Below are 56352 nucleotides of genomic sequence, written 5' to 3' on the forward strand. Positions count from 1 at the left end.
CGGCGCGCAGCGCGGCGACGCGGTCCAGCAGCAGCCGCGCCGGGCCCGGCTGGCCCGGCCAGCACCAGGACCGCCCGGCGGCGTCGGCGGCAGCGGCGGCGGTCGACGGCCACAGCCCGGGGTCCTCCGAGGCCAGCCGGACCGGGACCTCGTCGATCCACAGCCGGCCCAGCACCCGTTCGGCGGCCTGGCGGACCGCGCCGCGCGCGGTGATGGTCGTCGGTCCCGAGACGACCGCGGTGAAGCTCGTCACTACCGGATCACTACGCCTTACCCGTACGCCTTACCCGTGTCCTCCGGGCCCGCGGCCCCCGAGGGGTCGGTCGCGGTGACGGCGCGCACCGCCTCGGCCAGCCGCTCCACGCCCGCGGCGGGGTCGCGCAGGTGCAGCCGCACCACCGGCAGGCCGCGGCGGCGCAGCGCCCGCTCCTCGGCCAGCCCGCGCGCGGTCCGCAGCCGGCCCAGCCCGTAGGAGCGGCCCGGCACCGGCAGGTCGGCGAGCGCGTCGCCCGGCGCGGGGTCCCCGGTCACGATCAGGAACGCGCCGGTGCCCGGCCCGTCCTTGTGGACCGGACCGGTCGCGTGCAGGTGGCCGGGGCCGTGCCCGTAGCCCACCGGACGCAGCGCGCCGCGCGCCAGCGCGGGCGCCAGGTAACGGCCGGAGAACTCCCCGGACAGGTAGGTCTCCACCGACAGGTAGCCGGTGCCCGGCACGCGGTCCAGCAGCGCCGCCACCACCGCCTCCAGCCCGATGTCGGTGCGGAACGGCAGCGCGGTGTGGATCTCGATGTCGCCGTCCACCAGCACCGGGTCGCCGCCGGGCAGCCGGCCCCCGGCGGCGGCGCGCAGCAGCGCCGCCGCGTCGTCCTCGGCCTCCTGCACCGAGGTGCCGCCCGGCTCGAACGGGTTGACGCCCAGCAGCCACCCGGCCACCGCCGTCGCGTACTCCCACAGCAGGAACTGCGCGCCCAGCGGCGCCCACACCGAGGTGTCGGCGTCCTCGGAGGTCGCCGCGCGCGGGTTGAGGGCGATGCCGTGCGCGTCGGGGCAGTCGCGGGGGACGCCCGGCGGCTCGAACGCCAGCACGCCCCGGCCGCGCTTGCCGGTGCCGACCGCCAGCAGCTGCGCGATCCACGCCGTCAGCGCGCCCGACCCGCCTGGCTCGCGCAGCACCACCTTGTCGCGGGCCAGCCCGCCCTCGCCCTGCTGGGCCGAGCCGCCCAGGATCGCGCCCAGCAGCAGGCCGGGGTTGTCGTCGTTGCCCGCCAGCGCGGGCGCCAGCGCGGCGGCCTCGTCCAGCAGGCGGTGCGCGTCGGCCCCGGCCAGCACCGCCGGGACCAGCCCGTAGGCCGACAGCGCCCCGAAGTGGCCGGGCAGGTAGGGGTCGGTGAGCCCGATGCGGTAGCCGCACTGGCGGGCGAAGTCGTGCAGCGGGCTGCCGTGGTCGGTGATGACCAGGAACCGGCCCGCGATCTCGCGGTCCGACAGGCCGTGGTCGCGGAACGCGGCGGCGAACACGCGCCGGTAGGCGTCGCCCTCCAGCGACACCCCGGCCTTGCTGGACAGCACCACCAGCGTGCGGTCCAGGCGTTCCAGCGCCGTCGCCAGCGCGGCGGTGTCGCCGCCGTCCAGCACGGTCAGCGCGCCGCCGGAGGCCGCGCCGCCCGGCGGGCCGCCCGGTGACCCGCCCAGGGAGCCGCCCGGGGATCCGCCGGTCAGGGCGGGGGCGTGCGCGGCGTGGGCCTCCATGACGGCCTGGGCGGCGTAGGTCTCGGCGCCCACCCCGATCAGCACGATGTGGTCCAGTCCGGAGTAGCGGGCCTCGGCGACCAGCCCGTCGATCTGGTCCAGCAGCCCGCGCGACGCCGTGGGCAGGTCGAGCCAGCCCAGGCGGCTGTGGTCGACCGAGCGCCGCCCCCACAGGCGGGGGTCCTTGGCCGCCAGCGCGGCCGGCACGCCACAGTCCACCAGGTAGTCACGCGCCTGGAGCGCGGCGTGCAGCACCTCACCGCGCGTCAGTACGTCGAATCCGGACACCGTCTCCTCCCGCCCCTATCGTTTCAGGAGACAACCGGCATTCGCGACCATCTCCCCGATCTTCGGGGCGGAATTTGTGAACAAGTGATGTTTCGTTACGGCTGCGGACATATCTCCGGACCTGACCCCGGACCTGACCCCGGACATGGTGGGGCCGCCGCGGTCGTCCGACCACGGCGGCCCGAAGGTCCGGATCAGGTGAGCGCCGAACGCAGCTGCTCGACGCCCGCGGCCCGGTCGCGCAGGTGCAGCCGCACCGCCGGGCGGCCCCGCGCCCGCAGCGCCCGCAGGTCGCCGAACGCCTGCGCGAGCTGGAGCTGCCCCAGCGTGTAGGGGCGGCCCGGCACCGGCAGGTCGGTCGTCGTCTCACCGGTGATCTGCAGGAACGCCCCGTTCTGGCGGCCTCCCTTGTGGTACTGCCCGGTCGTGTGCAGCAGGCGCGGCCCCCACCCGAAGGTGACCGGCGGCGGCTGCCTGCGCAGCCGCGCGGCGCGGGCCGCCAGCAGCGCCCGCGCCTCCGCCGCGCCCGCGTCCCCGACCGGGTCCAGGTAGGCCATGACGGCCAGGTAGCCGTGCTCGGGCACGCGCTCGACCAGCCGGTCCATCGCGTCCGACAGGCTCTGGACGCCCCGGAACAGCTCCGCGGGGCCGTGCACCTCCACCGCGTCGTCGACCACGGCGGGCGCGCCGTGGATGACCGTGGGCGCCTCGCCCTCGGCCGACCGCAGCAGCGCGGCGGTGTTGTCCTCGCTCTCGCGCACCTCGGGCTGGTCGAACGGGTTGACCCCCAGCACCCGCCCGGCGACCGCGACCGCGTACTGCCACAGCAGGAACTGCGCGCCCAGCGGCCCCGCCACGCTCACCCCGGCCTCGCGCGCCGGGCCGGGCTCGTCGGGACGGCTGCCCAGGATGACCCGCCGCATGTCGCCGGTCAGCGCGAACCCGGGCGCGGCCACCCCCTCCACGATCACCGGCAGGATGCCCTTGCCGTCCTTGCCGGTGGACTCGGCGACCACCTGCTCCACCCAGTCGGCCAGGCCCGGCAGCCCCGAGCCCTGGTCGGCCAGCACCAGCTTGTCGCGGCCTCCCAGGGCCGAGGCGCCCAGCGCCGCGCCCAGGGCCAGCGCCGGGTTGTCGTAGGGCTGCTGGAGCGTCGGGAGCAGCGCCGCCGCCGCGTCCAGCAGCAGCGTCACATCCGCTCCCGCCAGCGCGGCCGGGGCCAGCCCGAACGCGCTGAGCGCCGCGAACCGCCCGCCGACGTCCGGCGCGCCGGGCACCACCGGGTACCCGGCCTTCTCGGCGAGGTCGGCCGCCGGCGTTCCCAGGTCGGCGAGCACGACGAAGCGCCGCGCCAGCTCTCGGTCGGGCACGCCCGCCGCGCGGAAGGTCTCCTCGAAGACCCGGCGCAGCGCGTCGGTCCCGACCGTCTCCTCCTTGACCGACAGCACCACCAGCGTCCGGTCCGGGTGGTCGGCCAGTACCGCCGCCACCCGGTGCGGGTCGGTGGTGTCCAGCACCGTCAGCGGAGCACCGGCACTCCGCGCCACGGCCTCGGCGGCCACCGTCGAGCCGTCGGTCCCGGCCAGCACGACCCGGTCCAGGCCCGCCCCCCGGGCCCGGCCGGTCAGCTCGGCCAGCCGCCCCACCAGGGGGCGGGACGACTCCGGCAGCCGCAGCCAGCCCAGCCGCCGCGCCGCCTCCGGCGCGGCGTCCGGGCCCCACAGCTTGGCGTTCCCGCTCGCCAGGGAACGCGGCACGCCGTCGGAGACGAGGCGGTTCAGGACCGCCTCGCTCTCGTCGACGACGACGCCGCGAATGGTGACCGATGTCCCCCCGGCGGTCACCACCGATGTCACGCGGTGGACCCCTGACCGCCCGCCTTGGCCTTCAGCTCGTCGGCCAGCGTGCCGAGCAGGGAGTTCCAGGACGTCTCGAACTTCTCGACGCCCTCCTCCTCCAGCACCCGCACCACGTCGTCGTAGTCCACGCCGACGTCCTTGAGCGCCCGCATGTGCGCGCGGGCCTCGTCGTAGGCGCCCGTGACCGTGTCGCCGCGCACCTCGCCCTTCTCGGCCTCGGCGTCCAGGGTCGCCTCGGGCATGGTGTTGACGGTGCCGGGGGCGACCAGCTCGTCCACGTACAGGGTGGCCGGCAGGTCCGGGTCCTTCACGCCGGTGGACGCCCACAGCGGGCGCTGCGGGCGCGCGTTGGCGGCCTTGAGCGCCTTCCAGCGGTCGGAGGCGAACTTCTCCTCGTACAGCGCGTAGGCCAGCCGGGCGTTGGCGACGCCCGCCTTGGACCGCAGCTCCCTGGCCTCCTCCGAACCGATCTTGTCGAGGCGCTTGTCGATCTCGGTGTCCACGCGGGACACGAAGAACGACGCCACCGACGCGATCTTGGAGATGTCCAGGCCGTTCTCCCTGGCCCTCTCCAGACCGGTGAAGAACGCGTCGATCACCTTGCCGTAGCGCTCCAGCGAGAAGATCAGCGTCACGTTCACGCTGATGCCCTCGGCCAGCGCGTTGGTGATCGCGGGCAGGCCCCGCTCGGTCGCCGGGATCTTGATGAACAGGTTGGGCCGGTCCACCATCCACCACAGCGCCCGCGCCTCGGCGACGGTCTTGATCTCGTCGTGGGCCAGCCGCGGGTCGACCTCGATCGACACGCGGCCGTCCAGGCCCTCGGTGCGGTCGTACACCGGGCGCAGCACGTCGCAGCCCCAGCGGATGTCGTAGGTGGTGATCGCGCGGACCGCCTCCTCGACGTCGACGCCGCGGACCGCCAGGTCACGCACCTGCTCGTCGTAGGCGTCGCCCTGGCCCAGCGCCTTCTCGAAGATCGTGGGGTTGGAGGTGACCCCCACCACGTTCCTCTCCTTGACCAGCTTCTCCAGGTTGCCCGAGCGCAGCCGTTCCCGGCTGATGTCGTCCAGCCAGATCGACACGCCCTCGTCCGAGAGCCTCTTCAACGTCTCGCTCATCGCTTCCTCCTCCTCGGCGGATGTCGGGTCGGTCACCGGTCAGTTGCCGGTGGTGGTACCACGACCGGCGCCCGCCACACCCGCCTTGATCAGGCTGGACTTGGCCGCCGCGACCACGCGCTCGGCGGTCAGGCCGAACTGCTGGTACAGCGTCTTGTAGTCGGCCGAGGCACCGAAGTGCTCCAGGCCGACCGACTCGCCGGCGTCGCCGACGTAGATCCGCCAGCCCAGCGCCACGCCGGCCTCGACCGACACGCGGGCCTTCACCGACGGCGGCAGGACCTGCTGCCGGTAGGCGTCGTCCTGCTCCTCGAACCACTCCACGCACGGCATCGACACCACGCGGGTGGGGGTGCCCTCGGCCTCCAGGACCTCGCGGGCCGCCAGGGCGATCTGCACCTCGCTGCCGGTCCCGATGATGATCACCTCGGGCTGGCCGTTGGACGCGTCGGCCAGCACGTAGCCGCCCTTGGCGACGCCGTCGGCCGCGGCGATGCCGTTGCCGCGCTCGAACGTGGGCACCTTCTGCCGGGTCAGGCACAGGCCCGCCGGGCGGTCGGTGTGCTCCAGCACGGTCCGCCACGCCACGGCGGTCTCGTTGGCGTCGGCCGGGCGGACCACGTCCAGGCCCGGGATCGCGCGCAGCGCCCACAGGTGCTCGACCGGCTGGTGGGTCGGGCCGTCCTCGCCCAGGCCGATCGAGTCGTGCGTCCACACGTAGGTGACCGGCAGCCTCATCAGCGCCGCCAGCCGCACCGCCGGGCGCATGTAGTCGCTGAACACCAGGAACGTGCCGCCGTAGGGCCGGGTGCCGCCGTGCAGCGCGATGCCGTTGAGGATCGCGCCCATGGCGTGCTCGCGGATGCCGAAGTGCAGCGTCCGGCCGTAGGGGCCGCCGGGGAACTCCTTGGTCTGGAACTCCTCGGGGACGAAGGACGGCTCGCCCTTCATCGTGGTGTTGTTGGACTCGGCCAGGTCCGCCGAGCCGCCCCACAGCTCCGGCAGCACCGGGGCCAGGGCGTTGAGGACCTGCCCGGACGCGGCGCGGGTCGCCAGGTCCTTGCCCGCCTCGAACTCCGGCAGCGCCTTGGCCCAGCCCTCGGGCAGCGTGCGCGTGGCGATGCGGTCGAAGTCGGCGGCGCGGTCGGCGTTGGCCTCGCGCCAGGACTGGAAGGCCTTGTCCCACTCGGCGTGCGCGGCGCGGCCCCGCTCCACGACCTTGCGGGCGTGCTCCAGCACCTCGGCGGGCACGTGGAACGTCTCGGCCGGGTCCAGCCCCAGGATCTGCTTGGTGGCCGCGACCTCGTCGGCGCCCAGCGCCGAGCCGTGGATCTTGCCGGTGTTCTTCTTGTTGGGCGCGGGCCAGCCGATGATGGTGCGCAGCGCGATGAACGACGGCCGCGAGGTCTCGTTGCGGGCGGCCTCCATCGCGGCGGCCAGCGCGGCGACGTTCTCCTCGTACTCGCCGCCCTCGGTCCAGTCCACCGAGTGGACGTCCCAGCCGTAGGCCTCGTAGCGGGCCCGCACGTCCTCCGACAGGGCGATCTGCGTGTCGTCCTCGATGGAGATGTGGTTGTCGTCGTACAGGACGACCAGGTTGCCCAGCCGCTGGTGGCCCGCGATCGCGCTGGCCTCGTGGCTGATGCCCTCCTCGATGTCGCCGTCGGACACGAACGCCCAGACCGTGTGGTCGAACGGCGAGGCGCCCGGCGCGGCGTCGGGGTCGAACAGGCCGCGCTCGCGGCGCGCCGCCATCGCCATGCCGACCGCGTTGGCCAGACCCTGGCCGAGCGGGCCGGTGGTGGTCTCCACGCCCGCGGTGTGCCCGTGCTCGGGGTGCCCCGGCGTGCGGCTGTCCCACTTGCGCAGCGACTTCAGGTCGTCCAGCGACAGCGGGTAGCCCGACAGGTAGAGCTGGATGTACAGGGTCAGGCTGGAGTGACCGCAGGACAGGACGAAACGGTCCCGGCCCGCCCAGTTCGGGTCGGTCGGGTCGTGCTTCAGGAACCGCTGGAAAAGCAGGTACGCCGCCGGAGCCAGGCTCATCGCGGTGCCGGGGTGGCCCGAGCCCGCCTCTTCGACCGCGTCCATGGCGAGGGCGCGGACCACGTCCACCGCCCGCCGGTCCTGGTCGGACCACTCAAACGTGCTGTTGTCCCCACTCACGGAACGCCAGGCTCCTCTCGAACCGCTCTATCGCAATGTCTGCCCCGGCCGTCGCCGGGCCCCACTGGTGGCAACTCCGCCGACGCCGGGTGTCTTCCCTGAGATGTCCGGATTCCCCGTCGTCCCCGGCCACCACGCGCGGCCGGGACGGCGGTCACCGTCGAACACCCCCGGAACGGCCGTACCCGCCGGGACCCGGCGAAGATCGTGCCGTGCCCGTTCCGAGCCTATCGGACCGGCGGCCGCCGCCATCGACGCCGAGGCGGCGCCGAGATGGCGCCGAGGTGGCCCCGACGCGAGGTCGGCGCGGCACCGGCCGTGCGTCGACGCGACGCCGGCGTACGGCCGACGCGCACAGGGACCCCTGCCCGATCGCCGCGGGGCTAACCCCTCGCGCGGGTGAGCCCGCGGGGGGAACGCGGCCACCCCTCCGGCGGGATCCGGCGCGATCCCGCCGATCCGGCCGTGACCAGGCCGAAACGGCGCGTCCGGTGCCCCGGTGCTCGACCCCGGCGGGGGGCGGACTACAGTGATTGCGCGGTTGACAACAACGGCCGCTCGTCGTTTCGCAAGCCGAACCCGCACCGCAGGACGGTGCGGGTGAATCGCGGGGGCACCGCCAGGTGATCGCGATTACTCATGCCTAGTTGGACGTGGACCCGATTGTGACGGTGCTCAGTAACAAGCTCGCGGTCGAGCTCGACGACCAGGTGCCGGGGGCGCCTGTGGCCGCGCTCGAACCGGCGGCGGCCAGCCGGTCGATCGGCGCGAGCGTGCGCGCCTATGTGGCGCTGACCAAGCCGCGCGTGATCGAACTGCTCCTGATCACCACCATCCCGGTGATGTTCCTGGCCGCGGGGGGTGTGCCCCCGCTGTCCACCGTGCTGCTGACGTTCGCGTTCGGCTGGATGTCGGCCGGGGCGGCCAACGCGATCAACTGCTACATCGACCGCGACATCGACGCCAAGATGCGCCGCACCCGGCGCCGCCCGCTGGCCCGCGCGCAGGTCACCCCGGCCCGCGCGCTGGTGTTCGGGATCACCCTGGCGGTGGTGTCCACGGTCGGCTTCGCCCTGGCGGTCAACCTCGTGTCGGCCGCGATGTCGCTGTTCGCGATCCTGTTCTACATCTTCGTGTACTCGCTGCTGCTCAAGCGGCGCACCTCGCAGAACATCGTGTGGGGCGGCATCGCCGGGTGCATGCCGGTGCTGATCGGCTGGGCCGCGATCACCGGCGGGCTGGACTGGGCGCCGCTGGTGCTGTTCGGCGTGGTGTTCCTGTGGACCCCGCCGCACACCTGGACGCTGGCGATGCGGTACCGCGAGGACTACGCGGCGGTCAAGGTGCCGATGCTGCCGGTGGTCGCCTCCGAGACGCGCGTCATCGTCGAGTCGCTGGTCTACACCTACGCCACCGTCGCCTGCTCGCTGGCGCTGTGGCCGGTGGCCGGGATGGGCCCGGTCTACGGGGTCTCCGCGCTGGTGCTCGGCGCGGTGTTCCTGGCCGAGGGGCACCGCCTGCTGCACGCCGTCCGCACCGGGCTCACCGGTGTCCACCTGCGGCCGATGCGGTTCTTCCACCTGTCCAACGTGTACCTGGCGCTGCTGTTCACCGCCGTCGCGGTGGACCCGCTGCTGTACTGACGTCCCCTCTCGCCGGTCGCGGCCGTCCCGGAACTCGCGGGGCGGCCGCACCGGTGTGAGCGCGGTCACCCCCGGACGGTTACGCTCGCGACATGGCAGTAGATCCCAAGGCGGTGCTGGAGGGGCGCATCCCGGGCCGGCCTCCGATCGCCCTCGTCCTCGGACTCCTCGGTTGCTCGCTGTGCGCGGTGGTCGCCCTCGGCATCGACGCGCTGTACGGCGGCTCGGGCTTCTGGGTGGGGCTGCTGCTGGCGTTCCTGCCGATCCCGCTGCTGGTCGCGCTGGTGCTGGCGCTGGACCGGATGGAGCCCGAGCCGCCCCGCACGCTGCTGCTGTCGTTCATGTGGGGCGCGGGCGTGGCGGTGCTGGGCGCGCTGGTCCTCAACACCCTCGGGATGCTGTACGTCACCGTGCCCATCTTCGGGGAGGGCAAGGGGCACTTCGTCAGCGCCACCTTCGGCGCGCCGCTGATCGAGGAGACGCTCAAGGGCGCGGCGCTGTTCGGGCTGCTGTGGTTCCGCCGCAACGAGATCGACGGGTTCGTCGACGGGCTCATCTACGCGGCGCTGGTCGGCCTCGGCTTCGCGATGATGGAGAACGTCACCTACTACATGCGGGCCTACGAGGAGGGCGGGGCGCAGCAGTTGCAGGCGGTGTTCGTGCTGCGCGGCCTGATCGCCCCGCTCAGCCATCCGCTGTTCACCTCCATGACCGGCCTCGGCGTCGCCTACGCCGCCACCCACCGGCGCGGCCAGTGGGCCGCCCCGCTGCTGGGGCTGGCCGCCGCGATGGTGCTGCACGGCCTGTGGAACGGCTCCACCACCCTCGGCGCGGGCGGCCTGCTGGTGGTGTACGCGCTGGACTTCTGCCTGCTGCTGGCGCTGCTGGTCGTGGTCTGGGTGGAGCGCCGCCACAACGTCCACCGCATCGAGGCGTACCTGCCGATGTACGCCTCCACCGGCCTGGTCACGCCGCAGGACGTGCGGATGCTGCGCACCATCCCCACCCGCCGCGCGGCGCGCCGCTGGGCCCGGCTGGTCGGCGGGCACGCCGCCGCCCGCGCCATGGGCGACTACCAGCTGGCCGCGACCGAGCTGGCGCTGCTGCACAAGCGCGCCGAACGCGGCGTGGCCGAGCCGCACTGGTTCGTCCAGCGCCGTGACGCGCTGCTGGGCCTGATGGCGCTGGCGCGGCAGACGTTCCTGCGCGTTCCGCAGCAGCGCCCCAGCCCCCCGCCCTGGGCCCCGCCCGGCCTGTCGGGCTTCTCGCAGCCGCCGCCGGACCGCCCCTACCGGGGCTGAGCGACGCGCCTGCGCGGGGGCCGGGTCACGGCGGCCGGAGACCGCCCATACGATTGATGACCGTGGCAACGCGAACCGAGCCGGTCTCCGGCGCACCCACCTCCCGCAACCCGCTGACCAGGGCACGGGACGCCGTGTGGCACCCCACCCCGGCGTCGTTCCGGCTGCTGGCGCTGCTGGGTGTGATCGGCAACGCGGGGATCGTCGCGACCGGTGGCGCGGTCCGCGTCACCAAGTCCGGCCTGGGCTGCCCGACCTGGCCCAAGTGCACCGGCGACAGCCTGGTGCCCACGCACAGCCCCGAGCATCCGGCGATCAACATGGCGATCGAGTTCGGCAACCGGATGCTCACCTTCGCCGTGCTGGCGGTCGGCCTGGCGGTGTTCGTCGCCGCGCTGCGCCTGCGCCCGCGCCGCCGGGACCTGGTGCGGCTGGCCTTCGCCCAGCCGATGAGCGTGGTCGCCCAGGCCGTCATCGGCGGCATCGTCGTGCTCACCAAGCTGCACCCGGCCTCGGTGGGCCTGCACTTCCTGGTCTCCCCGGTCCTGCTGATCTTCTGCGTGGCGCTGTGGGTCCGCGCGGGGGAGGGCGACGACGCCCCCCGCCCGCTGGTCCCGGCGGGCCTGCGCCGCCTCACCTGGGCCCTGCTGGCCGCCTCCGGCGCGGTCATGGTCGCCGGGACGGTCGTCACCGGCACCGGCCCGCACGCGGGCGACGACAGCAAGGGCGTGCAGCGCTGGGGCTTCAACATCGAGGACGTCACCCGCTTCCACAGCGTCCTCGCCTGGATCACCGTCGCGCTGACGGTCCTGGCGCTGGCCTGGGCGTACCGCTCCAAGGCCCCGGCGCCGGTCCGCCGCCGCGCCGTGGAGCTGTTCGCCCTGGAGATGGCCCAGGGCCTGGTCGGCTACATCCAGTACTTCACCAACGTCCCCGCGCCGCTGGTGGTGCTGCACATGCTCGGCTCGGTCCTGATGTGGATCGCCGCCCTGCGCCTGCTGCTGTCGATGCGCGACCGCGGCCCCCTGGCCGCGACCGCCCCCACCCCGTCCCCGACCGACACCCCGGCCCCCCAGCCCGCCTGAGCCCTGCCGGGGTCAGGGCTTCTTGGCCAGGAAGGCGCGGAGGCGGTCCAGGGGCCAGGTGTTGATCACGTCGTCGGGGGTGAGCCAGCCGCGCTGGGCGGTGCCGACGCCGTAGCGGAGGTTCCGGAAGTGCGCCACGGCGTGGGCGTCGGTGTCGATGGAGAACTTCACGCCGTACCGCAGGGCGCGGCGGATCAGGTCGGCGGGCAGGTCGAGGCGGTCGGGGAAGCAGTCGATCTCCATGGCGGTGCCGGTGCGGGCGGCGGCCGCGAAGACCTCGTCCCAGTCGGCGTCCACCGGGGCGCGGCGGCCGATGCTGCGGGCCGTGGGGTGGCCGATCACGTGGACGTGCGGGTTCTCGCAGGCGGTGACGAACCGCCGGGTCATCGCCGCCCGGTCCTGGGTGAAGTGCGAGTGGACCGACGCCACCAGCACGTCGAAGCCCGCCAGGAAGTCGGCGTCCCAGTCCACGCCGCCGTCGGGGTCGATGTTCAGCTCGGCGCCGTGCAGGATCGTCAGGTCCGGATACTCCTTCTGGAGCTCGCGGATCCGCTCGCGCTGGGCGAGGATCTTCTCGTCGGTCATGCGCTGCATGACCAGGTTCGGGGCGTGGTCGGTGATCGCGTAGTACTCCAGGCCGCGGTCGGCGGCGGCCGCGACCATCCGCTCCAGCGGGGCGGTGCCGTCGGTCAGGTCGGTGTGGGTGTGCAGGTCGCCCCGGATGTCCTCGGCGGTGACCAGGCGCGGCAGCCGGTCCTCGCGGGCGGCCTCGATCTCGCCGCCGTCCTCGCGGAGCGTCGGCGGGATCCAGGGCAGGCCGAGGCGCTCGTAGACCTCCTCCTCGGTCTCGGAGACGACCAGCTCGCCGGAGTCGTTGTCGAACAGGCCGTACTCCGACAGCTTCAGGCCCTGGCGGACCGCGATCTCGCGGGTGCGGATGTTGTGGGCCTGGGACCCGGTGAAGTACTGGAGCGCGGCGCCCCACGCCTCCGGCGGGACCACGCGCAGATCCACCTGGAGGCCCGTGGTGGTGCGGACGGAGGTCTTCTTGTCACCGCCCGCGATGACCTCGCCCACCAGGGGCAGCGCCGTGAACGCCTCCATCAGCGGGCGCGGGTCGTCGGAGGCGGCCAGCACGTCCACGTCGCCGATCGTCTCGCGCATCCGGCGCAGCGACCCCGCGTGGGTGATCTTCCGGCAGCCCGGGACGTCCCGCAGCGCCGCCACGATCTCGTCGGCCAGCTCGGCGGCCACGTCGACCAGGACCCGCTCCCCGGCCTGCCGCATCAGCTCGATGCCGTGCCGGATGTTGTCCTCGGACTTGGCCCCGAAGCCCTTCAGCCCGCGCAGCCGCCCCCGCTCCACGGCCTCCGACAGCTCCGCCACCGAGGAGACGCCGAGCTCCTGGTAGAGGATCAGGGCCTTCTTGGGGCCGAGGGTCGGGATCGCCGTCAGCGCGCGGACCCCGGCGGGGATCTGCGCGCGCAGCTCCTCCACCTGCCGGATCGTGCCGGTGGCGTTGTAGTCGGCGAGCTTCTTGGCGATCGCCTCGCCCACGGTGGGGATCTTCTTGAGCCCGGCCAGGCTCAGCGTGGAGATGTCCTCGGGGTGGCCGGCGACCGCCCGGGCCGCCTTCTCGTACGCCCTGATCTTGAACGCGTCGCCGCCCGTGATGGACAGCAGGTCCGCCAGTTCCTGGATGAGGGCCGCCGCCTCGTCGTTCGCCCGTGCCATGGGGCAAGCCTACGAGGCGGCACCGACACTCTTGATCAGCGCGGTCAGCGCAGCGGGGCGACCGGGCCGTCGGGGCGGTCGTAGCGGCCCTCGACGACCTCCTCCACGATCCCCTGGACCTCGTCCTCGGACAGGAGGCGGAAGCCGTCGGCGTCCACCACCGCGATCGTCGGGTAGATCCGGCGGGTCCGGTCGGGGCCGCCGGTCGCCGAGTCGTCGTCGGCGGCGTCGTACAGGGCGTGCACGCAGACCGCCGCGGCCTCGCGCTCGGTGAGGTCGTCGCGGTAGAGCTTCTTCAACGCGCCGTTCGCCCACGGCGAGCCCGACCCGTCGGCGTGGAAGCGGCGCACCTCCTGCGGCGCGCCGGTGATGTCGTAGCCGTAGATCCGGCCGGCGCCCTCGTCCGGGTCGTAGCCCGCCAGCATCGGCACCACGGCGAGGCCCTGCAGCGCCGCGCCCAGGTTGGCCTGCACGACCGCGCCGAGGCGGCGGGCCTTGCCGGGCAGCGACAGCGGCGCGGACTCCATCTTCTCGTAGTGCTCCAGCTCGACCTGGAACAGCCGGACCATCTCCATCGCCAGCCCGACCGTCCCGGCGAACGCGACCGCCGAGTACTCGTCGCCGCGGGCGACCTTGTCCAGCTCCCGGTAGGCGATCCGGTTGCCCTGGGTGGCGCGCCGGTCCCCGGCCATCATGACCCCGCCCGGGTAGGTCAGCGCCAGGATGGTGGTGCCGTGCGGCAGCTCCATCGTCAGCTCGCGCTCGGGGAGGCGGTTGACGGGCAGCAGGTCCGGCGAGTGGACGCGCAGGAAGTCCACGAACGACGGCGCGCCCGCCTCGAAGTACTCGGGCGGCAGCCCCTGGTCCTCGAACGTTCCGGTCACGGCGCGTCCCCTCCCCGCATCGTCCACTGGCCCTGGTCTCGCAACGCGTTCGATCCTTCCACGCCCGAAGGTGCGGTCGCCACCTCGCACCGCGCCCGGCGCCGCGGAGGCCCGGTCACACCTCGGGGGCCCCGGGCGGCTGCTTGGCGCTGAGCGTCACCCCGGCGCAGGCGACCATGACGCACACGACCGCGACCCACTGGCGGCCCGACAGCACCTCGTTCAGCAGCAGGAGGCCGATCAGCGCGGCCACGGCGGGCTCCAGGCTCATCAGGATGCCGAACACGCGGGCGGGCATGCGCCGCAGCGCCTCCATCTCCAGCGAGTAGGGGATCACCGACGACAGCAGGCCGATGCCCAGGCCGAGCAGCAGGACCTGGGGGTCCAGCAGCCCGGCCCCGCCGCCGGCCACGCCCACCGGCAGCAGCACCACCCCGGCGACCAGGCTGGCCAGCGCCAGGCCGGTGGAGCCGGAGAAGCTCTTGCCGGTCGCGGCGGTCAGCAGGATGTAGGCGGCCCAGCCGACCCCGGCCAGCGCCGCCAGGCCGACGCCGACCAGGTCCAGGTCGCCGCCGCCCCGGGCCAGCATCAGCACCCCGGCGCCCGCCAGCGCCGCCCACGCCAGGTCGCGGGGGCGGCGCGAACCGATGATCGACACCGCCAGGGGGCCGAGGAACTCGATCGTCACCGCGACGCCCAGCGGGATCCGGGAGAACGACAGGTAGATGGACAGGTTCATGCCCGCCAGGACCACGCCCAGCCCGGCCGCCACCGCCAGCGAGCGCGGCGAGTGGTCGCGCAGCACCGTCCGCAGCGCCCGGCGGGCGATGAACGCCAGCACGATCGCCGAGGTCAGCAGCCGCAGCGTCACCACGCCGGTGGGCGGCAGCCGGTCGAACAGGTGCTTGGCGACGCCCGCGCCGAGCTGCACCGACAGGATGCCGAGCAGGATCAGCGCCGGGGGCGGCACCGACCCCAGCGACAGGGTGACGGCGCGGCGCGGCCGCCCCGCGTCACCGAACGAACCGGGGGCCTGAGCGAGGGCCAAGGGTCACTCCCACCTGAAGAAGCGGGCGGCCAGCACCAGTCCGGCGACCGCCCAGACGGCCAGCACCAGCAGCGGCTTGCCGGGCAGGGCCGCGCCGTGCTGGAGGACCTGCCGCAGCCCGTCGGCCAGCGCCGAGATCGGCAGCAGCTCCAGGGCGGAGCGTACCGGGGCGGGAAACTTGTCCAAAGGGAATATCACGCCGCCGACCGCCAGCAGCAGGACGTAGACCAGGTTGGCGGCGGCCAGGGTCGCCTCGGCGCGCAGCGTCCCGGCCATCAGCAGCCCGAACCCGCTGAACGCGGCCGTCCCGGCCAGCAGCAGCGCCAGCACCGACAGCGGGTCGCCGTGCGGGCTCCAGCCGAGCGCCAGCGCCACCGCGCAGATCACCACGGCCTGCAACGCCTCCACCAGCACGACCGTGAGGGTCTTGGCGAGGATCAGGCCGGACCGCGGCAGGGGGGTGGCTCCCAGACGCTTGAGCACCCCGTAGCGGCGCTCGAAGCCGGTGCCGATGGCCTGCCCGGTGAACGCGGTGGACATCACGGCCAGGGCCAGCACGCCCGGGGCGAGGAAGTCCACGCGCTTCCCGGGCCCGAGGTCCAGCAGCGAGGTCGCCGAGAACAGGGTGAGCAGCACCACCGGAATGATGAGCGTCAGGAGCAGCTGCTCGCCGTTGCGCAGCAGCGCCACCAGCTCGTACCGGGTCTGCGCCGCGATCATCTTCGCCGGCGGCGCCGCGCCCGGGGCGGGGGTCAGGTCCAGCCGGGGGGCGGGGGAGGAGGCGGTCACGAGCGAAGCTCCCGTCCGGTGAGTTCCAGGAAGACGTCCTCCAGGGTGCGCCGCTCGATCCGCAGGTCCTCGGTGAGCACGCCGTGCGAGGCGCACCAGGCGGTGACGGTGGCCAGCAGCTCGGGCCGCACGTCGCCCTCGACCAGGTAGTGCCCGGCCGGGGACTCCTTGGCGGCGCTGCCCGCCGGGAGCGCGGCCAGCAGCTCGTCCAGGCCGAGGCCGGGCCGGGCGCGGAAGCGCAGCTGGCGTTCGGCGCCGGTGAGCTCGGCGGGGGAGCCCTCGGCCACCACCCGGCCGTGATCGACGATCACGACGTGGTCGGCGAGCCGTTCGGCCTCCTCCATGTGGTGGGTGGTGAGCACCACCGACACCCCGGCGGCGCGCAGCTCCTCCACCAGCTCCCAGGTGGCGTGCCGGGCCTGCGGGTCCAGCCCGGTGGTCGGCTCGTCCAGGAACACCAGCTCGGGCCGCCCGACGAGGGCGACGGCCAGCGACAGCCGCTGCTGCTGCCCGCCCGACAGCCGCCGGAACGGCGTGCGCGCGTGCTCGGCCAGCCCGAGCCGGTCCAGCAGCGCCGCCGGGTCCAGCGGACGGGCGTGCAGGGAGGCCACCAGCCTCAGGAACTCGCCCGCCCGGGCGGTGCCGGGCACGCCGCCCGACTGCGGCATGACGCCGACCCTGGGCTTCAGCGCGCGGGCGTCGGCGACCGGGTCGAGGCCGAGCACGCGGACGGTGCCGCCGTCGGCGCGCCGGAAGCCCTCGCAGATCTCGATCGTGGTGGTCTTGCCCGCCCCGTTGGGGCCGAGCAGCGCGGTCACCCGTTCCCGCCCGGCGGTCAGCGACAGCCCGTCCACGGCGGTGGTCGCTCCGTAACGCTTGACCAACGCGTCGAGTGCGACGGCGCTGTCCTCGGGGGGTGTCATGGAGTCGAGTTTAGGCCGGGGTGGCGGGGGATCAGCGCAGACCCTCCCCGCAGGCCCCGGGTGGGGCGCCCCGGCCCCCGGCGGCCGGTGTTCGGCCGGCGCCCGCCCGGCCGCATGGCAAGGATCCGGTCAAGAAACTGGACAGTCAGCATCAAATCGGTTAAACCGTTTCCGCACGAGTCGTCGAGCGCGGGGGGACCGATGGCGCTGTCGCGGGCCGAGAGGCGGACCCTGGACGAGATCGCCCGGCGGGTCGCCGCCGAGGACCCCGAGTACGCCCGCCGCCTGTCGGCGTTCGGGGGCCACGAGGCCGGCGCGCTCGGCCTGCCCGCGCGCCGCTCCCTGCTGCCGGTCGTGCTGGTCGGCGTGCTGCTGGCGGTCTCCTTCGCCGCCTTCGCGGTCGCGACCGCGCGCCGGGACGGCGGGGAGCCGGCCCGCCGCGCCCCGCACGTGCTGCTGCGCCCCTGACCCCGCAGGACCCGGACCGGGCGGTGGACCCCTCGGGTCCACCGCCTTTTTCGCGTCGCCGAATAATCCCGGAAGCAAATTCCCGCCAAGTGCGCGCCAAGTCCCCGCCAGGCGCGAAGGAAAGGCGAAAACTATTCGGGCGAACTTCGCGAATCGGTGCGGCGCGGTCGTCGGTGGATCAAGTTTCGGCGGAAAGCCGCAGGGGAATTCCCTGCATGTCGCGCGCCGCTCGGCGATGCTTCACGGGCTTCACACTCGGTCGGGGGGACGAGAATGGGAAGGCCTCACACGGTGCCCCGGCACGCCAAGGGCCGGACGCGGACGGGCGATCCGCGTCCCCGGGCCGACACCGACCTGGGCGCCGCGGGGAAACTGGGGCTCCCCCAGTCCACCGCCCTGGTGGTGGGCAACATCGTGGGCACCGGCATCTTCCTGCTGCCGGCCTCGCTCGCGGCGATCGGCACCATCAGCTTCCCGGTGATGGTCGGCACCACCCTCGGCGCCATCGCGCTGGCGCTGGTCTTCGGGAAACTGGGCGCGCGCATTCCGACGTCCGGCGGCCCCTACGCCTACGCCCGCAACGCGTTCGGCGAATTCATGGGTTTCTGGAGCGCCTGGTCGTTCTGGCTGACCGCCTGGGGCGGCAACGCGGGAATCGCGGTCGCCTGGGTCGGCTACGTCAACCATTTCCTGCACTGGGACAGCACCGCCGGGAAAACGGCCATCGGCCTGGTCGGCGTCTGGATTCCCGTGCTGATCAACCTCACCGGCGTGCGGAACATCGGGCTGTTCCAGACCGTCACCACCGTGCTGAAGTTCGTGCCGCTCATCTTCGTCGCCATCGTCGGCCTGTTCTTCGTCCGGTCCGAGAACTTCGGCCCGTTCAACGCCACCGGCGGCTCGGCCTGGAGCGCCGTCGCCCTCGCCCTCGGCCTCATCCTGTTCATCTACTCCGGCATGGAGTCGGTGACGATCGTCGCCGAGCGCGTCAAGGACCCCGCGAAGAACGTCGGCCGGGCCAGCGTCTCCGGCGTGCTCGCCTGCGGGATCCTGTACATCCTCGCCACCGTGGCGGTCTTCGGCACGGTGCCGCACGGCGAGCTGGCCAGGTCCACCGCCCCGTTCGCCGACTCGCTGAACAACATGTTCGGCGGGACCTGGACCGGCCACGCCATGGCCGTCTGCGCGATCATCTCCGGCATCGGCGCCCTCAACGGCTGGACCATGCTCGTCGCCGAGATGCCGATGGCCGCCGCCCGCGACGGCCTGTTCCCCGCCGCCTTCGCCCGCCTGTCCCGGCGGGGGGCGCCGGTCACCGGGATCCTGGTCGGCGCGGTGCTGACCACGCTGATGCTGGTGTTCGCCTACCTGTCGGAGAACACCTTCAACACGATCCTGCTGTTCGCGTCCTTCACCACCGCGATCCCGTACTTCTTCTCCGCCGCCGCCCAGCTGTTCTGGCTGGTCACCGGGGGCCGCACGGTCAGCCGGGCGCGGATGGCCAAGGACCTGACGGTGGCGGTCGTCGCCCTGGTCTTCTCCTTCGCCATCGTCTACGCCTCCGGCGAGCAGGCCGTCATGCTCGGCATCCTCGCGATGCTGGTCGGCGTCCCGGTCTTCATCTGGGCCAAGGCCAGGCGCGGCGAGTACGGCAGCCGCGACCGGCAGCCCGCCCTGCCCGCCGGACCCGGCGGCTGAGACGCCCGCGCCGCCCGGCCGCCGCCCCGCCCACCGCCGCCCCGCCCACCGCCGCACCACCCACTGCCCTACGAGGAGGTAGGCCATGTCCTTCCATGTCGACTCCGAGGTCGGCCGACTGCGCCAGGTCCTGCTGCACAGGCCGGAGCTGTCCCTGAAGCGGCTCACCCCGTCCAACGCCGCCGACCTGCTGTTCGACGACGTGCTGTGGGTGCAGCGGGCCGGGGAGGAGCACGAGGAGTTCCAGCGGGTCCTGCGCGACCGCGGCGTGCGGGTCCACCTGCTGCTGGACCTGCTGCGCGAGACCATCGAGATCCCCGAGGCCAAGAAGCACATCCTCGACCACGCGGTCGACCCCAAGTGGTTCGGCCCGCTGGCCACCGACGCGATCCGCAACGCCTTCGACGCCATGCAGCGCGAGGAGCTGGGGTCGTTCCTGATCGGCGGCATCACCAAGCGCGAGCTGCTGGAGCGCATGGAGGAGCCCAAGTCGATCGCCTTCCACTCCCTCGGCCTCGACGACTTCGTCCTGCCGCCGCTGCCCAACCACCTGTTCACCCGGGACACCTCCTGCTGGATCTACGACGGGGTGTCGGTCAACGCCATGCGCAAGAAGGCCCGCATGCGCGAGACCGTGAACTACGAGGCCGTCTACCGGTGGCACCCGCTGTTCGCCGACGGCTACGACGCCCCCGACTCCGGCGGCTTCAACGTCTGGAACCAGGGCACCGCCATGGCCCCCGCCACCATCGAGGGCGGCGACGTGCTCGTCATCGGCAAGGGCGCGGTGCTGGTCGGCATGAGCGAGCGCACCCAGCCCCAGGCGGTGGAGATGCTGGCCAAGTCGCTGTTCGCGCAGGGCTCGGCCCGGCGGATCGTGGCGCTGCGGATGCCGCAGAAGCGCGCGTTCATGCACCTGGACACCGTGATGACCATGGTCGACCACGGCACGTTCACCAAGTACGCCGGCATGGGCATGCTCCCGTCGTTCACCGTCGAGCCCGGCGACAACGAGAAGGAGCTGAAGCTCACCGACCACGCCCCCGAGGACATGCACCGGGCGATCGCGGCGGCCCTGGACCTGGACGACATCAGGGTCCTCACCGCCACCCAGGACGTGTTCGCCGCCGAGCGCGAGCAGTGGGACGACGGCTCCAACGTGCTGGCCGTCGAGCCCGGCGTCGTCATCGCCTACGAGCGCAACACCACCACCAACAACCACCTGCGCGCCAACGGCGTCGAGGTGCTGACCATCCGGGGCAGCGAGCTCGGCCGCGGCCGCGGCGGGCCCCGCTGCATGAGCTGCCCGCTGGAGCGGGACGCCTGACCGGCCGCCCCGGACCGGCGCCCGCGACGACTTCCAAGGAGACGAGACGACCATGGCGTTCAACCTGCGCGGCCGCAGCTTCCTCAAGGAGCTGGACTTCACCCCCAGGGAGTTCCGCTTCCTGATCGACCTGGCCGCGGACCTGAAGCGCGCCAAGTACACCGGCACCGAGCGGCAGCACCTGCGGGGCAGGAACATCGCCCTGATCTTCGAGAAGACCTCCACCCGCACCCGCTGCGCGTTCGAGGTCGCCGCCCACGACCAGGGCGCCCACGTCACCTACCTCGACCCCGGCGGCTCGCAGATCGGCCACAAGGAGTCGATGAAGGACACCGCGCGCGTGCTGGGCCGCATGTTCGACGGCATCGAGTACCGGGGCTCCGAGCAGCGGCTGGTGGAGGAGCTGGCCGAGCACGCGGGCGTGCCGGTCTGGAACGGCCTGACCGACGAGTGGCACCCCACCCAGATGCTCGCCGACGCGCTCACCATGCGCGAGCACCGCGACCGCCCGTTCAACCAGATCACGTTCGCCTACCTCGGCGACGCCCGCAACAACATGGGCCACTCCTACGTGGCGATGGGCGCGCTGCTCGGCATGAACGTGCGGATCGTGGCGCCGAGATCGCTGTGGCCCGACGCGGACATGGTCGTCAAGCCCGCCCGGGAGGTCGCCCACCGGACCGGCGCGACCATCACCATCACCGAGGACGTCACCGAGGGCGTCCAGGGGGCCGACTTCGTGCTCACCGACGTGTGGGTCTCCATGGGGGAGCCCAAGGAGGTCTGGGACGAGCGCATCCGCCTGCTGCGGCCCTACCAGGTCAACGCCGACGTCATGAAGGCCACCGGCAACCCGGACGCGAAGTTCATGCACTGCCTGCCGGCGTTCCACGACCGCCACACCGCCGTCGGCGAGGACATCTACCAGAAGACCGGCATGGAGGCCCTGGAGGTCACCGACGAGGTCTTCGAGTCCGACGCCTCGATCGTCTTCGACGAGGCCGAGAACCGCGTGCACACCATCAAGGCCGTCATGGTCGCCACGCTCGGCTGAGCGCGCGCACGGCGACACGAACCGGGGGGACGAGACACATGCGCGTCGTAGTGGCGCTCGGCGGCAACGCGCTGATGCGGCGCGGCGAACGGCCCGACGCCCTCACCCAGCGGACCAACGTGGCGACGGCCGTCAAGTCGCTGGCGCCGCTGGCCGAACGGCACGAACTGATCATCACGCACGGCAACGGCCCGCAGGTCGGGGTGCTGGCCCTGGAGAGCGTCAACGACCCCAACCTGTCCCGGCCCTACCCGCTGGACACCATCGGCGCCGAGACCCAGGGCATGATCGGGTACTGGATGCTCCAGGCCCTGCAGAACGCCCTGCCCGGCCGCCAGGTCATGGCGATGATCAACCAGACGCTGGTGTCGGCGGTGGACCCGGCCTTCGACGAGCCGACCAAGTTCGTCGGCCAGGTCTACACCCGGGAGGAGGCCGAGAAGTACGCCCGGGAGTACGGCTGGACCGTCAAGCCCGACGGCGACCACTGGCGGCGGGTGGTGCCCTCGCCCGCGCCGCAGCGGGTCATCGAGACCCGGCTGATCCGCACGCTGGTCCGCAACGGCACCGTCGTGGTCTGCGCGGGCGGCGGCGGCGTCCCCGTCGTCCGCAACGACCGGGGGCAGCTGGAGGGCGTCGAGGCGGTGATCGACAAGGACCTGACCGCGTCGATGCTGGCCGAGACCCTGGAGGCGGACGCCTTCCTCATCCTCACCGACGTGCCGCGCGTGATGCGGCACTTCGGCACCCCGCAGCAGGAGGAGATCTTCCACACCACGCCCTGGGAGCTGCGCTCGGAGGACTTCCCGGCCGGGTCGATGGGCCCCAAGGTCGAGGCGGTGGCCGGGTTCGTGGAGCGCACCGGCGACATGGCCGCGATCGGGCGGCTGGACCAGTGCCACCGGATCCTGGAGGGCGAGGCCGGCACGATCGTCACCCCGAACGCGACCTGGCCGCTGGCCAGCACTCTGTGATCTTCCTCCGAATCCTCACTGACCTGCGTCATCGGGACGGAAGCGGGTAGGCGGTGCTGGGAAACTGGGAACGCCGACCGGCGCGCGGACCCGCAGGGCCTCCGCCCGCCGGTCGCCGCCGTCTCCGGCGGAGCCCAGGGACCCGCCACAACCGAACCCACCAACGGAAACGGGGTAACAGCCGTGCAGGCAGGCTCGTCATCGGTGTCACTGCTGCAAAGCCTGACCCGGAGGAAACCGGCCGAGCGGATCGCCGCCGAGGGCGGTCACGGCGAGGGCGGCGAGCTGAAGCGGACGATGGGCCTGCTCCAGCTCACGCTGTTCAGCGTCGGCGCCACCCTGGGCACCGGCATCTTCTTCGTGCTGGGCGAGGCGGTCCCGGTGGCGGGGCCGGCGGCCGTGCTGGGCTTCGTGCTGGCCGCGGTCACCGCCCTGTTCTCAGCGCTGTCCTACGCCGAGCTGGCCGGGACCATCCCGGTGTCGGGCTCGTCCTACTCCTACGCCTACGCCACCATGGGCGAGCTGGTCGCCTGGGTCTGCGGCTGGTGCCTGCTGCTGGAGTACGCGGTGTCGGTGTCGGCGGTCGCCTCCAGCTGGGGCGGCTACCTCAACAGCTTCCTGGAGTCGGCGTTCGGCTCCCGGCTGCCCGCCGCGATCAGCGCCTCGCCGGGCAGCGAGGGCGGCATGGTCAACCTGCCCGCCGTCCTGATCGTCTTCCTGGTCACCCTGCTGCTGCTGCGCGGCGCGTCCGAGTCGGCCACCGCCAACACGATCATGGTGTTCCTGAAGGTCGCGGTGCTGGCGTTCTTCTGCGTGATCGCCTTCACCGCGTTCCGCACCGGCAACTTCGCCGACTTCGCGCCGATGGGCGCGGCCGGGATCGCCGCCGCCGGATCGAAGGTGTTCTTCTCCTACATCGGCTTCGACGCCGCCTCCACCGCCGGGGAGGAGGCCAAGAACCCCAAGCGGGACCTGCCGCTGGCGATCCTGCTGTCGCTGGCCATCGTCACCGCCGTCTACGTCGTCGTCGGCCTGGCGGCGGTCGGCGCGCTGGCCTGGCGGGAGTTCGACTCCGAGACCTCCCTGGCCGACGTGCTGAACGCCGCCACCGGCGGCACCACCTGGCCCGCGCTGGTCCTGTCGTTCGGCGTGGTGATCTCCATGGGCACCGTGGTGCTGACGGTGCTGTATGGGCAGACCCGCATCCTGTTCGCCATGTCCCGCGACGGCCTGGTGCCCCGGGTGTTCCAGAGGGTCAGCCGCGGCTCGGTCCCGGTCGCCAACACCGTCATCGTGTCGACGTTCGTGGCGCTGCTGGCGGCCGTCGTCCCGCTGGGCCAGCTCGCCGAGGCCACCAGCATCGGCACCCTGTTCGCGTTCGCGCTGGTCAACGTCGGCGTCATCGTGCTGCGCCGCACCAGCCCCGACCTCGAACGCAGCTTCCGCGTCCCGCTGTTCCCGCTCACCCCGGTCCTCGGCGTGCTGTTCTGCATCGGCCTCATGGTGGGCCTGGACGGCATCACCTGGGTCGTCTTCCTCATCTGGACGGCGTTCGGGCTCGCCGTCTACTTCGCCTACGGCCGCCGCCACTCCGTGCTGGGGCGGACCGCGTCCACCGCCAAGGAGGTGTCATGAGCGACCTGCGCGTCCTCGTCGGCTACTCGCCCGACGACCGCGGCGACGACGCCCTCGCGCTGGCGAGCCTCGTCGCGCGCGCCGCGAAGGTGCCGCTGACCGTCGCCAACGTCCACCCGCCCGCCTGGCCCTCGCGCGGCCCCGGCGCCGTGGACACCGAGTGGGTGGCCTACCTGCGCGAGCAGTCCGCCGCCGCGCTCCGGCAGGCGGAGGAGCGGATCGCCGGGCTGAAGGTCCCCGGGAAGGACGTCGAGTTCCGGATGCACGCCCACCGGGGCAGCGGGCGCGGCCTGATCGACGTGGCGAGGCAGGTCGAGGCCGACCTGATCGTCATCGGCTCCGCGCCGCGCGGACGCCGCGACCGCATCGCCATCGGCAGCACCGCCGACCAGCTGCTGCACGGCTCGCCGGTGCCGGTCATGCTCGCCCCGCGCGGCTACGCCGACAGCGCGCCCGGCGCGTTCGAACGGCTCACCGTCGCCTACTGGCGCCGCCGCGACGTCGAGGCGCCGCTCCAGGTGGCGGCCCGCATCGCCACCTCGCTGGGGCTACCGGTGCGGCTGGTCACCCTGGTGCTGCGCCCGCCGGGCCTGCCCGCCCGCTTCCTCGGCGCCGACGACGTCGTGCAGCGCCAGTACGAGCAGGCCGAGAAGGATCTGGCGCACGCCGCCGGGCTGCTCGCCCCGCACATGGAGGTGACCACCGAGGCCGTGCAGGGCGCCGGGATCGCCAAGACCCTCGGCACCGTCGACATGCGGCCCGGCGAGGTGCTGGCGCTGATGTCCAGCCACCAGGGCCCGCTGCGCAAGGTGTTCCTGGGCGAGAGCTCCGGCAAGATCCTGCGCGCCGCGCCCTGCCCCGTCGTGGTGCTGCCACGCGGAAGCGTCCGTGGCCGCACCCGCTGACACCGGACCCGCCGGCGGAGACCGGCCCGGGGCCCGCGCCGCGCGGCGCGGAGGGCTCGGGCCGCTCGCCGCCACCGCCCTGGTGATGGGCAACGTCATCGGGGTCGGCGTCTTCCAGCTGCCCGCCGCCGTCGCCGGGTACGGCACCGTCGGCATCCTGGCGTTCGCCGTGGTCAGCGTGTGCTCGCTGCTGCTGGCGGTGGTGTTCGGGTGGCTCGGTCAGCGGATGCCGCACACCGGCGGCCCCTACGTCTACGCGCGCGAGGCGTTCGGCGAGCTCGCCGGGTTCCTCACCGCCTGGTCGTACTGGATCACCGCGTGGGCCAGCAACGCCGCCCTGGTCGTGGCCTGGGCGGGCTATGTGAACGTGCTGGTCCCGCTGCGCGGCACCGGCCCCGCCCTGGCCGTCACCGTCGGCGCGCTGTGGCTGGCGGTCGTGTGCAACCTGGCCGGGGCGCGCGGCGCGGGCGCGGTCGCCGTCGTCACCACCGTCCTGAAGTTCGTGCCGCTGGTGCTGGTCGCCGTCGTCGGGCTGTTCTTCGTCCGGGCCGACAACTTCGGGCCGTTCACGACCGGGCAGGGCGGCTCGGCGGTCGGCGCGCTGACCGCGGCGGGCGCGGTGCTGATGTTCAGCTTCCTCGGCGTGGAGTCGGCCGCCGTCGCCGCCGGGGAGGTCGAGAACCCGCGCCGCACCATCATGCGCGCCACCGTCGCGGGCACCCTGGCCGCCGCGCTGGTCTACCTGCTCGGCACCGTCGCGGTGTTCGGGCTGGTGCCGCACGAGCGGCTGGTGCACTCCACCGCGCCCTACGCCGACGCCGTCCGCGCCATCTTCGGCGGGGGGATCCCCGGCGGGGGAGAGGCCGCCGGGATGCTGATGGCGGCCGCCGCCGTGGTCTCCGGCGCGGGCACCCTGGTCGGCTGGACCCTGATCAGCGCGCAGATGCCCTACGCCGCCGCGCGCGACGGGCTGTTCCCGGCGGTGTTCGCCCGCCGCAACGGCCGCGGCGTGCCGTGGATCGGGGTGGTGGCCTCCGGGGCCCTGGCCTCGCTGATCACGCTCGCCAACTACACCGGCGGGCTGCGGGCCGCGTTCACCGCGCTGGCGCTGCTGACCACGTTCACCGCCGCGATCCCGTACGTGTTCTCGGCCGCGGCGCAACTGCTGTGGCTGCTGACCGACCGGGAGCCGCGGGGGACGCCGGTGGCGCCCGCCCGGCTCGGCCGCGATCTGGCCGTCACGCTGGTCGCGGTGGCGTTCACGTTCTGGCTGGTCGCCGGGGCCGGATACGCGGCGGTGTACCAGGGGGTGCTGCTGTTGCTGGCGGGAATTCCGGTGTATGTGTGGATGCGCTGGCACGGTGCCCGGAATGGGATGGGAAACGGCGCCGTTGACGCTTCGGGGGAGACGAAACCGCAGGTTAGGTAAGGCTTACCTGCGTGAGGTACGACATCGTCATTCGGTTGGTGGCCGGGAAGGAATTACGGCACACTGATGTTGTGAAAAACGTGAGCGAGAATCCGACGCGTGCCACCGCCGCCCCCGCGCGGCCGGTCGGCCTGCCGTCGGTCGCCGGCCAGGGCGAGCGGGACACCCGCGCGCGCGTGGCCCGGCTCATTCTCGAACACGGTCCGATCACCGCCTCCGCGCTGGGCGACCGCGTCGGGCTGACCCCCGCCGCGATCCGCCGCCACCTGGACGCCCTGCTCGCCGAGGGCATGATCGAGGTGCGACGGGCCCGGCCGCAGGCCCAGCGGGGCCGAGGCCGTCCGGCCAAGTGGTTCGCCATCACCGACGCCGGGCGCAGCGCCTTCGTGCACGCCTACGACGACCTGGCGACCAGCGCCCTGCGCTTCCTGGCCGAGACGGCAGGGGAGCAGGCGGTCGCCGAGTTCGCCCGGCGCCAGATCGCCGACCTCGAACGCCGCTACCATCCGGTCGTCCAGGCGGCCCCGCCCCACCAGCGGGTCCGTACCCTGGCCGAGGCCCTGTCCGGCGACGGCTACGCGGCCGCCGCCGCCAAGGCCCCCCAGCCGGGCGGCGGCGAACAGCTGTGCCAGCACCACTGCCCGGTCGCGCACGTGGCCGCGGAGTTCCCGCAGCTGTGCGAGGCCGAGACCGAGGCGTTCAGCCGGCTGCTGGGACTCCCCGTCCAGCGGCTGGCCACGATCGCGCACGGCGACGGCATCTGCACCACCCACGTCAGCTCGCGTTCCCTGTGCGAGGGGCACGCGGCCGACGGTCAGAACACTGATGACGAGGAGTCCGGGAGGACCTCCCTATGACTACTGCAGCCCACCCTGAGCTGGAAGGGCTCGACAGGTACAAGTTCGGCTGGGCCGACCCCGACACCGCGGGTGCCTCGGCCAAGCGCGGCCTGAACGAGGATGTCGTCCGCGACATCTCGGCCAAGAAGAACGAGCCTGAGTGGATGCTCGACCTGCGCCTCAAGGGGCTGCGGCTGTTCGACAAGAAGCCCATGCCCGCCTGGGGCTCGGACCTGTCGGACATCGACTTCGAGAACATCAAGTACTTCGTGCGCTCCACGGAGAAGCAGGCGGCGTCCTGGGAGGAACTCCCCGAGGACATCAAGAACACCTACGACAAGCTCGGCATCCCCGAGGCCGAGAAGCAGCGCCTGGTCGCCGGTGTCGCCGCCCAGTACGAGTCCGAGGTCGTCTACCACAAGATCCGTGAGGACCTCGAGGAGAAGGGCGTCATCTTCGTCGACACCGACACCGGCCTGCGCGACTACCCGGAGATCTTCCAGGAGTACTTCGGCACGGTGATCCCGGTCGGCGACAACAAGTTCGCCGCGCTGAACACCGCGGTGTGGTCGGGCGGCTCGTTCATCTACGTCCCGCCGGGCGTCCACGTGGAGATCCCGCTCCAGGCCTACTTCCGGATCAACACCGAGAACATGGGCCAGTTCGAGCGGACCCTGATCATCGCCGACGAGGGCTCGTACGTGCACTACGTCGAGGGCTGTACCGCGCCGATCTACAAGTCGGACTCGCTGCACTCGGCCGTGGTCGAGATCGTCGTGAAGAAGGACGCCCGCGTCCGCTACACGACCATCCAGAACTGGTCGAACAACGTCTACAACCTGGTGACCAAGCGCGCCGTCGCCTACGAGGGCGCGACCATGGAGTGGGTCGACGGCAACATCGGCTCCAAGGTCACCATGAAGTACCCGGCGGTGTACCTGCTGGGCGAGCACGCCAAGGGCGAGACGCTGTCGATCGCGTTCGCGGGCGAGGGCCAGCACCAGGACGCCGGCGCCAAGATGGTGCACGCGGCGCCCAACACCTCCTCGACCATCGTGTCCAAGTCGGTGGCGCGCGGCGGCGGCCGCACCTCCTACCGGGGTCTGATCCAGATCCAGGAGGGCGCGGCGGGCTCCAAGTCCACCGTCAAGTGCGACGCCCTGCTGGTCGACCAGATCAGCCGGTCCGACACCTACCCCTACGTCGACGTCCGCGAGGACGACGTGGAGATGGGCCACGAGGCGACCGTCTCCAAGGTGTCGGAGGACCAGCTGTTCTACCTGATGAGCCGCGGCCTCAACGAGGACGAGGCCATGGCGATGATCGTCCGCGGCTTCGTCGAGCCGATCGCTCGCGAGCTGCCCATGGAATACGCCCTTGAGCTGAACCGGCTCATCGAGCTGCAGATGGAAGGAGCCGTCGGCTGATGGGGCTGGAGACCAAGCCTCTTTCGACGCTGCACGAGAAGGCGTCGTACGAGGTGGCCGACTTCGAGGTGCCCACCGGCCGCGAGGAGGAGTGGCGGTTCACCCCGCTGCGCCGGCTGCGCGGCCTGCACAACGGCACCGCAGAGGCCAACGGCAAGATCCTCGTCGAGGTCGACGCGCCGGGCGAGGTGACCGTCGAGACGGTCGGCCGGGACGACGAGCGCCTCGGCCGGGCCTACGTGCCCGCCGACCGCGTCAGCGCGCAGGCGTGGAGCGCGTTCACCGAGGCCGTCGTGGTGACGGTGCCGAAGGAGACCGAGGTCGCGGCCCCGGTCGTGATCCGCCGCCGCGGCGAGTCCGTCGAGGGCGCCTCCTACGGCCACACCACGATCGTGGTGGAGCGGCACGCCCGCGCCACCGTCGTGCTGAGCCACCGCGGCTCGGCGACCTACGCCGACAACGTCGAGTTCGTCGTCGGCGACGGCGCCTCCCTGTCGGTGATCAGCCTCCAGGACTGGGCCGACGACGCGGTGCACGTGTCCCACCAGCACGCGAGGCTGGGCCGCGACGCGCGCTTCGTGTCGCACAACATCAGCCTGGGCGGCGACCTGGTGCGCATCTCCCCGTCGGTGGCCTACACCGCGCCCGGCGGCGACGCCGAGCTGTACGGCGTGTACTTCGCCGACGGCGGCCAGCACCTGGAGCACCGCCTGCTGGTGGACCACACCGGTCCCCACTGCCGCAGCCGGGTCGACTACCGGGGCGCGCTGCAGGACCAGGACGCCCACGCGGTCTGGATCGGCGACGTGATCATCCGCGCCGAGGCCGAGGGCACCGACACCTACGAGCTGAACCGCAACCTCGTCCTCACCGACGGCACGCGGGTCGACTCGGTGCCGAACCTGGAGATCCTGACCGGTGAGGTCGCCGGCGCCGGCCACGCCTCGGCGTCCGGCCGCCTGGACGACGACCACCTGTTCTACCTGCAGGCCCGCGGCATCCCCGCCGACGAGGCCAAGCGCATGGTGGTGCGCGGGTTCCTCGGCCAGCTCATCGAGCGCATCGAGGTCGAGGACGTGCGCGTCAAGGTCGAAGAGGCGATCGAGGCGGAGCTGGCCCGATGAGCGAGTTCGTGAAGGTGTGCCCGCTGGCCGAGATCCCCGCCGAGGGGGCGCTGGCCGTGGAGGTCGACGACACCCCCGTCGCGCTGGTGCGCACCGGCGACGACGTGTTCGCGGTCAACGACATCTGCTCGCACGCCGAGGTCTCGCTGTCCGAGGGCGAGATCTACAACGGCACCATCGAGTGCTGGCTGCACGGGTCCTGCTTCGACCTGCGCACGGGCAAGCCCACCAACCCGCCGGCGACGCAGCCGGTCGCCACCTACCGGGTGAAGGTCGAGGACGGCGACGTCTACGTCTCGCTCGGCTCCGAAGACTGACACCCGAGAGACATACGAGAGAGCGCTACAGATATGGCCACGCTTGAGATCCGCGACCTCCACGTCTCCGTCGGCGACGGCGAAGAGACCAAGGAGATCCTGCGCGGGGTCGACCTGACCGTGAAGGCGGGCGAGACCCACGCGATCATGGGGCCGAACGGCTCCGGCAAGTCCACCCTCGCCTACGCCATCGCCGGGCACCCGAAGTACACCATCACCTCGGGCTCGGTCACCCTGGACGGCGAGGACGTCCTGGAGATGAGCGTCGACGAGCGCGCCCGCGCCGGCCTGTTCCTGGCGATGCAGTACCCCGTCGAGGTCCCGGGCGTGTCGGTGTCGAACTTCCTGCGCTCGGCCGTGACCGCCGTGCGCGGCGAGGCCCCGAAGCTGCGCGAGTTCTCCAAGGAGATGAAGGCCGCGATGGACGCGCTGTCCATCGACCCGGCGTTCGCCCAGCGCTCCCTGAACGAGGGCTTCTCCGGCGGTGAGAAGAAGCGCCACGAGATCCTCCAGCTGGAGATGCTCAAGCCGAAGATCGCGGTGCTGGACGAGACCGACTCCGGCCTGGACGTGGACGCGCTGAAGGTCGTCTCCGAGGGCGTCAACCGGTTCTCGGGCACCGGCGACACCGGCGTCCTGCTGATCACGCACTACACCCGCATCCTGCGCTACGTGAAGCCGGACTTCGTGCACGTGTTCGCCGGCGGCCGCGTGGTGGCCCAGGGCGGCCCCGAGCTGGCCGAGGAGCTGGAGAACGAGGGCTACGAGAAGTACGTGAAGGCGGGCGTGTAGCCGATGACCTTGCTGCCCGAGGAGATCAAGAAGGACTTCCCCCTCCTTCAGCGGACCGTCCGTGGCGGCCGCCCGCTGATCTACCTCGACTCCGGCGCCACCTCGCAGAAGCCGCGGGCGGTGCTGGACGCCGAGCGGGAGTTCTACGAACGGCACAACGCTGCCGTGCACCGCGGGGCGCACCTGCTGGCCGAGGAGGCCACCGACGCGTTCGAGGGCGCCCGCACGAGGATCGCCACGTTCGTCGGGGCGGTCCCCGGCGAGATCGTGTTCACCAAGAACGCGACCGAGGGCATCAACCTGGTGGCGTACGCGATGAGCAACGCCGCCACCGCGGGCCCCGAGGCCGAGCGCTTCAGGGTCGGTCCCGGCGACGAGATCGTCGTGACCGAGATGGAGCACCACGCCAACCTGGTGCCCTGGCAGCAGCTGTGCCAGCGCACCGGCGCGACGCTGCGCTGGTTCGGCCTCACCGACGACGGCCGCCTCGACCTCGACGGCCTGGACGAGCTGGTCAACGAGCGCACCAGGCTGGTGGCGCTCACCCACCAGTCCAACGTGCTGGGCACCGTCCCGCCGGTCGAGCTGATCGCCCGGCGGGCCCGCGAGGTCGGCGCGCTGGTGATCGTGGACGCCGCGCAGTCGGTGCCGCACATGCCGGTCGACGTGACCGCGCTCGGCGTGGACTTCCTGGTCTTCTCGGGGCACAAGATGCTCGGCCCGACCGGCGTCGGCGTGCTGTGGGGCCGCCGCGAGCTGCTGGAGGCGATGCCGCCGTTCATCACCGGCGGCTCGATGATCGAGGTCGTGCGGATGGAGGGCTCCACCTTCATGCCGCCGCCGCAGCGGTTCGAGGCGGGCTCCCCGAACGTCGCCCAGGTCGTCGGGCTCGGCGCGGCCGTGGACTACCTGTCGGAGATCGGCATGGACCGTGTCCACGACCACGAGCTGGACCTGACCGGGTACGCGCTGGAGCGGCTGTCGGACATCGCGGGTGTACGGATCATCGGTCCGGGCACCACCGAGGCGCGGGGCGGGGCGGTGTCGTTCACCGTCGACGACATCCACCCGCACGACGTCGGGCAGGTCCTGGACGAGCTGGGCGTGGAGGTCCGGGTCGGCCACCACTGCGCGTGGCCGATCTGCCGCCGGTACTCCATCCCGGCGACCACCCGCGCCAGCTTCTACGTGCACAACACCCTGGCCGACATCGACGCCCTCGCCGACGGCGTCCGCCAGGCCCAGAAGTTCTTCGGCACCGCCTGAGGAACAGCCCGGGCGGCCCCCCGGTTGTAGTTCGGGGGACCGCGTGAGAAAGGAAGTCCATGCAGCTCGAGGCGATGTACCAGGAGGTCATCCTGGATCATTACCGCAACCCCCTGAACAAGGGGCTGCGGGAGCCGTTCGAGGGCGAGGCGCACCACGTCAACCCGACGTGCGGCGACGAGGTGACGCTGCGCGTGCACCTGGAGGGCGAGGGGCGGGACGCCACCGTCGCCGACGTCTCGTACGACGCCATGGGCTGCTCGATCAGCCAGGCCAGCGCCTCGGTGATGTCCGACCTGGTCATCGGCAAGTCCGTCAAGGAGGCGATGGAGGTCGGCGACGAGTTCCTGGCGCTGATGCAGTCACGCGGCCAGGACGTCGAGCCGAACGAGGACGTCCTGGAGGACGCCGTCGCCTTCGCCGGGGTCTCCAAGTACCCCGCCCGGATCAAGTGCGCCCTGCTCGCCTGGATGGCGTGGAAGGACGCGACCGCCCGCGCTCTCGGAGAGGCATCATGACCGACACCACCGCCACCGACGCCGCGAAGGCGGAGGAGCAGACCGAGCAGGTCGAGCAGCAGTCCCCGGCGGCCGACACGGCCGTCACGGCCGACGCGGCCGCCACCCCGGGCCTGGAGGACGACGCCACGCCCGAGGAGGAGGTCCTGGAGGCGCTCAAGGACGTCGTCGACCCCGAGCTCGGCATCAACGTCGTCGATCTCGGCCTGGTCTACGGCGTCGACATCAGCGACGGCGTGGCGACCCTGGACATGACCCTGACCAGCGCCGCCTGCCCGCTCACCGACGTGATCGAGGACCAGGCGCACAGCGCGCTGGAGGGCCTGGTGCAGGACGTCAAGATCAACTGGGTCTGGCTGCCGCCGTGGGGCCCCGACAAGATCACCGACGAGGGCCGCGACCAGCTGCGCGCCCTCGGCTTCAACGTCTGATCCGGCACTCGCCCGACGCCGCACGAGGCCGCGCCCCGCCCGGGGCGCGGCCTCGTCGCGTTCCCCCGGCACCGGAAGGCGGCCGGGCGCCCGGCGCGTTAGGCTGGGGGAGTCGGGCGGCCGAGAGGGGAAGCTCGGCCGCCCGGCCCACGACGGCCCCGTCCGGGTCAGTCGAGGTCGGACGCGGCGTAGGTGCGCAGGCCCGCCACGTCCAGCACGGTGATGCGCCGCCAGCCGGTGTGGATCAGGCCGCGCCTGCGCAGCACCGCCAGCGAACGCGCGACGGTCTCCCGCGAGGTGTCGGTCCAGCTGCCCAGCTCCTCCTGCGACAGCGGGGGACCGATCTCGATCGCGCCGTTGGGGCCGGGCGGGCGGTGGTAGGCCGACAGCTCGGCCAGGTCGGCCAGCAGCGCCGCCAGCCGTTGGCCGCCGCTCGCGCTCACGTGCGCTTGGAGGCGGTGGTCGGCGTCCCCGAGACGCCGGATGAAGGTGTCGCTGACCCGCTGCCAAGCCGCCGGGTACCGCTCCAGGAAGGCCGCGAACCGCTCGGCGGTCAGCACCAGCGCCAGGACCGGGCCGAGCGCGGTGATCGTCGCCGACCGGCGGCGCCCGCTCAGCAGCGCCGACTCGGCCACCAGATCGCCGGGGCCGCGCACGGCGAGCACGACGTCGTGCCCGTCGGAGGCCGCCGAGGACACCTTCGCCCACCCGGCCATGATGATCATCACATGGTCGGAGGAGTCGCCCTCGTGGACCAGCACGGAACGGCTCGGAAAGCTCTGGTCCCGGCCGCGCTCGCGCAGCGCGGCCCGTTCCGGCGGCCCGAGCGTGCCCCAGAACGTGGGACGAGGGGAAGACGAGGGCATTTGCCGGAAACGTAACGTTTATCGACCATGAGCGGAAGACGTTCCTGTCGCCCGGGTCCGGGCCGCCGCGTGGTTACCGTGGCGGGGTGGAGAACGTCTTTCCGGACCGTGGTGAGGAGATCGTCGCGCGGCGGGCCGGGTCGTTCGGCGGACGGGCGGCGCAGTACGCCGAGGAGCGTCCCGACTACCCGGCGGCGGCCGTGCGCTGGTGCCTGGAGGCGGCCCCCGGCCGCCGTGTCCTCGACCTCGGGGCCGGGACCGGCAAGCTCACCGGGGTCCTGCTGCGCGGCGGGACGCCCGCCGGGCTGGTCACCGCCGTCGAACCGGACCCGGCGATGCTGGCCGAGCTGCGCCGCCGCCTCCCGGACGTCCCCGCCGTGCCCGGCGCCGCGGAGGAGATCCCCCTTCCGGACGGGGCGGTGGACGCGGTCCTGGTCGGGCAGGCGATGCACTGGTTCGATCCGGACCGCGCCCTTCCCGAGATCCACCGGGTGCTCGCCCCGGGCGGGGTGCTCGCCGGGCTGTGGAACCTGGACGACGACCGCGTGCCGTGGGTCGCCGGGATGGAGGAGGTCGCCCGCAGCGGCGTCTCGTTCGAGCGGTGGCGGCCCAGGGGCCTGCCGCCGACCCGCTGGTTCCCGGAGGTGGAGCGGGCCGAGTTCCCCCACGTCCAGCGCCGCACGGCCGCCTCGATGACCGCGACCGTCGGCACCCACTCCCACGTCCTGGTCCTGGCGGAGGCCGAACGCGCCGCCCTGCTCGGCCGGGTCCGCGCCTACCTGGAGTCCCGCCCCGAGACCCGCGACGGGGAGTTCGACCTGCCGATCGTCACCGTCGCGACGCGGGCGGTCCGGGGGTAGGGGCCTGCTCGTCCCCCTTGGACCGGGACGGCCAGAACGTCCAGGAGACCGGCCAGATCGCCCAGATCGCCAGCACCACCGTCAGGCGGACCGCCCAGCCCATCAGCTCCCGGGTGCGCTCCGGGTCGCCCACCATCACGATCATGGCGAGCAGGACGCCGCAGCCGATCGCCCACGCGATCGTCGCCTTGCCGAACTCCACCCACTCGTAGCGGATCCGGGCCCTGCCGTACTTCGGCTTGGGCGTGGGCGGCGGGCCGCCCGCGTAGCGGTGTGCGAACCTGGCGTCGGCCCACCTGACCCAGGAGTGGCCGAACGCCACCGAGTACCCCAGGTAGGCCGCCGACAGGCCGTGGGTGAAGTTCGCCGTCGCGCCGCCGCGCAGGTCGAGGACCGTCGCGGTCAGCAGTACCACGTCCACCAGCGGCACGCACAGCAGCAGGAACCCGCCCAGCCGGGGCCGCCGCAGCAGGTAGCGGACCGCCAGCCCGGCGAACAGGATGACCCAGAAGCCGATCTCACAGGCGGCGATGACGCCGAGCAGCACGGTGTTCTCCCTCGTCTTGACCGTCGGTTCCATGGTCGGACGCGGGCCCGGCCGGGACATCGTCCCCGGCGTGGAGATCGGGGGTCCTTCGAACGATGTACGCCTCCCCCCTTCACCCGGCGGAGGCGTGGCGCGTTCGGAGGATGCTGAGATGGGACCGTGCGCATCACCATCCGCCGAGAGGCCCTCGGCCGCCTCACCACCGGCAAGGACGCCCTGTGGACGGCCGGAGCCTGCGTGGGCGGCGTGCTGCTGCTGATCGCGTCCGGCTACGTCACCTGGGACCGGGACCACGCGCCGCCCCTGCCGGTCCGGCTGGTCCCGCTGGTCGGGCTGTGCGTCGGCATGCTGCTGCGGCGCACCGCCCCGACGACCGGGTTGGGGATCTCCAGCGTCGCCAACCTGCTGGATCTGTACATCGGCCCCAGCCTCGGCAGCGCGATCATCTACAGCGACGCCCTGTACGCGGCCACCGTCTACGGCCCGCGCCGGGCGCACCGGGGCCTGCTGGCGGGCACCCTGGCGGGCGTGGTCCTGACGGCGGCGACCTGCTGGACCCTCATCGGCGACTACAAGGTGGCCGTCATCGTCGGCGCGGTCGCGGGCACCACCTGGGTCGCGCCGGTGCTCACCGGCCTGATCGTGGTGGAGCACCGGGACCGGGCGCGGGCCGAGCGGCTGCGCGCCCAGCAGGTGGCGCGGCTGGCCGAGCTGGACCGGCGCGGCGCCGTCAACGCCGAACGCGCGCGCATGGCCCGCGAGCTGCACGACGTCATCGCCAACCACCTCAGCGCCGTGGCCCTGCACTCCTCGGCGGTGCTGAAGCTGCCCGACATGGACCGCGCGAGCGTCACCCGCGCCATGGAGGTGATCCGGGAGAACAGCGTCCAGGGGCTCGCCGAGATGCGCCGCATGATCACCCTGCTGCGGGAGGGCGACGGGGCCGACGCCGACGCCCCCTCCGCGCCCCGCCTGTCGGGGCTGGAACGGCTGGTCGCGCACACCGCGCGGTCGGACCTGTCGGCCCGCCTGGAGGTGGCGGGGACGCCCCCGGACCTGCCCGCCGCCGTGGAGCTGGCGGCCTACCGCATCGTCCAGGAGTCGCTGACCAACGCGCTCAAGCATGCCGGGCCCGGCCGCGTCCGGGTGCTGCTGGAGTATCGTCCCGACCGGGTCGCGCTCTCGGTGGACAGCCCGCTCGGGCGGGACGGGGCCCGGCTGCCCGGCTCGGGCGCCGGGCTGATCGGGATGCGGGAACGGGCGTCGGTGCTGGGCGGGACGTTCACGGCGGGGCCCGACGGCGACCACTGGCGGGTGCGCGCGGAGCTGCCGGTGGAGCCGGTGCCGGCTCCGGCGGAGAGGGAGACGGAGAGCGCATGATCAAGGTGCTGGTGGCCGACGACCAGGCCGCGGTCCGGGCCGGGCTGGTCCTGATCCTCAACGCCGCCCCCGACGTCCAGGTGGTGGCCGAGGCCGCCGACGGCGAGGAGGCCGTCGCGCTGACCCGGCACCTGCGGCCCGACGTGGTGCTGATGGACATCCGCATGCCGAACCTGGACGGGATCTCCGCGACCCGGGAGCTGGCGGGCGTCGCCGACGTGCTGGTGCTGACCACCTTCGACGTGGACGAGTACGTGTTCGGGGCGCTGCGCGCCGGGGCGGCGGGGTTCCTGCTCAAGGACGTCGAGGCCGACCGCCTGGTCGAGGCGGTCCGCACCGTCGCGGCCGGGGACGGGGTGATCGCCCCGCAGGTGACCCGCCGCCTGATCGGCGAGTTCGCGGGCCGTCCCGCCACCGCGCCCACCGCCCCGCCCGGCCTGGCGGAGCTGACCCCGCGCGAGCGCGAGGTGTTCGCCTGCCTGGGGGAGGGCCTGTCCAACGGGCAGATCGCGCGCCGCCTCGACATGGCCGAGACCACCACCAAGACGCATGTCAGCCGGATCCTGGCCAAGCTGGGGCTGCGCAGCCGCGTCCAGGCGGCCATCCTCGCGCAGGAGGTGGCCGCAGGCGGCCGTTCCGGGGCGTTCCCGACCTCGGAATCGCCGGGCGGACGTTGATCGCCTCACGGCCCTCTCAGCGGGTCAGGCCCCGGATCAGGTCGGCGACCCGGACGATCCCCGCGCACCGGCCCACCTCGTCGGTCACCACCAGGTCGTCGTAGACCCGGTCGCCCTCCCCGCCCGTGGCGCCGCCGGCCGAGCTGCCCGCCGCCCGCAGCGCCGCGATCGCCGGGACGGTGTGCGGCACCGTCCGGGGCGGGTCGGCCAGCCGCGCGGCGGGCTTGTGTGCGTGCAGGGCGTGCCCGTAGGCCCCCGACAGCCGCAGCAGGAACCGGCTCCGGTCCACGGTCGCGACCGGCCGCCGCCGCTCGTCCACCAGCACCACGCCGCTCACGCCCTCCTCGGCGGTCAGCACCGCCAGGACCTCCTCGGCGGTGGCGTCGTCGGGCATCGTGACCGCCGGGAGCGTGAACTCCGACACCCGCGGCCCGAGCGTCGTCTCCGGCCGCGGCCCGCGCGGCGCCTCCCGCGCCGCCACCGGGACGGTCACCGGCATCCCCGGCCGCCACTCCGGCGGCGCCAGCGCCGTGCCCTGCACCAGCCGCACCCCCAGGTCGCGGGCGCGCAGCACGTGCTCCTCGGCGGTCAGGCCGGGCGCCAGCAGGTGCGCGCCGATCCGGCCGGCCAGCTCCGCCACCGCCGTCACCAGCGCCGCCCGGCGCGGGTCCGACCCCGCCCGCCGCGCCAGCTCCCCGTCCAGCCGCACCAGGTAGGGGACCACGTCCACCAGCAGGTCCAGCGGGGCGTGCACCGCGCCGACCCCGTCCAGCGCCACCAGGTAGCCGGCGCGCCGCAGCCCGTGCAGCGCCGCCGTCACCGGGAGCCGCAGCGCCGGCGGGAACCCGCCGCCCGCCGACAGGATCACCTCGTGCGGCCGGCGGCCCGTCGCGGTCAGCCCCTGGTGGAGCTCGGCCAGCACCGGATCGCCCTGCGCCAGGGTCTCGGCGCGCACCCCGATCTGCACCGGCAGCCGGGTGCCGAGGTCGGCGGCCGCGTGCGCGGCGTCCACCGCCGCCCGCACGTCCCGCGCGACCGGGTCGGCGGGGAGGGGGTCCAGCGGAACGGCGTGCGCCTCGACGGCCACGACCGCGCCGGTGCCGAGATCGACGACCGGCCGGAAGGCCGCCCGCGCCGGAACCAGGGCATCTACGGCTGCTGACACAGCCGCATCATGCGCCAAAAATCCGGCACGAAGGCCGTCGTCAGGTGGAATTCACACGGTGTTCCCCGGAACGGGGACCGTTTCGACAGCGTCCGGTCATGATCGTCACAGACCGCTGTCACCGAACAGCGCGGTGACCCCGTACACCACGCCCGCCAGCGCCGCGGGCCACGCGTACGGCAGGATCTCCCCGCCCCGCAGCGCCTCCACCACCACCGCGCCGACCAGCGCGACCGTCACCAGGTCCCCGGTCACCGCCGCGGCCCGCAGCTGGGCGCGCGAGCGGTGCCCGCCGTAGGCCCCGCCGGACGACCTGCCCGACTCGTTGCGTCGGGTGCTCAGCAGCAGCGCGTACCCCGCCAGCACCCCGCCCGCGATCAGCCCGGTCGTCATCCGGTCGTCGACCGCCAGCACGGCGGCCACGGCGACGCCGGTGACCAGGATGAGCCCGGGCACGATCCAACGGCTGGCACTGCGGCGTTCGGACGCGATCCACATGGTCGACATCCTCTCCGACGGACGGGGGAGGCGGACAGCGCGGCGCGCCGGACCGCCGTCATGATCGACGGGTATGTTTCTGGACCGTGGCGCAATTTCGATTGAACGGCTCCAAGATGCTGGCCGTCGATCTGGCCGGCGAGACGATCAGGGCGCTGAACGGCTCCATGGTCGCCTACGAGGGCCAGATGACTTTCAAACGGCAGGGGATGACCGGTGGCGAGGGCCTGCGCGGCGCGCTCAAACGCCGCATCGCGGGCGAGGGCATCACGCTGATGGAGATCAGCGGCCAGGGCACCGTCTACCTGGCTAGTGAGGCCACCGAGGTCACCCTGGTGCCCCTGAACGGCGACACCCTGTTCGCCGAGTCCGAGAGCCTGCTGGCCCTGGACGGGCAGCTGCAGACCGGCGTGCAGTTCGTCGGCCTGCGCGGCATGGGCACCGGCCAGGGACTGGCCACCACCAAGGTCCAGGGCCACGGCACCGCCGCGATCCTGTCGCACGGGCCGGCCATCGCCCTGGAGGTCACCCCCCAGACGCCGCTGTGCGTCGACCCGCACGCCTACGTCGGCCACCTGGGACAGCTCCAGCAGGACGTGGTCACCGACGTGAACTGGCGGACCGTGCTCGGCCAGGGGTCGGGCGAGAGCGTGCAGTTCCGGTACCAGGGCCACGGGATCGTCTACGTGCAGCCCGCCGAACGCACCGGAATCCTGGAGATCTGATGCCCGGTTACCAGTCGATCAACTCGAAGATGCTCCAGGTCCCGATCGCACCGGGCCAGGAGGTCTACAGCAAGCGCGGCGCGATGCTCGCCTACACCGGCCGGGTGAACTTCGCGCCCACCACCACGGCCGGGCAGGGCGTCACCGGCACGATCGGCCGCGCGATGGCGGGCGAGCACACCGTGATGATGCACGTCACCGGGCACGGCACGGCGATGTTCGGGCACGCCGGGCTGCACGTGCAGGTCGTCGACCTGCACGGCGACACCCTCTACGTCGAGGCCGACCGGCTCCTGGTGCACGACGCCTCGCTGAAGGTCGGCACCATGTTCATGGGCGAGCAGGGCGGCATCGGCGGCATCGTGCGCGGCGCCGTCAGCGGGCAGGGGCTGTTCACCACCACCCTCACCGGCAACGGCTCGTGCGCGCTGCTGTCGCACGGCGGCGTCATGGAGCTGCCCATCACCCCGCAGCGGCCCGTCCACGTGGACCCGCAGGCCTACGTCGCCCACCGCGGCCAGGTGCAGAACAAGCTCACCACGGCGGTGGGCCTGCGGGACCTGGTCGGGCGCGGCTCGGGCGAGGCGTTCCAGCTCCAGCTGAGCGGCCAGGGCGTCGTCTACGTGCAGGCCAGTGAGAGGAAGATCTGACCGTGAGCACCCCGACGTTCAACGCGACGACGCTGCCGTCCAACGACAACGTCAACCCCTACGCCTTCAGCGTGGACCTCGACGGCCAGTGGTTCGCCCAGAAGGGCAAGATGATCGCCTACTACGGGCGCATCCACTTCGAGAACCTGTCGGCGGGCCCGCTGGACCAGCTGGTGCGCGCCCACTTCCACTCCCCGCTGTACGCCCACGACTGGATCGTCGCCCAGGGGCAGGGCAAGCTCGTGCTGGCCGACCGAGGCTTCGACGTCAACTCCTTCGACCTCGACAACGGCAACCTGACGATCCGCGCGGGCAACCTGCTGGCGTTCGAGCCGGGCCTGGAGCTCAAGCAGTCGATCATCCCGGGGTTCCTCACCCTGATCGGCACCGGCCGGTTCGTGGCCGCCTCCAACGGCCCGGTCCACTTCGTCGAGCCGCCGATCCGCGTCGACCCGCAGGCGCTGCTGGGCTGGGCCGACTGCCCGTCGCCGTGCCACCACTACGACCACTCCTACATGCGCGGCGTGCTCGGCATGGCGCGCGGCCTGTTCGGGATCGGCGGGACCTCCGGCGAGGAGCACCAGTTCGACTTCACCGGCCAGGGCACCGTGCTGATGCAGTCCTCGGAGGTCGTCACCAACGAGGACACGCTGCTGCGCGACCTGGAGGGCCAGATCGGCATGCTCGGCGTCGGCGGCCTCCAGCGCCTCAACCAGACGATCTCCCAGCGCCTGGCGGCCGAACGCCAGGAGTGACGGCCGGGAGGCGACCGGCCCCCGGCCGCCTCCCGGACATCCGGGCCGGCTTCCGGATCAGCCCTCGGGGTCCGGGGCCGGGGTCATGACGCGGAACTCCGTCCCGAACGGGTCGCGGACCGTCGCCCACCGGCCCCACGGGGTGTCCAGCGGCTCGCTCACCTGCGACCCGCCGCCGTCCCGGACCGCGCGCAGCGCCGCGTCCACGTCGTCGACCGCGAAGTAGGTGACCCACGTCGACCGGACCGCCCGCGGGTCGTCCTGGATGCCCCCGATGTAGCGCCCGTCGGGCCGCCTGAGCACCACGAAGCCCGGCGCCTCGGCCACCGGCTCCGCCTGGAGATCGAAGACCGCCCGGTAGAACTCCCGGGCCTGCTCCCCCCGGGGGGTGTGCAGCTCGTTCCACAGCAGCGAGCCGTGCTCGTTGACGATCACCGAGCCGATGTGCGCCCGGCCCTGCCACAGCCCGAACTGCGCCCCGGTCGAGTCCTTCACGATCGCCATGCGGCCCTGCTCCAGCACGTCGTCGGCGGGCGCCACCACGGTGCCGCCCGCGTCGGTGACGCGCTTGAGCGTCCCGTCGCAGTCGTCGGTGGCGAAGTGCATCTGCCACCAGTAGTCGGCGTCCGGCTCGTCGTTGCGTATCATCCCGGCGACCTGCTGGCCGTCCTTCAGACACAGCTGGTAGTGGCCGCCCTCGGGGCCCACGTCGTGGAACTCCCAGCCGAACAGCCCCCCGTAGAACCGCCGGGCCCGCTCGATGTCGGGGATCCCGAGGTCCAGCCATGTGGGGGTGCCCTCCGGCGCGTTGCTCGTGTTCCGGACCATCGCGCACACTCCTTTGTCGCGCTCGCGTCGTGTCTGCGTGTCTTGTCCGTGTGTCCTACCTGCGTTTTCGCCGGTTCCATCCTCTCGCGGACACCCTCCGTTCGCACTTTTGTTCGAGTAAATTCGATGTGGCCGGACCCGGCCGAGCCCCGGCCCGCGTCACGTACACTGATCAGATGATTTCGCTCCTGTGCTGACAGAGCTTCGAGCGCGTCGCGGCCATGGGCCCGTGGCGCGCTGTTTTGTGCCCGCCGCGCCGCCGACCCCCGGTGGCCGCGCCGCCAGCGGGCCGCCTGTCCGCCGCCGAGCCGTCCGTCAGGGAGCTCCGTCACCGTGATCATTGCCAACGACATCGAGCTGCGCGCCGGATCCCGGCTGCTGATCGAAGGCGCCACCTTCCGGGTCAACCCCGGCGACCGGGTCGGCTTCGTCGGCCGCAACGGGGCCGGCAAGACCACCCTCACCAAGGTCCTGGCCGGGGAGGCCCAGCCCGCGCAGGGCGGCGTCACCCGCTCGGGCACCATCGGCTACCTGCCACAGGACCCGCGCGGGGTGGACCTGGAGGAGCTGGCGCGCGACCGCATCCTGTCGGCGCGCGGCCTGGACGAGGTGATGCGCAAGCTGCGCGCGGCCGAGGAACGGATGGCCACCGCCACCGGGACCGAACGCGACAAGGCCGTGCGCAAGTACGGCCGCCTGGAGGAGCGGCTGCACATCCTCGGCGGCTACGCCGCCGAGGCCGAGGCCGCCTCGATCGCCTCCAGCCTCGGCCTGCCCGACCGGGTGCTGGGCCAGCCGCTGGGCACGCTGTCGGGCGGCCAGCGGCGCCGCGTCGAGCTGGCGCGGATCCTGTTCTCCGACGCCGACACGCTGCTGCTGGACGAGCCCACCAACCACCTGGACGCCGACTCGGTCGTGTGGCTGCGCGACTACCTGAAGTCGCACCAGGGCGGCCTGGTCGTGATCAGCCACGACGTGGAGCTGCTGGACGCCGTCGTCAACCGGGTGTTCCACCTGGACGCCAACCGCTCGGTGATCGACATCTACAACGTCGGCTGGAAGAAGTACCTGGAGCAGCGCGAGACCGACGAGCGCCGCCGCAAGCGCGAGTCCGCCAACGCCCAGCGGCAGGCGTCGGCGCTGCTGAGCCAGGCCGACAAGATGCGCGCCAAGGCCACCAAGGCCAAGGCCGCCCAGCAGATGGACCGCCGCGCCCGCCAGCTGCTGGCCGGGGTCGAGGGGGAGCGGCAGTCCGACAAGGTGGCCAAGATCCGGTTCCCGGATCCGGCGCCGTGCGGCAAAACCCCCCTCACCGCGACGGGTTTGTCGAAATCGTACGGATCCTTGGAGATCTTCACCGACGTCGACCTGGCCATCGACCGGGGCAGCCGGGTCGTCATCCTCGGCCTGAACGGCGCCGGGAAGACCACCCTGCTGCGCATCCTGGCGGGCGTCGACAAGCCCGACACCGGCGGCGTGGTCGCCGGGCACGGGCTGCGCATCGGCTACTACGCCCAGGAGCACGAGACCCTCGACACCGAGCGCTCGGTGCTGGAGAACATGCAGTCGGCCGCGCCGGACCTGGCGCCGGTGGAGGTCCGCAAGATCCTGGGGTCGTTCCTGTTCTCCGGCGACGACGTCGACAAGCCCGCCGGGGTGCTGTCGGGCGGCGAGAAGACCCGGCTCGCCCTGGCGACGCTGGTGGTCTCCAGCGCCAACGTCCTGCTGCTGGACGAGCCCACCAACAACCTCGACCCGGCCAGCCGCGCGGAGATCCTCGCGGCGCTGCGCACCTTCACCGGAGCGATCGTCATGGTGACGCACGACGAGGGCGCGGTGGAGGCGCTCCGACCGGAAAGAGTGATTTTGCTGCCCGATGGTGTGGAAGACATCTGGAGTGACGAGTTTTCCGATCTGGTGGCCCTGGCGTGACCTGCAGATCGGCTTCGGCAGATCTTTTCTGGCCGAGTGGGTAGCCGAACGCGCGGGAATGACTGATCATGGCGGGGGATAACGCAGCGGTCACCACATCACTACGGGAGGTACTCGTGGCCGAGACCCTCAAGAAGGGCACCCGCGTGACCGGTGCCGAGCGCGACAAGCTGGCGGCGGAACTCAAGAAGAGGTACGACTCCGGCGAGAGCATCCGCGCCTTGGCAGCCGCCACCGGCCGCTCCTACGGGTTCATCCACCGGATTCTCACCGAGTCCGGTGTCAACCTGCGTGGTCGCGGCGGCGCGACCCGTGGCAAGAAGTCCTGAACGGACGTCGAACCCCCGGATGAGCGCACCGCCCGATCCGCCGTCGCGGCCGACCGAGTAGGGTTCGGTCGCGGCGGCGGATCGGCGGCACCGCCCGGTCGCCCGGCGATCGGGTGAGGCCTTCCTGCCGCCGTGCACGAGGGAACGGTGTCACTGGCAGGTGACGCCGCACTGGCGGAAAGGAAGCGTCATGGTGGACGCGAGGAGTGGGAGCCCGCGGCCGGAACCGGTCACGGAACCGGCCGCGGACCTGGCCGAGGCCGGCCTGCGTCTGGAGGTGGACGGGGCGGTCGCGACCGTCGTCCTGGACCGGCCCGAGCGCCGCAACGCCATGACGTTCGCCACCTGGCGCGGCCTGGCGCGCATCGGCCGGTCCCTGCCCCCGCAGGTGCGGGTGGTCGTGCTGCGCGGCGAGGGGCCCTCGTTCTCGGCCGGCATCGACCTGTCGATGTTCTCCGGCGGTTCGGGGGAGTCGCTGCCCGACGGGAGCGACTTCGCCGCCTCGGACGCGTTCATCGCCGAGTTGCAGGAGGGCTACACCTGGCTGCGCGACCCCCGCTTCGTCACGGTCGCGGCCATCCACGGCCACGTCATCGGCGGCGGGTTCCAGCTCGCGCTGGCCTGTGACATCCGCGTCGCGGCCGACGACGTGAGGCTGTGCATGAAGGAGCCGGCGCTCGGCCTGGTCCCGGACCTCACCGGCACCAAGCCCCTGGTCGAGATCGTCGGGGTGAACCGGGCGCTGGAGCTGTGCCTGACCGCCCGCACGATCCTGGCCGACGAGGCCCAGCGCCTCGGCCTCGCCGAGATCGTGGTGCCGCGCGAGGGCCTCGACGACGCCGTCAGGGAGCTGGTCGGCTCGCTGCTGGCGGTCGACCCCGGCGCGGCCGTCGCCACCAAGCGGCTGCTGCTGGAGGCCACCGAGAACACCCTTGAGGAGCAGTGCGCCGCCGAGCGCCGCGAGCAGATCGGCCGCCTGCGCGAGATGGCCGAGGCCCGGCGCCAGGGCTGACCCCCACGACACGCGAACGGCCCGGACCGCGCAGGTCCGGGCCGTTGCTCGTGCCGTACTCGCCTACTTCGGCCCGCCTACTTCAGCGCCTCCCGGCCGCCGCGGGCCAGCGGCAGCAGCACCTTCGAGGCGCCCGGCTGCACGGTGACCTTCGTGCCGGGGGTGTACCGCAGCGTGTAGTCGTAGTCCGTGGACAGGACGATCACGCCGAGGCGGTGGCCCGGCTTGACGACGTAGTCGGTCGGCTCGAAGTCCCACTTCAGGTCGTAGAGCCTGCCGGGCCGGACCGGGGTCTCGCGGGAGATCGAGTACCGGTTGCGCACGTCCAGCCAGCCCCGCGTGATGATCTTGTAGGGGGCGGTCTCGGTGACGTGGGTCTGCCGGGTGATGCACCCGCTGTCGCCCGGCACGCCCTCACCGGGGCAGAACTGCTCGGTGGTGTTGGCGCGGCGCCCGGTCGGCCGGGTGTCGGTGCCGTAGTCCACCAGCAGCGCCGTCAGGTACGGCGAGCGGCCGTCCAGGGACGCGCGGAACGCGGCCCTCGGCGTGCCGTTGATGCGCACCGGCTGCTTGAGCGCGCCGGTCAGGTAGGCCAGCCGGTTGGGGTCGGCCTGGTCCTCGTTGACCACCAGCTGCTCGGCGGTGCGGGTGCGGCCCTGGTCGGTGAACGACTGGGGGGCGCCCCGGCGGGGCCGCGGCGACAGCGCGCCGGGCTGGCCGTTCGGGCCGGCGTTCAGCGCGAGTCCCACGGTGCGCGTGCCGGGCACCGGCCATTCCCTGGCGGTCTCCCACTGGCCGGGGGCACGCTCGATGTCGACGCGCGGCTCCCGGTCGATCCCGTTCGGGACGTTGTAGAGGAACCGGTCGAACCACCGGCCGGTCTGGCGCATCCACTCCTCGCCGCGCCAGCGGACCGGGGTGGCGTGGCTGGCCTGGTGCAGCCACAGCTTGCGCGGGACGCCCGCCTGCTTGAGGGCGTTCCACCACTGCACCGAGTGCTTGACCTTGACGTTCCAGTCGTTGAGGCCGTGCACCACCATGACGGCGGCGGTCACCTTGCGCGCGTCCCCGACGTAGTCGCGCTCGGCCCACACCTTCGAGTAGTCGCCGGTGACGCGGTCCTGCTTGGCCGTGATCTCGTCGATGACCTGCTTGCAGACCTCGGGGTTCTTCCGGGTCAGCACGGCCTTGGCGAGCACGTCCAGGTCCTCGCCCTGGAACTCGTAGGGCGCGACGACGCCGCCGTTGGCCCGGTAGTAGTCGTACCAGCTGGAGATGGCGGCGACCGGGACGATGGCCTTCAGGCCCTTGACGCCGGTGGCGGCGGCCATGTTCGGCAGGGTGCCGTTGTAGGACTGGCCGGTCATGCCGACGTTGCCGGTGGACCAGGTGGCCTTCACCGGCGCGCCGTCGGGGGACCAGCCGCGGGCGCGGCCGTTCAGCCAGTCCACCGCGGCCCGGGCCCCGGCCTGCTCCTGCCGGTCGCCGGAGGTCGGGCAGCCGGTGGAGCCGCCGGTTCCGATGCTGTCGACCTGGGCGACCGCGTAGCCGCGCGGGACGTAGTAGTTGTCCAGGTAGCCGGGGAACACCTCGGCCAGGTTCCGCTTGGCGGCGGCCCGGTCCTTCCTCTGCACCCCGTCGATGTCGACCGGGTGCATCGGCACGTCGTGGGTGCCCGCCCAGTAGGGGCTGGGCTCGATGATGGTGGCGACCCTGAGACCGGCGTTGGTCTCCTTGGGCCGGATCAGCCGCATCCGCACCCGGTCCCGCACGCCGTCGCGGTCGCTGTCGACCGTGGTCTCGACGTCGACGGTCTGGGTCACCGCGTCGGCGCGGGAGAAGACCGGCTGGGTCTCGCCGTTCCTCACCTTGATCTTCGGGGCCGCGGGGGTGGGTGCGGCCCCCGCCGGAAGGGCGGTCGTGGCGAGCAGGGCGGACGCGAGGGTGATCGCGCCCGCGCCGCCGCGCAGGAGGCGTTGTCTCACAAGGGCTCCAGGGGGGAGTGAGCCGGAAGTTGCTGATCATATTTATCGGGCCCTTGCGACAAAGTCCATATAGCCGGACACACCTGCCGGACCTGGACATTCAGGATGGCGTGCGGCGGCGGGAAGGGGGCGGGCACGCACGGTGTTGTTCGGAGGGACTGGAATGCTTACTTGATTACACGCGCGTTCGCCGCGGACGGCGGGGCGGACGCGCCCGGACCCCTACGGAGGCCGCAGTGACGATGCCCGGCAACGGGTGGCAGGTGATGGCCTCGTTCCGGCGCGACGAGTCGGTGACCAAGCAGAAGCTCAAGCCCGGCACGGTGCGGCGGATCGCGGGCTACGCCCGGCCCTACGTCCGCGAACTGGTGCTGTTCCTGGCCCTCAACTCGCTGGCCGCCGTGATCGTGGTGGCCAACCCGCTGCTGCTGAAGGCGATCATCGACAAGGGCATCGTGCCGAAGGACCACGGCCTGGTCGTCGGGCTGGCGCTCGCCGTCGCCGGCCTGGCGCTGGTGGAGGCGGTGCTCGGGCTCGCCCAGCGCTGGTACTCGGCCCGGATCGGCGAGGGGCTGATCTACGACCTGCGCACCCAGGTGTTCGGGCACGTGCAGCGCCAGCCCGTCGCGTTCTTCATGCGCGCCCAGACCGGCTCGCTGGTCTCCCGGCTCAACAGCGACGTGATCGGCGCGCAGCGCGCCCTGACCACGACCCTGTCCTCGGTGGTCTCCAACGTGATCAGCCTGGTCCTGGTGCTGGCCACCATGCTGGTGCTGTCCTGGCAGGTCACGCTGATCGCGCTGCTGCTGCTCCCGATCTTCATCCTGCCGGCCAAGTGGGTCGGCCGCCGCCTGTCGGCGATCAGCCGCGAGCAGATGCAGCTGGACGCCGAGATGAGCTCGCTGATGACCGAGCGGTTCAACGTCGCCGGGGCGATGCTCGCCAAGCTCTACGGCCGCCCCGCCGACGAGGAGCGCGACTTCTCCCAGCGCGCCGCCCGCGTCCGCGACATCGGCGTCGTGGCGGCCATGTACGGCCGGGTCTTCTTCACCGCCCTCACCCTGGTCGCCGCGCTGGCCACCGCCATGGTCTACGGCGTCGGCGGGTTCCTGGCGGTGGACGGCGTCTTCCAGCTCGGCACGCTGGTGGCGCTGGCGACCCTGCTGACCCGCATGTACGGGCCGCTCACCGCCCTGTCCAACGTGCACGTCGACGTGATGACCGCCCTGGTCAGCTTCGACCGGGTCTTCGAGGTGCTGGACCTGAAGCCGCTGATCGACGACGGGCCGGACGCCCGGCCCCTCGACGGCGCCGCCGAGGCCGCGCCCGCCGTGGAGTTCGACCACGTGTCGTTCCGCTACCCGGCCGCCGAGGAGGTGTCGCTGGCCTCCCTGGAGTCGATCGCCCGCGCCGAGGCCGCCCCCTCGCGGGAGGTGCTGCACGACGTGACGTTCACCGCCGGGTCCGGCCAGCTGGTCGCGCTGGTCGGTCCGTCCGGGGCGGGCAAGTCCACGATCACCCATCTGGTGTCGCGGCTCTACGACGTCACCGGCGGCGCGGTGCGGATCGGCGGGCGGGACGTGCGCGAGGTGACCCTGGAGTCGCTGCGCGAGCGCGTCGGCGTCGTCAGCCAGGACGCCCACCTCTACCACGACACCATCCGCGCCAACCTCGCCTACGCCCGTCCCGGCGCCACCGACGAGGAGATCTGGGAGTCCCTGGAGGCCGCGCAGATCGGCGACCTGGTCGCGGCGATGCCCGACGGCCTGGACACCGTCGTCGGCGACCGCGGCTACCGGCTGTCGGGCGGCGAGAAGCAGCGCCTGGCCCTCGCCCGGCTGCTGCTGAAGGCCCCCTCGGTGGTGGTGCTGGACGAGGCCACCGCCCACCTGGACTCCGAGTCCGAGGCGGCGGTGCAGCGGGCCCTGGCCACCGCGCTGGCCGGCCGCACCTCCCTGGTGATCGCGCACCGGCTGTCCACGGTCCGCGAGGCCGACCAGATCCTGGTGGTCGACGACGGCCGGATCGTCGAGCGCGGGCGCCACGAGGAGCTGCTGCTGCGCGGCGGCCTGTACGCCGAGCTGTACCGCACCCAGTTCGCCCGCCAGGACGGGGCTTCCGACGGGTCCGCCGACGGGCCCGAGGCGGCCAGGGCCCTGACGGCCGACTGACCCGCCGCGCGGCCCGTCATGCGGTCCGTCCCATCCGCCACGCGCGTCCCCTCCGAAACACGTGACGCACGCCACAGAATGCGGTTTCCTTGTCTTCCCTTCGGTGAGCCGGAGCGGAAACCAGACGGCCATCTGCGAGCGTCAGATTGGTACGGAACCCCACGAAAGGTCCGTGACAGAGAGGGGAACAGCGTGCGTCCGACGATCCGTCCGGAGCAGCTGGTCAAGAGCGGTCCCGGCCGCTACGCCGTCCTGCTGGCCGGACTCGGCGCGGCGGGCGTGGCCCTCGGCTGGCGGCTGGGCCCGGAGACGGCCCCGAAGCCCCGCGAGCTCGCCCGCGCCGTCATTCACCGTCGCTGAGCCGGTAGCCCAGGCGCGTCAGCTCCGTGCCGGCGACCTTCTCGACCTGGACGAGCTGACGCGGTGACAGGCGTTCGCGCCAGACGCCCGTGCGGGGTTCGGCCGCCTCCCGGTCGCGGGGGCGGACCAGCCCCGCCACGGTGCCCCGCGAGATCGGGGCGCCCAGGTACGCCGACACGTCGTCGGCGACGCGGCTCGGGTGGTGGACCAGGTCCTCGTACCGGACCGTGTAGAGCTGGTCGTCGGGGGTCTGCGCCCGCAGCCGGGCGCTGAGCCGGACCGCTCCACGCCACCGCAGCGCGCACTTGACCGCCGTCGCCGCGCGCGACCAGCGCTCGCGTTCGCCCAGGTCCTCCACCCCCAGGAACGGGTTGGGGAACACCGTCTCCAGGTTCGCCAGGCCCGGCTTGAACCAGGCCAGGCAGCGCTCGTCGCCGAGCATCTCGGCGACCACGTCCCGGCCGTCCCGGATCACCTGGAGGAGCTGGGCGTCGGGGAAGGCGTCCAGCAGCACGTCGGCGCTGTAGAGCAGGTCGGGGGAGGCGTCGGCGAACCGGTGCACCACCTTCGACTCCACGCACGGCCCCGACGGATCCCCGGCCGGGGCGTCGCGCCGCACCGCCCCGGCGCGGCGCGGCAGCCCGGCCAGCTCGCGGCACTCGGGCGGGCACTCGGCGCACGACCGCGCGGAGATCTGCCAGGACTCGGCGTAGGCGTCGCGCAGCACGCGCGCCGCGCCCACCACCCGTTCGGTGGCGATCGACGGCCGCCGCGCGAAGGCGTAGGTGACGCGCAGCACGCTCGGGCGGCCCGCGGTCAGGTGGAACCCGGGGGACCGCTTGATCGCACGGGCCAGCAGGTCCGCACCGGAGTGGGGCGCGCCCAGGATGAACACCGGGCGGCGGACCTTGGTGCCGTGGATCACAAGGATGTGCGGCGTCGTCCTCATACCGGCGACCAGTCTGACACCTTCGGGGACAGGGCGCCTCCACGACGCTCCGTGGGCCCCGCCCGTGTGCCGGGGCCCGTCCGTGTATGAGGAACAGAATAGAGCGTTCCGGGCCTAGCCTTGGTCCATGGACGTTCCCCAGACGCTGCGCCGGTGGCTGCGCCAAGCCGAGGCGATCACCGTGCTGTCCGGCGCCGGGATCAGCACCGACAGCGGCATCCCCGACTTCCGCGGCCCGCAGGGCGTCTGGACGAAGGACCCCACGGCCGAGCGCCTGTCGACGATCGGCGCCTACATCTCCGACCCGGAGGTCCGCCGCCGCGCCTGGCGGTCCCGCCGCGACCACCCCGCCTGGAACGCCGAGCCCAACGCCGCCCACGCCGCCCTCGTGGACCTGGAACGCTCCGGGCGCCTGCGCGCCCTGGTCACCCAGAACATCGACGGCCTGCACCAGCGCGCCGGCTCGGTGAACGTGCTGGAGATCCACGGCACCATGCGCGAGGCCGAGTGCCTGGTCTGCGGGCTGCGCACGCCGATGCCGGAGGTGCTGGCCCGGGTCGACGCGGGGGAGGAGGACCCGCCGTGCCCCGAGTGCGGCGGCATCCAGAAGTCGGCGACGATCTCGTTCGGGCAGCCGCTGAGGCAGGACGTGCTGGACGCGGCGGTCGACGCCGCCCGCTCCTGCGACCTGTTCCTGGCGGTGGGGACCTCGCTGACCGTGCAGCCCGCCGCCGGGCTGTGCCTGGAGGCCGTCGAGCACGGCGCCCGACTGGTGATAGTCAACGCCCAGCCCACCCCCTACGACGCGGTCGCCGACGCCGTGCTGCGAGAACCGATAGGTGTGACGCTTCCGAGGCTGGTGGCGCTGTCATTGAAAACTGAACCTTGATCGGTCCGAGGTCTTCCGTCAGTCGGGATCACCTGTCAAGCTCTACACGGTGTAATGCGAGGAGGGATCGGGTTGCAGAGCGGGGGCGCTGACCCGGCGGCCGGCGATGATCATGCCGGGCCGGGCGGAGCACCACGTCCATACCCCCGGCTGCGGCCCGGTGACCGGGTCGCGGTGGTCGCGCCGAGCGGGCCCGTCGAGCCCGGCCGGCTCGCCGCCGGGTGCGCCGCGCTGCGCGCGATGGGCCTGAACGTGACCGTCGCCAAGCACGTACCGGACAGCGTGAACCTCGATGACAGCGCGCCGCGCCGCGCCAGCTGGCAGGGCCTGGCCGGGATCGACGCCGACCGGGCCGCCGACCTGACCGACGCCTGGTGCGACCCCGGGGTGCGCGCGGTGGTGTGCGCCCGGGGCGGCTACGGCGCGACCCGGCTGCTGGACCTGCTGGACTGGAACGTGCTGGCCGCCGCCGGGCCCAAGCCGCTGCACGGCTCCAGCGACGTGACCGCGCTGCACGTGGCGTTCGGGAACCGGCTGGGGGTCACCACCTCGTTCGGCCCGATGGTCGCCGGGCTGCTCGGGGCGGACGACCCGGACGCCGCGAGCACGGCGTCGTTCCGCGCCGCGCTGTTCGGCGGCCCGCCCGTGCCGGTCACCGGGAGCGCCGCGCTGCGCCCCGGCCGTGCCGAGGGGCCGCTCACCGGCGGTACGCTGTCGATGCTGACGGCCCTGCTGGGGACCCCGTACGCCCCGCCCCCCGCCGCCGGGCGCGTGGTGTTCCTGGAGGACGTCACCGAGGCCCCCTACCGGATCGACCGGATGCTGGTGCAGCTCCTGCAGTCGGGCTGGTTCGACGGTGTGGCCGGGATCGCGCTGGGCTCGTGGGACGGATGCGGCGACCCCGCCGAGCTGGCGGCGGTGTTCACCGCGCGGCTCGGCCCGCTCGGCGCGCCGCTGCTGGCCGGGGTCCCGGCCGGGCACGGTCCACGCCAGCACACCCTGGAACTCGGCGCTCCGGTGCGGATCGACGCCGACGCTCTGACCCTGGTCCCCCTCCCGGGAGGCGCTCGATGAACGGCCGGAACGTCCGCCACGACCCCACCATGGACGGCGCGCTCGACTCGCTGCTGGTCCTGGTCGCCGAGAACCTCGGCTACACCTGCCGCCGGGTGTCGGCCGACGCGGTGCTGCTGGAGGGCGCCGCCCGCCTGCACGTCAGCGTGCGCAACCTGCGGCAGCTGGCCCGCCGGGTGCCGCGCGACGACTGGCCCGCGCTGGTGTCGGACCACGTCACCACCATCGTCACCGCGATCGAGGAGCCCCTCGACCTCAGCGACTTCGATCTCGGCCAGCACCTGCTGCGCACCCGCGCCTACCCGGTCGAGGCCGACAACGGCGGACTGGCGTCCCGGCCGTTCGTGCCCGGCCTGGTCGAGGTGGTGGTCGTGGACACCCCCACCACCGTGCGGACCGTCACCACCGAGGAGATGCACGGCTGGCCGGTGTCGGGCGACGCGCTGTTCATGCTCGGCCGCGCCAACGTGCGCGCCGACGGCCCGCTGACGCACGACGAGCACTCGCTGGGCGGCGTGCGGGTGTCGGTGCTGCACGGCATGACGTCCTACACCGCCACCCACCTGGCGTGGCTGGAGGAGTACCTGCCGATCGGGCCGCACGGCGCGCTGGTGGTCGCCCCCACCCACGGCCAGATCGTCGCGCACGTGCTGCGCCCCGGCGGGGCCGACCCGCGCACCCGCTACCGGGCCGCGGTCGCCGCCGCCGAGGAGCTCCACGCCTACGCCCTGCGCGCCCACGAGGACGGCCCCGGCTCGCTCAGCCCGCACGTGTACTGGTGGCGCGGGGGAGACCTCACCGCGCTGCACCTGCGGTACGAGGACGGCCGCCTGGTCCTGCCCAGCGACTTCGTGGCGGTGCTGACGGCCCTGGCCGCCGAGCACTGACGGAGCGCCGACGGAGCACCGGCCGGGCACCCCGGACGCGGAACGGCCCGCAGCCGGTGGGGCTGCGGGCCGTCGGGCCGGTGTCAGGGTCAGGCGGCGGCGGGCTGCGGCGGTGCCTCGACCGGCGCCTCCTCCTTCACCGGGGTCTTCACGGCCAGCATCGGGATGAACACGTGGGCCAGCGGGCCGATCGCCACCGCGTACAGCAGGGTGCCGATCCCGACGGTGCCGCCCAGCAGCCACCCGACGGCCAGCACGGTCACCTCGATGCCGGTGCGGACCACCCGGATCGAGTGGCCGCGCGCGGCCAGGCCGGTCATCAGCCCGTCGCGCGGCCCCGCGCCGAACCCGGCGCCGATGTAGCAGCCGGTGGCGAACCCGCCGACCACGATCGCGACGACCAGGTAGGTCCAACGCATCGCCAGGTTCCCCGGTTCGGGCAGCAGCCACAGGAACAGGTCGGCGAACAGCCCGACGAAGATCACGTTGCTGACCGTGCCGAGCCCGGGCCGCTGCCGCAGCGGGATCCACAGCAGCATCACCAGCGCCCCGGCGATGATGATCCACGCCCCGATCGACAGCCCGAACCGCAGGGACAGGCCCTGGTGGAACACGTCCCACGGGTCGTTGCCCAGCGTGGAGGCCACCTGGAGCGCGATGCCCAGTCCATAGAGGGCCAATCCCGCGTACAGTTGCACCAGACGGCGTGCCATCAAGGCCATTTCTCGAACTCCCCTCAAAGCGGTGACGACGTGCGTCGTGTCAGCGTGACGCCGTGTCGCCACGATCATTCTGGTGGAGAGTGGCCTGTTCATTTAAGGGCCAATATGGAAAAGTGGTCTGCATGAACGCGCGTTACGTGAGCGGGCCGCAGCTGGCCCGGATGCTGGGCGAGGTCCCGCCGGAACGGCCCTTCTACGCGGCGCTGGCCCGCGCCGTGCGGGCCCTGGTCCTGGACGGGCGGCTGGCGGTCCGCACCCGGCTGCCCGCCGAACGCGACCTGGCCGCCGCGCTCGGCGTCAGCCGCACCACCGTCACCTCCGCCTACGACGCGCTGCGCGCCGAGGGCTACGTCGAGAGCCGCCAGGGCGCGGGGAGCTGGACCCGGCTGCCGCCGGTGCGGATGACGGCCCTGCCCCCGGCGCGGGCGCCGCGCGGCCGGACCGCCGGGCCGGGCGGGCGGCCGCCCAGCGCCCGCACCGGGATGATCGCCGGGCAGTACGGGATGGCGCACGCGCCCGCCGACGCGGCCTTCATCGACCTGGGCTGCGCCACCCCCGGCGCGCCCGCGATCTTCCAGGAGGCGGTCGCGGCGGCCGTGGAGCGCCTGCCGCGCTACAGCGCCGGCCCCGGCTACGAGCCCGCCGGGCTGGCCGAGCTGCGCGAGATCGTCGCCGCCGGGTACACCGACCGGGGCGTGCCGACCCGTCCCGACCAGATCGTCGTCACCACCGGCGGGCAGCACGCGTTCACGCTGCTCACCCAGGTGCTGCTGGAGACCGGCGACCCCGCCCTGGTGGAGCGCCCCACCTACCCGCACGCCCTGGGCGCGCTGCGGCGGCGCGGGGCGCGGCTGGTCCCGGCCGGGGTCAACGAGGGCTGGGACGCCGAGCTGGTCGCCCAGACGATGCGGCAGGCCGCGGTCCGGCTGGCCTACCTGATCCCCGACTTCCAGAACCCGACCGGCCTGCTGATGGGCGAGGACGACCGGGCCGCCCTGGTGGACGCCGCGCGCCGCGCCGACGCGTTCGTGGTGGCCGACGAGACCTTCGCCGAGCTGTCACTGGACCCGGACGCGCCGCGCCCCGCGCCGATGGCGGCGTTCGACTCCGGCGGCCGGGTTCTCAGCGTCGGGTCGGCGTCCAAGCTGCTGTGGGGCGGGCTGCGGATCGGCTGGATCCGCGCCACCGCGCCGCTGGCCCGCCGCCTGGCCATGGCGCGCGAGCCGATGGACATGGCCAGCCCCGTCCTCGACCAGCTGATCGTCGGCGAGCTGCTGCAACGGGTCGAGGAGGTCCGCGCCGAGCGCGCGGCCGCCCTGCGCCGCAACCGCGACGCGCTGGTGGCGGCGCTGCGCGAGCACCTGCCCGAGTGGGAGTACACCGTGCCCGACGGCGGGATGTCGCTGTGGGCGCGGCTGGACGCGCCCGTGGCCACGCTGCTGGCCGAGGCCGCCGAACGGCACGGCGTGCGCGTGGTGCCCGGCCCGGTGTTCGGCGCCGACGGCGTGCTGGAGGACTACGTGCGGCTGCCGTTCGTGCTGCCGCCCGACACGCTGCGCGACGCCGTCGAACGCCTGGCCGCCGCGCACCGGGAGGTCGAGTCCTCCCCGGTCGCGCGGCCGCTGCCCGCCTACGTGTGACCGGTCAGGGGGCGCGCTGGATGTAGTCGACCAGGTGCTCGCGTTCGCTCTCCAGGGCGTCGATGGTGCTCTTGACCACGTCGCCGATGCTGACGATCCCGACCAGCCGGTCGTTCTCCACGACCGGCAGGTGCCGGATGCGGCGTTCGGTCATGGTCTGCCGCAGGTCGTCGACGCGCGCGCCCGGCTGGCAGGTGTGCACCTCGGCCGTCATGATCTGCTCGACCGGGCGGTCCAGCAGGTCCGCGCCGAACTCGTGCAGGTGGCGCACCACGTCGCGCTCGGAGACGATCCCGGTGATCGTTCCGCCGTCGGGCGACACCACGACCGCCCCGATGTTGTGCTCGGCCAGGGTGGTCAGCAGTTCCCGGACGGTGGCCTCGGGTCGCACCGTGACCACCGCCGTTCCCTTCCTCCGCAGGATGTCTCGAATGCGCATGGGCTCACTTCCGAGTGGTCGCAGGGGCCGTTGCCGACACCGTCGCACGTTCCGCGTTCGGGCGGAAGCCCGCGGAGGCGACGCCTTGCCGCTCTCCGTCATGCCCTGAGGGAATAAAAGCCGTAGATCGGGAAGAAGCGGCGCATGACGAGCGCATCACCGCGGACCATCGAGACCGACGTGCCGGCCCGGCTGGACCGGCTCCCGTGGTCCCGGTG

At 73.0% G+C, this 56352-nt stretch carries 54 protein-coding genes (1 of these 54 only partly in view); 35 read left to right on the plus strand and 19 right to left on the minus strand.

The genetic code is table 11. The features are described 5' to 3' along the window. The 5 genes from AKI01S_RS02955 to tkt form a co-directional block, all read right to left on the minus strand. Positions 1-253, minus strand: a 253-nt coding sequence (locus AKI01S_RS02955; protein WP_218009538.1) for a hypothetical protein, incomplete at its 3' end; no start/stop codon positions are given. Between the two features lie 17 nt (positions 254-270). Continuing rightward, the gene (locus tag AKI01S_RS02960) at positions 271-2037 is read right to left on the minus strand and encodes a phosphoheptose isomerase (RefSeq protein WP_157419630.1); all 1767 of its coding nucleotides are present in this window, start codon (positions 2035-2037) and stop codon (positions 271-273) included. A gap of 194 nt (positions 2038-2231) precedes the next feature. Continuing rightward, a complete protein-coding gene (locus AKI01S_RS52685; RefSeq protein ID WP_067812007.1) occupies positions 2232-3893 on the minus strand; it encodes a glucose-6-phosphate isomerase in 1662 nt (553 codons plus the stop codon). Next, positions 3890-5017 carry a transaldolase gene (tal, locus tag AKI01S_RS02970; protein ID WP_067812008.1) on the minus strand — a complete coding sequence of 376 codons (1128 nt, stop codon included), beginning with the start codon at positions 5015-5017 and terminating at the stop codon, positions 3890-3892. Before tal ends, AKI01S_RS52685 begins: the two co-directional genes overlap by 4 nt. A 39-nt stretch (positions 5018-5056) precedes the next feature. Further along, positions 5057-7108, minus strand: a complete 2052-nt coding sequence (tkt, locus tag AKI01S_RS02975; RefSeq protein WP_439951654.1) for a transketolase — start codon at positions 7106-7108, stop codon at positions 5057-5059. 740 nt (positions 7109-7848) lie between these two features. Between tkt and AKI01S_RS02980 the strand changes: the two genes are divergently transcribed. The 3 genes from AKI01S_RS02980 (at position 7849) to AKI01S_RS02990 (ending at position 11212) form a co-directional block, all read left to right on the plus strand. After that, positions 7849-8826, plus strand: a complete 978-nt coding sequence (locus AKI01S_RS02980) for a heme o synthase (RefSeq protein WP_083998801.1) — start codon at positions 7849-7851, stop codon at positions 8824-8826. 92 nt (positions 8827-8918) lie between these two features. Continuing rightward, on the plus strand, positions 8919-10127 hold the full coding sequence (locus AKI01S_RS02985; RefSeq protein WP_067812012.1) for a PrsW family intramembrane metalloprotease: 1209 nt from the start codon (positions 8919-8921) through the stop codon (positions 10125-10127). 62 nt (positions 10128-10189) lie between these two features. Further along, entirely contained in the window at positions 10190-11212 is a 1023-nt protein-coding gene (locus tag AKI01S_RS02990) for a COX15/CtaA family protein (protein ID WP_245681453.1), read from the plus strand. Positions 11213-11224: 12 nt separating this feature from the next. Here AKI01S_RS02990 and polX read toward each other — a convergent pair whose 3' ends face one another. The 5 genes from polX to AKI01S_RS03015 all read right to left on the minus strand — a co-directional run bounded on the left by polX (position 11225) and on the right by AKI01S_RS03015 (position 16590). Continuing rightward, entirely contained in the window at positions 11225-12946 is a 1722-nt protein-coding gene (gene polX, locus AKI01S_RS02995) for a DNA polymerase/3'-5' exonuclease PolX (protein ID WP_067812016.1), read from the minus strand. A gap of 44 nt (positions 12947-12990) precedes the next feature. Then, complete coding sequence (prcB, locus tag AKI01S_RS03000; protein WP_067812018.1) at positions 12991-13830, minus strand: proteasome subunit beta; 840 nt, start codon at positions 13828-13830, stop codon at positions 12991-12993. Between the two features lie 115 nt (positions 13831-13945). Then, the gene (locus AKI01S_RS03005; RefSeq protein WP_067812019.1) at positions 13946-14878 is read right to left on the minus strand and encodes an EamA family transporter; all 933 of its coding nucleotides are present in this window, start codon (positions 14876-14878) and stop codon (positions 13946-13948) included. A 3-nt stretch (positions 14879-14881) separates the two neighbouring features. Beyond that, positions 14882-15667, minus strand: a complete 786-nt coding sequence (locus tag AKI01S_RS03010) for an ABC transporter permease (protein WP_067812020.1) — start codon at positions 15665-15667, stop codon at positions 14882-14884. Further along, positions 15664-16590 carry an ABC transporter ATP-binding protein gene (locus AKI01S_RS03015; protein ID WP_067812021.1) on the minus strand — a complete coding sequence of 309 codons (927 nt, stop codon included), beginning with the start codon at positions 16588-16590 and terminating at the stop codon, positions 15664-15666. Before AKI01S_RS03015 ends, AKI01S_RS03010 begins: the two co-directional genes overlap by 4 nt. Positions 16591-16791: 201 nt before the next feature. Between AKI01S_RS03015 and AKI01S_RS03020 the strand changes: the two genes are divergently transcribed. The 16 genes from AKI01S_RS03020 (at position 16792) to AKI01S_RS03095 (ending at position 32794) form a co-directional block, all read left to right on the plus strand. Continuing rightward, entirely contained in the window at positions 16792-17058 is a 267-nt protein-coding gene (locus tag AKI01S_RS03020; RefSeq protein WP_067812022.1) for a DUF3040 domain-containing protein, read from the plus strand. A 273-nt stretch (positions 17059-17331) separates the two neighbouring features. After that, positions 17332-18756 carry an amino acid permease gene (locus AKI01S_RS03025; protein WP_083998805.1) on the plus strand — a complete coding sequence of 475 codons (1425 nt, stop codon included), beginning with the start codon at positions 17332-17334 and terminating at the stop codon, positions 18754-18756. A gap of 85 nt (positions 18757-18841) precedes the next feature. Next, positions 18842-20083, plus strand: coding sequence for an arginine deiminase (locus AKI01S_RS03030; RefSeq protein WP_067812024.1), 1242 nt, complete (start codon positions 18842-18844; stop codon positions 20081-20083). A 52-nt stretch (positions 20084-20135) separates the two neighbouring features. Continuing rightward, a complete protein-coding gene (gene argF, locus AKI01S_RS03035; RefSeq protein WP_067812026.1) occupies positions 20136-21137 on the plus strand; it encodes an ornithine carbamoyltransferase in 1002 nt (333 codons plus the stop codon). Between the two features lie 38 nt (positions 21138-21175). Beyond that, positions 21176-22111 (plus strand): carbamate kinase, encoded by a 936-nt coding sequence (arcC, locus tag AKI01S_RS03040; protein ID WP_067812028.1) that lies wholly within the window; start codon positions 21176-21178, stop codon positions 22109-22111. Between the two features lie 204 nt (positions 22112-22315). Next, positions 22316-23746 carry an amino acid permease gene (locus AKI01S_RS03045; protein ID WP_245681454.1) on the plus strand — a complete coding sequence of 477 codons (1431 nt, stop codon included), beginning with the start codon at positions 22316-22318 and terminating at the stop codon, positions 23744-23746. Continuing rightward, positions 23743-24651 (plus strand): universal stress protein, encoded by a 909-nt coding sequence (locus AKI01S_RS03050; RefSeq protein WP_067812032.1) that lies wholly within the window; start codon positions 23743-23745, stop codon positions 24649-24651. The genes AKI01S_RS03045 and AKI01S_RS03050 overlap by 4 nt, the downstream gene beginning before the upstream one ends. Then, the gene (locus AKI01S_RS03055; protein WP_067812035.1) at positions 24635-26080 is read left to right on the plus strand and encodes an amino acid permease; all 1446 of its coding nucleotides are present in this window, start codon (positions 24635-24637) and stop codon (positions 26078-26080) included. The genes AKI01S_RS03050 and AKI01S_RS03055 overlap by 17 nt, the downstream gene beginning before the upstream one ends. 131 nt (positions 26081-26211) lie before the next feature. Continuing rightward, complete coding sequence (locus AKI01S_RS03060) at positions 26212-26937, plus strand: helix-turn-helix transcriptional regulator (protein WP_067812183.1); 726 nt, start codon at positions 26212-26214, stop codon at positions 26935-26937. Beyond that, entirely contained in the window at positions 26934-28346 is a 1413-nt protein-coding gene (gene sufB / locus AKI01S_RS03065; protein ID WP_067812036.1) for a Fe-S cluster assembly protein SufB, read from the plus strand. Before AKI01S_RS03060 ends, sufB begins: the two co-directional genes overlap by 4 nt. Further along, complete coding sequence (sufD, locus tag AKI01S_RS03070) at positions 28346-29470, plus strand: Fe-S cluster assembly protein SufD (protein WP_067812037.1); 1125 nt, start codon at positions 28346-28348, stop codon at positions 29468-29470. Before sufB ends, sufD begins: the two co-directional genes overlap by 1 nt. Beyond that, positions 29467-29787 (plus strand): non-heme iron oxygenase ferredoxin subunit, encoded by a 321-nt coding sequence (locus AKI01S_RS03075; RefSeq protein ID WP_067812038.1) that lies wholly within the window; start codon positions 29467-29469, stop codon positions 29785-29787. The genes sufD and AKI01S_RS03075 overlap by 4 nt, the downstream gene beginning before the upstream one ends. Before the next feature lie 33 nt (positions 29788-29820). Next, positions 29821-30579: a Fe-S cluster assembly ATPase SufC gene (gene sufC, locus AKI01S_RS03080; protein ID WP_067812039.1), complete on the plus strand. Its 759-nt coding sequence runs from the start codon at positions 29821-29823 to the stop codon at positions 30577-30579. 3 nt (positions 30580-30582) lie between these two features. Further along, positions 30583-31845, plus strand: a complete 1263-nt coding sequence (locus tag AKI01S_RS03085) for a cysteine desulfurase (RefSeq protein WP_067812042.1) — start codon at positions 30583-30585, stop codon at positions 31843-31845. 59 nt (positions 31846-31904) lie between these two features. After that, complete coding sequence (gene sufU, locus AKI01S_RS03090; protein WP_067812044.1) at positions 31905-32363, plus strand: Fe-S cluster assembly sulfur transfer protein SufU; 459 nt, start codon at positions 31905-31907, stop codon at positions 32361-32363. Continuing rightward, entirely contained in the window at positions 32360-32794 is a 435-nt protein-coding gene (locus AKI01S_RS03095; RefSeq protein ID WP_067812046.1) for a metal-sulfur cluster assembly factor, read from the plus strand. The genes sufU and AKI01S_RS03095 overlap by 4 nt, the downstream gene beginning before the upstream one ends. Before the next feature lie 167 nt (positions 32795-32961). Here the strand turns inward: AKI01S_RS03095 and AKI01S_RS03100 are convergent, their stop codons facing one another. Continuing rightward, positions 32962-33660 (minus strand): Crp/Fnr family transcriptional regulator, encoded by a 699-nt coding sequence (locus tag AKI01S_RS03100; RefSeq protein ID WP_067812048.1) that lies wholly within the window; start codon positions 33658-33660, stop codon positions 32962-32964. Positions 33661-33746: 86 nt separating this feature from the next. Here AKI01S_RS03100 and AKI01S_RS03105 point away from each other — a divergent pair, with 86 nt between their 5' ends. Then, complete coding sequence (locus AKI01S_RS03105) at positions 33747-34520, plus strand: class I SAM-dependent methyltransferase (RefSeq protein WP_067812051.1); 774 nt, start codon at positions 33747-33749, stop codon at positions 34518-34520. Here the strand turns inward: AKI01S_RS03105 and AKI01S_RS03110 are convergent. Then, complete coding sequence (locus AKI01S_RS03110) at positions 34489-35100, minus strand: hypothetical protein (RefSeq protein ID WP_245681455.1); 612 nt, start codon at positions 35098-35100, stop codon at positions 34489-34491. The genes AKI01S_RS03105 and AKI01S_RS03110 overlap by 32 nt on opposite strands. Before the next feature lie 126 nt (positions 35101-35226). Here AKI01S_RS03110 and AKI01S_RS03115 point away from each other — a divergent pair, with 126 nt between their 5' ends. Beyond that, positions 35227-36447, plus strand: coding sequence for a sensor histidine kinase (locus AKI01S_RS03115; protein ID WP_245681456.1), 1221 nt, complete (start codon positions 35227-35229; stop codon positions 36445-36447). Continuing rightward, on the plus strand, positions 36444-37124 hold the full coding sequence (locus AKI01S_RS03120) for a response regulator (RefSeq protein ID WP_067812052.1): 681 nt from the start codon (positions 36444-36446) through the stop codon (positions 37122-37124). The genes AKI01S_RS03115 and AKI01S_RS03120 overlap by 4 nt, the downstream gene beginning before the upstream one ends. Before the next feature lie 16 nt (positions 37125-37140). On the opposite strand, the gene AKI01S_RS03125 is transcribed toward AKI01S_RS03120, so the two are convergent. Then, positions 37141-38289, minus strand: coding sequence for an EAL domain-containing protein (locus AKI01S_RS03125; RefSeq protein WP_245681457.1), 1149 nt, complete (start codon positions 38287-38289; stop codon positions 37141-37143). A 105-nt stretch (positions 38290-38394) separates the two neighbouring features. Next, complete coding sequence (locus AKI01S_RS03130) at positions 38395-38787, minus strand: ABC transporter permease (protein WP_067812054.1); 393 nt, start codon at positions 38785-38787, stop codon at positions 38395-38397. Positions 38788-38873: 86 nt separating this feature from the next. Between AKI01S_RS03130 and AKI01S_RS03135 the strand changes: the two genes are divergently transcribed. The 3 genes from AKI01S_RS03135 to AKI01S_RS03145 are packed head-to-tail and all read left to right on the plus strand — an operon-like array spanning position 38874 to position 40917. Continuing rightward, positions 38874-39512 (plus strand): AIM24 family protein, encoded by a 639-nt coding sequence (locus AKI01S_RS03135; protein ID WP_245681458.1) that lies wholly within the window; start codon positions 38874-38876, stop codon positions 39510-39512. Next, a complete protein-coding gene (locus tag AKI01S_RS03140) occupies positions 39512-40162 on the plus strand; it encodes an AIM24 family protein (protein WP_067812058.1) in 651 nt (216 codons plus the stop codon). The genes AKI01S_RS03135 and AKI01S_RS03140 overlap by 1 nt, the downstream gene beginning before the upstream one ends. A 2-nt stretch (positions 40163-40164) precedes the next feature. After that, positions 40165-40917, plus strand: a complete 753-nt coding sequence (locus AKI01S_RS03145) for an AIM24 family protein (protein WP_067812060.1) — start codon at positions 40165-40167, stop codon at positions 40915-40917. 57 nt (positions 40918-40974) lie between these two features. Here the strand turns inward: AKI01S_RS03145 and AKI01S_RS03150 are convergent, their stop codons facing one another. Next, entirely contained in the window at positions 40975-41745 is a 771-nt protein-coding gene (locus AKI01S_RS03150; RefSeq protein WP_067812064.1) for a VOC family protein, read from the minus strand. 333 nt (positions 41746-42078) lie between these two features. On the opposite strand from AKI01S_RS03150, the gene AKI01S_RS03155 reads away from it, so the two are divergent. The 3 genes from AKI01S_RS03155 to AKI01S_RS03165 all read left to right on the plus strand — a co-directional run bounded on the left by AKI01S_RS03155 (position 42079) and on the right by AKI01S_RS03165 (position 45018). Beyond that, positions 42079-43677: an ABC-F family ATP-binding cassette domain-containing protein gene (locus tag AKI01S_RS03155; RefSeq protein ID WP_067812066.1), complete on the plus strand. Its 1599-nt coding sequence runs from the start codon at positions 42079-42081 to the stop codon at positions 43675-43677. Positions 43678-43793: 116 nt separating this feature from the next. Next, positions 43794-44006 carry a helix-turn-helix domain-containing protein gene (locus tag AKI01S_RS03160; RefSeq protein WP_012852589.1) on the plus strand — a complete coding sequence of 71 codons (213 nt, stop codon included), beginning with the start codon at positions 43794-43796 and terminating at the stop codon, positions 44004-44006. Between the two features lie 190 nt (positions 44007-44196). Continuing rightward, positions 44197-45018: an enoyl-CoA hydratase/isomerase family protein gene (locus AKI01S_RS03165; protein WP_067812068.1), complete on the plus strand. Its 822-nt coding sequence runs from the start codon at positions 44197-44199 to the stop codon at positions 45016-45018. A gap of 77 nt (positions 45019-45095) precedes the next feature. Here the strand turns inward: AKI01S_RS03165 and AKI01S_RS03170 are convergent, their stop codons facing one another. Continuing rightward, positions 45096-47003 carry a Xaa-Pro dipeptidyl-peptidase gene (locus AKI01S_RS03170; protein ID WP_245681459.1) on the minus strand — a complete coding sequence of 636 codons (1908 nt, stop codon included), beginning with the start codon at positions 47001-47003 and terminating at the stop codon, positions 45096-45098. A gap of 242 nt (positions 47004-47245) precedes the next feature. Between AKI01S_RS03170 and AKI01S_RS03175 the strand changes: the two genes are divergently transcribed. Both AKI01S_RS03175 and AKI01S_RS50160 read left to right on the plus strand, forming a co-directional pair. Beyond that, positions 47246-49174 (plus strand): ABC transporter ATP-binding protein, encoded by a 1929-nt coding sequence (locus tag AKI01S_RS03175; protein WP_067812193.1) that lies wholly within the window; start codon positions 47246-47248, stop codon positions 49172-49174. Positions 49175-49366: 192 nt separating this feature from the next. Further along, the gene (locus AKI01S_RS50160) at positions 49367-49534 is read left to right on the plus strand and encodes a hypothetical protein (protein ID WP_157419632.1); all 168 of its coding nucleotides are present in this window, start codon (positions 49367-49369) and stop codon (positions 49532-49534) included. Here the strand turns inward: AKI01S_RS50160 and AKI01S_RS03180 are convergent. Continuing rightward, on the minus strand, positions 49518-50483 hold the full coding sequence (locus tag AKI01S_RS03180; RefSeq protein ID WP_067812070.1) for a sulfotransferase family protein: 966 nt from the start codon (positions 50481-50483) through the stop codon (positions 49518-49520). The two genes, AKI01S_RS50160 and AKI01S_RS03180, sit on opposite strands and share 17 nt — an antisense overlap. A gap of 127 nt (positions 50484-50610) precedes the next feature. On the opposite strand from AKI01S_RS03180, the gene AKI01S_RS03185 reads away from it, so the two are divergent. From AKI01S_RS03185 to AKI01S_RS03195, 3 genes are all read left to right on the plus strand, one after another. Further along, positions 50611-51372, plus strand: a complete 762-nt coding sequence (locus AKI01S_RS03185; RefSeq protein WP_067812072.1) for an SIR2 family NAD-dependent protein deacylase — start codon at positions 50611-50613, stop codon at positions 51370-51372. 174 nt (positions 51373-51546) lie between these two features. Beyond that, positions 51547-52446 carry a S66 peptidase family protein gene (locus tag AKI01S_RS03190; RefSeq protein ID WP_245681460.1) on the plus strand — a complete coding sequence of 300 codons (900 nt, stop codon included), beginning with the start codon at positions 51547-51549 and terminating at the stop codon, positions 52444-52446. Next, a complete protein-coding gene (locus AKI01S_RS03195; RefSeq protein ID WP_067812074.1) occupies positions 52443-53333 on the plus strand; it encodes a hypothetical protein in 891 nt (296 codons plus the stop codon). The genes AKI01S_RS03190 and AKI01S_RS03195 overlap by 4 nt, the downstream gene beginning before the upstream one ends. A gap of 89 nt (positions 53334-53422) precedes the next feature. Here AKI01S_RS03195 and yczE read toward each other — a convergent pair whose 3' ends face one another. Next, positions 53423-54055: a membrane protein YczE gene (gene yczE / locus AKI01S_RS03200; RefSeq protein ID WP_067812075.1), complete on the minus strand. Its 633-nt coding sequence runs from the start codon at positions 54053-54055 to the stop codon at positions 53423-53425. Between the two features lie 122 nt (positions 54056-54177). Between yczE and yczR the strand changes: the two genes are divergently transcribed. Continuing rightward, positions 54178-55695 carry a MocR-like transcription factor YczR gene (yczR, locus tag AKI01S_RS03205; RefSeq protein ID WP_067812076.1) on the plus strand — a complete coding sequence of 506 codons (1518 nt, stop codon included), beginning with the start codon at positions 54178-54180 and terminating at the stop codon, positions 55693-55695. A 4-nt stretch (positions 55696-55699) separates the two neighbouring features. Here yczR and AKI01S_RS03210 read toward each other — a convergent pair whose 3' ends face one another. Beyond that, positions 55700-56134 carry a CBS domain-containing protein gene (locus AKI01S_RS03210; protein ID WP_067812078.1) on the minus strand — a complete coding sequence of 145 codons (435 nt, stop codon included), beginning with the start codon at positions 56132-56134 and terminating at the stop codon, positions 55700-55702. Between the two features lie 144 nt (positions 56135-56278). Here AKI01S_RS03210 and AKI01S_RS03215 point away from each other — a divergent pair, with 144 nt between their 5' ends. Further along, positions 56279-56352, plus strand: the 5' portion of a protein-coding gene (locus AKI01S_RS03215; RefSeq protein WP_067812083.1) for an MFS transporter. Its footprint extends 1372 nt past the window's final position; the window shows 74 of its 1446 coding nt (coding positions 1-74); the start codon lies at positions 56279-56281; the stop codon falls past the right edge of the window.

This window comes from Actinomadura kijaniata NBRC 14229, from assembly GCF_001552175.1.
GTDB lineage: Bacteria > Actinomycetota > Actinomycetes > Streptosporangiales > Streptosporangiaceae > Spirillospora > Spirillospora kijaniata.

Excerpts from the sequence above, each read along its gene's own strand:
- tal (WP_067812008.1), bottom strand. The coding sequence starts at position 5,017 with ATGAGCGAGACGTTGAAGAGGCTCTCGGACGAGGGCGTGTCGATCTGG.
- tkt (WP_439951654.1), bottom strand. The coding sequence starts at position 7,108 with ATGGACGCGGTCGAAGAGGCGGGCTCGGGCCACCCCGGCACCGCGATG.
- AKI01S_RS02985 (WP_067812012.1), top strand. The coding sequence starts at position 8,919 with ATGGCAGTAGATCCCAAGGCGGTGCTGGAGGGGCGCATCCCGGGCCGG.
- polX (WP_067812016.1), bottom strand. The coding sequence starts at position 12,946 with ATGGCACGGGCGAACGACGAGGCGGCGGCCCTCATCCAGGAACTGGCG.
- AKI01S_RS03015 (WP_067812021.1), bottom strand. The coding sequence starts at position 16,590 with ATGACACCCCCCGAGGACAGCGCCGTCGCACTCGACGCGTTGGTCAAG.
- AKI01S_RS03020 (WP_067812022.1), top strand. The coding sequence starts at position 16,792 with ATGGCGCTGTCGCGGGCCGAGAGGCGGACCCTGGACGAGATCGCCCGG.
- AKI01S_RS03025 (WP_083998805.1), top strand. The coding sequence starts at position 17,332 with ATGGGAAGGCCTCACACGGTGCCCCGGCACGCCAAGGGCCGGACGCGG.
- AKI01S_RS03030 (WP_067812024.1), top strand. The coding sequence starts at position 18,842 with ATGTCCTTCCATGTCGACTCCGAGGTCGGCCGACTGCGCCAGGTCCTG.
- argF (WP_067812026.1), top strand. The coding sequence starts at position 20,136 with ATGGCGTTCAACCTGCGCGGCCGCAGCTTCCTCAAGGAGCTGGACTTC.
- arcC (WP_067812028.1), top strand. The coding sequence starts at position 21,176 with ATGCGCGTCGTAGTGGCGCTCGGCGGCAACGCGCTGATGCGGCGCGGC.
- AKI01S_RS03050 (WP_067812032.1), top strand. The coding sequence starts at position 23,743 with ATGAGCGACCTGCGCGTCCTCGTCGGCTACTCGCCCGACGACCGCGGC.
- sufB (WP_067812036.1), top strand. The coding sequence starts at position 26,934 with ATGACTACTGCAGCCCACCCTGAGCTGGAAGGGCTCGACAGGTACAAG.
- sufD (WP_067812037.1), top strand. The coding sequence starts at position 28,346 with ATGGGGCTGGAGACCAAGCCTCTTTCGACGCTGCACGAGAAGGCGTCG.
- AKI01S_RS03075 (WP_067812038.1), top strand. The coding sequence starts at position 29,467 with ATGAGCGAGTTCGTGAAGGTGTGCCCGCTGGCCGAGATCCCCGCCGAG.
- sufC (WP_067812039.1), top strand. The coding sequence starts at position 29,821 with ATGGCCACGCTTGAGATCCGCGACCTCCACGTCTCCGTCGGCGACGGC.
- AKI01S_RS03085 (WP_067812042.1), top strand. The coding sequence starts at position 30,583 with ATGACCTTGCTGCCCGAGGAGATCAAGAAGGACTTCCCCCTCCTTCAG.
- sufU (WP_067812044.1), top strand. The coding sequence starts at position 31,905 with ATGCAGCTCGAGGCGATGTACCAGGAGGTCATCCTGGATCATTACCGC.
- AKI01S_RS03095 (WP_067812046.1), top strand. The coding sequence starts at position 32,360 with ATGACCGACACCACCGCCACCGACGCCGCGAAGGCGGAGGAGCAGACC.
- AKI01S_RS03100 (WP_067812048.1), bottom strand. The coding sequence starts at position 33,660 with ATGCCCTCGTCTTCCCCTCGTCCCACGTTCTGGGGCACGCTCGGGCCG.
- AKI01S_RS03110 (WP_245681455.1), bottom strand. The coding sequence starts at position 35,100 with ATGGAACCGACGGTCAAGACGAGGGAGAACACCGTGCTGCTCGGCGTC.
- AKI01S_RS03120 (WP_067812052.1), top strand. The coding sequence starts at position 36,444 with ATGATCAAGGTGCTGGTGGCCGACGACCAGGCCGCGGTCCGGGCCGGG.
- AKI01S_RS03130 (WP_067812054.1), bottom strand. The coding sequence starts at position 38,787 with ATGTGGATCGCGTCCGAACGCCGCAGTGCCAGCCGTTGGATCGTGCCC.
- AKI01S_RS03140 (WP_067812058.1), top strand. The coding sequence starts at position 39,512 with ATGCCCGGTTACCAGTCGATCAACTCGAAGATGCTCCAGGTCCCGATC.
- AKI01S_RS03150 (WP_067812064.1), bottom strand. The coding sequence starts at position 41,745 with ATGGTCCGGAACACGAGCAACGCGCCGGAGGGCACCCCCACATGGCTG.
- AKI01S_RS03165 (WP_067812068.1), top strand. The coding sequence starts at position 44,197 with ATGGTGGACGCGAGGAGTGGGAGCCCGCGGCCGGAACCGGTCACGGAA.
- AKI01S_RS03175 (WP_067812193.1), top strand. The coding sequence starts at position 47,246 with ATGCCCGGCAACGGGTGGCAGGTGATGGCCTCGTTCCGGCGCGACGAG.
- AKI01S_RS03180 (WP_067812070.1), bottom strand. The coding sequence starts at position 50,483 with ATGAGGACGACGCCGCACATCCTTGTGATCCACGGCACCAAGGTCCGC.
- AKI01S_RS03185 (WP_067812072.1), top strand. The coding sequence starts at position 50,611 with ATGGACGTTCCCCAGACGCTGCGCCGGTGGCTGCGCCAAGCCGAGGCG.
- AKI01S_RS03195 (WP_067812074.1), top strand. The coding sequence starts at position 52,443 with ATGAACGGCCGGAACGTCCGCCACGACCCCACCATGGACGGCGCGCTC.
- yczE (WP_067812075.1), bottom strand. The coding sequence starts at position 54,055 with ATGGCCTTGATGGCACGCCGTCTGGTGCAACTGTACGCGGGATTGGCC.
- yczR (WP_067812076.1), top strand. The coding sequence starts at position 54,178 with ATGAACGCGCGTTACGTGAGCGGGCCGCAGCTGGCCCGGATGCTGGGC.
- AKI01S_RS03210 (WP_067812078.1), bottom strand. The coding sequence starts at position 56,134 with ATGCGCATTCGAGACATCCTGCGGAGGAAGGGAACGGCGGTGGTCACG.